General features: G+C 51.6%; 43 protein-coding genes and 1 tRNA gene (1 of these 44 only partly in view). 30 read left to right on the forward strand and 14 right to left on the reverse strand.

All coding sequences use genetic code 11. The annotated features are described in order from the left end of the window. The 3 genes in view from rsmG to NAI64_RS07675 are tightly spaced (at most 26 nt apart) and all read left to right on the forward strand, a layout consistent with a single transcriptional unit that may run on beyond the window. Nucleotides 1–587, forward strand: the 3' portion of a protein-coding gene (rsmG, locus tag NAI64_RS07665) for a 16S rRNA (guanine(527)-N(7))-methyltransferase RsmG (RefSeq protein ID WP_331282620.1). It extends 1 nt beyond the left edge of the window; only the last 587 of its 588 coding nucleotides appear in the window; only part of the start codon is in view: it crosses the left edge, with 2 bases visible at nt 1–2; the stop codon is at nt 585–587. A gap of 7 nt (nt 588–594) precedes the next feature. Beyond that, entirely contained in the window at nt 595–1,368 is a 774-nt protein-coding gene (locus NAI64_RS07670; protein WP_269299312.1) for a ParA family protein, read from the forward strand. 26 nt (nt 1,369–1,394) lie between these two features. Then, the gene (locus NAI64_RS07675; RefSeq protein WP_269299314.1) at nt 1,395–2,279 is read left to right on the forward strand and encodes a ParB/RepB/Spo0J family partition protein; all 885 of its coding nucleotides are present in this window, start codon (nt 1,395–1,397) and stop codon (nt 2,277–2,279) included. A 22-nt stretch (nt 2,280–2,301) separates the two neighbouring features. Here the strand turns inward: NAI64_RS07675 and NAI64_RS07680 are convergent, their stop codons facing one another. After that, nucleotides 2,302–2,868, reverse strand: a complete 567-nt coding sequence (locus tag NAI64_RS07680; RefSeq protein ID WP_269299316.1) for a hypoxanthine-guanine phosphoribosyltransferase — start codon at nt 2,866–2,868, stop codon at nt 2,302–2,304. Nucleotides 2,869–3,021: 153 nt separating this feature from the next. Between NAI64_RS07680 and NAI64_RS07685 the strand changes: the two genes are divergently transcribed. Then, on the forward strand, nt 3,022–4,845 hold the full coding sequence (locus NAI64_RS07685) for an aminopeptidase P family protein (RefSeq protein WP_269299318.1): 1,824 nt from the start codon (nt 3,022–3,024) through the stop codon (nt 4,843–4,845). Further along, on the forward strand, nt 4,805–5,266 hold the full coding sequence (locus NAI64_RS07690; RefSeq protein WP_269299320.1) for a hypothetical protein: 462 nt from the start codon (nt 4,805–4,807) through the stop codon (nt 5,264–5,266). Before NAI64_RS07685 ends, NAI64_RS07690 begins: the two co-directional genes overlap by 41 nt. A gap of 208 nt (nt 5,267–5,474) precedes the next feature. On the opposite strand, the gene gyrB is transcribed toward NAI64_RS07690, so the two are convergent. The 3 genes from gyrB to dnaA all read right to left on the reverse strand — a co-directional run bounded on the left by gyrB (nt 5,475) and on the right by dnaA (nt 10,620). After that, nucleotides 5,475–7,967 carry a DNA topoisomerase (ATP-hydrolyzing) subunit B gene (gene gyrB / locus NAI64_RS07695; RefSeq protein ID WP_269299322.1) on the reverse strand — a complete coding sequence of 831 codons (2,493 nt, stop codon included), beginning with the start codon at nt 7,965–7,967 and terminating at the stop codon, nt 5,475–5,477. A gap of 111 nt (nt 7,968–8,078) precedes the next feature. After that, the gene (dnaN, locus tag NAI64_RS07700; RefSeq protein ID WP_269299324.1) at nt 8,079–9,185 is read right to left on the reverse strand and encodes a DNA polymerase III subunit beta; all 1,107 of its coding nucleotides are present in this window, start codon (nt 9,183–9,185) and stop codon (nt 8,079–8,081) included. 52 nt (nt 9,186–9,237) lie between these two features. Further along, entirely contained in the window at nt 9,238–10,620 is a 1,383-nt protein-coding gene (dnaA, locus tag NAI64_RS07705; protein ID WP_269299326.1) for a chromosomal replication initiator protein DnaA, read from the reverse strand. Nucleotides 10,621–10,978: 358 nt separating this feature from the next. On the opposite strand from dnaA, the gene rpmH reads away from it, so the two are divergent. From rpmH to trpC, 12 genes are all read left to right on the forward strand, one after another. Then, on the forward strand, nt 10,979–11,113 hold the full coding sequence (gene rpmH / locus NAI64_RS07710; protein ID WP_269299327.1) for a 50S ribosomal protein L34: 135 nt from the start codon (nt 10,979–10,981) through the stop codon (nt 11,111–11,113). 91 nt (nt 11,114–11,204) lie between these two features. Beyond that, on the forward strand, nt 11,205–11,513 hold the full coding sequence (locus NAI64_RS07715; RefSeq protein WP_407946924.1) for a ribonuclease P protein component: 309 nt from the start codon (nt 11,205–11,207) through the stop codon (nt 11,511–11,513). Beyond that, on the forward strand, nt 11,513–11,788 hold the full coding sequence (gene yidD, locus NAI64_RS07720) for a membrane protein insertion efficiency factor YidD (RefSeq protein WP_269299381.1): 276 nt from the start codon (nt 11,513–11,515) through the stop codon (nt 11,786–11,788). Before NAI64_RS07715 ends, yidD begins: the two co-directional genes overlap by 1 nt. 10 nt (nt 11,789–11,798) lie before the next feature. Further along, complete coding sequence (gene yidC, locus NAI64_RS07725) at nt 11,799–13,475, forward strand: membrane protein insertase YidC (protein ID WP_269299329.1); 1,677 nt, start codon at nt 11,799–11,801, stop codon at nt 13,473–13,475. 45 nt (nt 13,476–13,520) lie between these two features. Next, nucleotides 13,521–14,270 carry an HAD-IA family hydrolase gene (locus NAI64_RS07730; RefSeq protein ID WP_269299330.1) on the forward strand — a complete coding sequence of 250 codons (750 nt, stop codon included), beginning with the start codon at nt 13,521–13,523 and terminating at the stop codon, nt 14,268–14,270. Nucleotides 14,271–14,291: 21 nt separating this feature from the next. After that, entirely contained in the window at nt 14,292–14,867 is a 576-nt protein-coding gene (slmA, locus tag NAI64_RS07735; protein ID WP_269299331.1) for a nucleoid occlusion factor SlmA, read from the forward strand. A gap of 226 nt (nt 14,868–15,093) precedes the next feature. Then, a complete protein-coding gene (gene coaE / locus NAI64_RS07740; protein WP_269299332.1) occupies nt 15,094–15,714 on the forward strand; it encodes a dephospho-CoA kinase in 621 nt (206 codons plus the stop codon). A 79-nt stretch (nt 15,715–15,793) separates the two neighbouring features. Beyond that, nucleotides 15,794–16,543: a cell division protein ZapD gene (zapD, locus tag NAI64_RS07745; RefSeq protein WP_269299333.1), complete on the forward strand. Its 750-nt coding sequence runs from the start codon at nt 15,794–15,796 to the stop codon at nt 16,541–16,543. Continuing rightward, a complete protein-coding gene (yacG, locus tag NAI64_RS07750; RefSeq protein ID WP_407946925.1) occupies nt 16,540–16,734 on the forward strand; it encodes a DNA gyrase inhibitor YacG in 195 nt (64 codons plus the stop codon). The genes zapD and yacG overlap by 4 nt, the downstream gene beginning before the upstream one ends. 257 nt (nt 16,735–16,991) lie before the next feature. Further along, nucleotides 16,992–17,555 (forward strand): anthranilate synthase component II, encoded by a 564-nt coding sequence (locus tag NAI64_RS07755; protein ID WP_269299335.1) that lies wholly within the window; start codon nt 16,992–16,994, stop codon nt 17,553–17,555. Nucleotides 17,556–17,557: 2 nt separating this feature from the next. Then, on the forward strand, nt 17,558–18,595 hold the full coding sequence (trpD, locus tag NAI64_RS07760) for an anthranilate phosphoribosyltransferase (RefSeq protein WP_269299336.1): 1,038 nt from the start codon (nt 17,558–17,560) through the stop codon (nt 18,593–18,595). An 11-nt stretch (nt 18,596–18,606) separates the two neighbouring features. Beyond that, the gene (trpC, locus tag NAI64_RS07765) at nt 18,607–19,407 is read left to right on the forward strand and encodes an indole-3-glycerol phosphate synthase TrpC (protein WP_269299337.1); all 801 of its coding nucleotides are present in this window, start codon (nt 18,607–18,609) and stop codon (nt 19,405–19,407) included. A 36-nt stretch (nt 19,408–19,443) separates the two neighbouring features. On the opposite strand, the gene NAI64_RS07770 is transcribed toward trpC, so the two are convergent. The 3 genes from NAI64_RS07770 to NAI64_RS07780 all read right to left on the reverse strand — a co-directional run bounded on the left by NAI64_RS07770 (nt 19,444) and on the right by NAI64_RS07780 (nt 26,018). After that, a complete protein-coding gene (locus NAI64_RS07770) occupies nt 19,444–21,267 on the reverse strand; it encodes a M61 family metallopeptidase (RefSeq protein ID WP_269299338.1) in 1,824 nt (607 codons plus the stop codon). Nucleotides 21,268–21,296: 29 nt separating this feature from the next. Continuing rightward, nucleotides 21,297–25,049, reverse strand: a complete 3,753-nt coding sequence (metH, locus tag NAI64_RS07775; RefSeq protein WP_269299340.1) for a methionine synthase — start codon at nt 25,047–25,049, stop codon at nt 21,297–21,299. A gap of 234 nt (nt 25,050–25,283) precedes the next feature. Further along, entirely contained in the window at nt 25,284–26,018 is a 735-nt protein-coding gene (locus NAI64_RS07780) for a DsbC family protein (protein WP_269299342.1), read from the reverse strand. 154 nt (nt 26,019–26,172) lie between these two features. On the opposite strand from NAI64_RS07780, the gene NAI64_RS07785 reads away from it, so the two are divergent. Beyond that, a tRNA-Thr gene (locus tag NAI64_RS07785) sits at nt 26,173–26,248 on the forward strand. 55 nt (nt 26,249–26,303) lie between these two features. On the opposite strand, the gene NAI64_RS07790 is transcribed toward NAI64_RS07785, so the two are convergent. Next, nucleotides 26,304–26,660, reverse strand: a complete 357-nt coding sequence (locus NAI64_RS07790) for a DUF4186 domain-containing protein (protein ID WP_407946922.1) — start codon at nt 26,658–26,660, stop codon at nt 26,304–26,306. A gap of 311 nt (nt 26,661–26,971) precedes the next feature. After that, entirely contained in the window at nt 26,972–27,499 is a 528-nt protein-coding gene (gene tsaA / locus NAI64_RS07795; RefSeq protein ID WP_269299344.1) for a tRNA (N6-threonylcarbamoyladenosine(37)-N6)-methyltransferase TrmO, read from the reverse strand. Between the two features lie 236 nt (nt 27,500–27,735). On the opposite strand from tsaA, the gene NAI64_RS07800 reads away from it, so the two are divergent. From NAI64_RS07800 to NAI64_RS07820, 5 genes are all read left to right on the forward strand, one after another. Then, on the forward strand, nt 27,736–28,230 hold the full coding sequence (locus NAI64_RS07800; RefSeq protein ID WP_269299346.1) for a hypothetical protein: 495 nt from the start codon (nt 27,736–27,738) through the stop codon (nt 28,228–28,230). A gap of 149 nt (nt 28,231–28,379) precedes the next feature. After that, nucleotides 28,380–29,171, forward strand: a complete 792-nt coding sequence (gene phnC / locus NAI64_RS07805; RefSeq protein ID WP_269299348.1) for a phosphonate ABC transporter ATP-binding protein — start codon at nt 28,380–28,382, stop codon at nt 29,169–29,171. A gap of 9 nt (nt 29,172–29,180) precedes the next feature. Next, entirely contained in the window at nt 29,181–30,038 is an 858-nt protein-coding gene (gene phnD, locus NAI64_RS07810; RefSeq protein WP_456238720.1) for a phosphate/phosphite/phosphonate ABC transporter substrate-binding protein, read from the forward strand. Nucleotides 30,039–30,116: 78 nt separating this feature from the next. Then, nucleotides 30,117–30,857: a phosphonate ABC transporter, permease protein PhnE gene (gene phnE / locus NAI64_RS07815; RefSeq protein ID WP_269299350.1), complete on the forward strand. Its 741-nt coding sequence runs from the start codon at nt 30,117–30,119 to the stop codon at nt 30,855–30,857. Nucleotides 30,858–30,870: 13 nt separating this feature from the next. Continuing rightward, nucleotides 30,871–31,869, forward strand: a complete 999-nt coding sequence (locus NAI64_RS07820) for a phosphonate dehydrogenase (protein WP_269299351.1) — start codon at nt 30,871–30,873, stop codon at nt 31,867–31,869. 51 nt (nt 31,870–31,920) lie between these two features. Here NAI64_RS07820 and NAI64_RS07825 read toward each other — a convergent pair whose 3' ends face one another. Further along, on the reverse strand, nt 31,921–32,580 hold the full coding sequence (locus NAI64_RS07825; protein WP_269299353.1) for a UPF0149 family protein: 660 nt from the start codon (nt 32,578–32,580) through the stop codon (nt 31,921–31,923). A 224-nt stretch (nt 32,581–32,804) separates the two neighbouring features. Between NAI64_RS07825 and NAI64_RS07830 the strand changes: the two genes are divergently transcribed. Beyond that, complete coding sequence (locus NAI64_RS07830) at nt 32,805–33,233, forward strand: OsmC family protein (protein ID WP_269299355.1); 429 nt, start codon at nt 32,805–32,807, stop codon at nt 33,231–33,233. Nucleotides 33,234–33,277: 44 nt separating this feature from the next. On the opposite strand, the gene NAI64_RS07835 is transcribed toward NAI64_RS07830, so the two are convergent. After that, nucleotides 33,278–33,802 (reverse strand): YMGG-like glycine zipper-containing protein, encoded by a 525-nt coding sequence (locus tag NAI64_RS07835; protein ID WP_269299357.1) that lies wholly within the window; start codon nt 33,800–33,802, stop codon nt 33,278–33,280. Between the two features lie 42 nt (nt 33,803–33,844). Next, nucleotides 33,845–34,282 (reverse strand): hypothetical protein, encoded by a 438-nt coding sequence (locus NAI64_RS07840; protein ID WP_269299359.1) that lies wholly within the window; start codon nt 34,280–34,282, stop codon nt 33,845–33,847. A gap of 193 nt (nt 34,283–34,475) precedes the next feature. Here NAI64_RS07840 and NAI64_RS07845 point away from each other — a divergent pair, with 193 nt between their 5' ends. Next, the gene (locus NAI64_RS07845) at nt 34,476–35,762 is read left to right on the forward strand and encodes a cation:proton antiporter (RefSeq protein ID WP_269299361.1); all 1,287 of its coding nucleotides are present in this window, start codon (nt 34,476–34,478) and stop codon (nt 35,760–35,762) included. Nucleotides 35,763–35,823: 61 nt separating this feature from the next. On the opposite strand, the gene NAI64_RS07850 is transcribed toward NAI64_RS07845, so the two are convergent. Then, the gene (locus NAI64_RS07850; RefSeq protein WP_269299363.1) at nt 35,824–36,006 is read right to left on the reverse strand and encodes a 4-oxalocrotonate tautomerase; all 183 of its coding nucleotides are present in this window, start codon (nt 36,004–36,006) and stop codon (nt 35,824–35,826) included. A 301-nt stretch (nt 36,007–36,307) separates the two neighbouring features. Here NAI64_RS07850 and glyA point away from each other — a divergent pair, with 301 nt between their 5' ends. The 3 genes from glyA to NAI64_RS07865 all read left to right on the forward strand — a co-directional run bounded on the left by glyA (nt 36,308) and on the right by NAI64_RS07865 (nt 39,420). After that, entirely contained in the window at nt 36,308–37,555 is a 1,248-nt protein-coding gene (glyA, locus tag NAI64_RS07855) for a serine hydroxymethyltransferase (RefSeq protein WP_269299365.1), read from the forward strand. Nucleotides 37,556–37,658: 103 nt separating this feature from the next. Continuing rightward, entirely contained in the window at nt 37,659–38,783 is a 1,125-nt protein-coding gene (ribD, locus tag NAI64_RS07860; RefSeq protein ID WP_269299367.1) for a bifunctional diaminohydroxyphosphoribosylaminopyrimidine deaminase/5-amino-6-(5-phosphoribosylamino)uracil reductase RibD, read from the forward strand. A 10-nt stretch (nt 38,784–38,793) separates the two neighbouring features. After that, nucleotides 38,794–39,420: a riboflavin synthase gene (locus NAI64_RS07865; protein ID WP_269299369.1), complete on the forward strand. Its 627-nt coding sequence runs from the start codon at nt 38,794–38,796 to the stop codon at nt 39,418–39,420. Nucleotides 39,421–39,436: 16 nt separating this feature from the next. Here the strand turns inward: NAI64_RS07865 and NAI64_RS07870 are convergent, their stop codons facing one another. Then, nucleotides 39,437–40,975, reverse strand: coding sequence for a tetratricopeptide repeat protein (locus NAI64_RS07870; RefSeq protein ID WP_269299371.1), 1,539 nt, complete (start codon nt 40,973–40,975; stop codon nt 39,437–39,439). 361 nt (nt 40,976–41,336) lie between these two features. On the opposite strand from NAI64_RS07870, the gene NAI64_RS07875 reads away from it, so the two are divergent. Both NAI64_RS07875 and NAI64_RS07880 read left to right on the forward strand, forming a co-directional pair. After that, a complete protein-coding gene (locus tag NAI64_RS07875) occupies nt 41,337–42,461 on the forward strand; it encodes a porin (RefSeq protein ID WP_269299373.1) in 1,125 nt (374 codons plus the stop codon). A gap of 395 nt (nt 42,462–42,856) precedes the next feature. Continuing rightward, nucleotides 42,857–42,959: porin (locus NAI64_RS07880; protein WP_269299387.1), on the forward strand; the 103-nt coding region annotated here is incomplete at its 3' end.

The raw sequence follows: 42,959 nt of genomic DNA on the forward strand, positions 1-42,959 counted from the left end.
TGCTGGAAAAACTGGTCGACTATATTTATCTGCTGCATAAGTGGAATGCGACCTATAACCTGACTGCTCTCAAGAATCCGGGTGACATGTTGACGCATCATGTACTGGATTCACTTTCAGTCGTTCCTTTTCTTGTAAAAAGCCGAAATATTCTGGATGTCGGTTCAGGTGGCGGTTTACCGGGACTGGTACTGGCGATTGTCTATCCGGAAAAACATGTTTCCATGGTCGATATTGTCCAGAAAAAAACAGCTTTTCTCAATCAGGCACGTATTGAACTGGGACTTGACAATGTGACGGTTCATACGGGACGGGTGGAAAAATTGCAGGTCGAAAAAAAATTCGACGCTATCATTTCCAGAGCATTTTCAAGTCTGCCTGATTTTGTCGGGCTTTCTGGACATTTGCTGGATAGAAATGGCAGATTTTATGCAATGAAGGGATTGATTCCCTCAGACGAAATCAGTAATCTACCTTCAGGATGGAAGGTTGAGCGGATAGATGTATTGAATGTTCCGTCACTCGATGCACAAAGGCACTTGATTGTGATAGGACCGGAATCAGTCATAATCGATAACTGTGGGTAAATATCCTATGGCTACTGTATTTTGTATTGCCAATCAAAAAGGGGGGGTCGGAAAAACCACCACGGCGGTCAATCTTGCTGCAGGTCTGGCAAGACTGGATCAAAAGGTTCTCCTTGTCGATCTCGATCCTCAAGGCAATGCAACGATGGGTAGCGGTATCCAGAAAACGGAACTGGATGTATCCGTTTATGAAGTATTGCTTGGATTGTCCGATATTGCATCGGTTTGCAGGAAGTCATCGACAGATCATTATATGGTGTTGCCTGCCAACAGGGAATTGTCCGGGGCTGAAGTCGAAATGGTCGATATTGAAAATCGTGAAGGTCGCCTGAAATCCGCACTGGATTCTGTCAGGGATGAATATGATTTCATATTGATCGATTGTCCACCGGCTTTATCGCTTCTTACCTTGAATGCTTTTTGTTCGGCCGATGGCGTAATCATTCCGATGCAATGCGAATATTATGCATTGGAAGGTTTATCCGATCTGGTAAATACCATCCGGCATGTACATGCCAATCTGAACAGGAATCTGAAAATCATAGGCCTGTTGAGAGTTATGTTCGATAAAAGGGCGACATTGTCGCAGCATGTTTCCGAACAACTGGAAAGACATTTCGGAGACAAGGTATTCAAGACAGTCATTCCCCGCAATGTCAGGTTGGCGGAAGCGCCATCTTACGGTTTGCCGGGAATCGATTTCGATTCATCGTCACGTGGCGCACAGGCATATACGAATTTCGCTAAAGAAATGCTGGATTGGCTTCAGCGGCAACGTTAATCGTTTTATAACAAATTTCAGACAAAATGAGTGAAACAGCATCAAAGCGGAAAAAAGGTTTGGGTAGAGGACTGGAAGTGCTACTCGGATCGACACCTGATTTTTCTGTCGAATCTTCTCCATCTTCCTTGCCGATATCCAGACTCAGGGCTGGAAAATACCAGCCACGGACGCGAATGGATGAAGGTGCACTGAACGAACTGGCACAGTCCATACGTGAACAGGGGGTCATGCAACCGATTCTCGTTCGTCCTGCCGACGGAGATACTGACGGCAAGGTTTATGAAATCATTGCCGGAGAGCGCCGTTTCCGTGCTGCCAAAATAGCCGGTTTGCAGGAAATTCCCGCTATCGTGAAAAATGTGGATGATCAGACAGCAGCTGCGATGGCGCTGATCGAAAACATACAACGAGAAGACCTCAATCCACTCGAAGAAGCACAAGGCATTCACCGACTGATTACAGATTTCAATTTTACGCATGAACAGGCGGCTTCCGCAGTCGGACGCTCGAGAAGTGCTGTGACAAACCTTTTACGTTTGCTGAATCTGACTCGCCCGGTTCAGACAATGCTGGTGGCTGGTGACATCGATATGGGACATGCAAGAGCCTTGCTTGCGGTGGATGGCGCGAAACAGATTACGCTGGCCACCCAGATCGTTTCCAAAAGAATGTCGGTACGTGAGGCGGAAAAACTGGTCTCGCAGGAATTGAATGACAGGAATGTTCCCAGAAAAACCGTAAAGGAAAAATCCGCCGATCTTGTCCAGCTTGAAGAAGAACTTTCGGATATGCTGGCGACAAAGGTCAGCTTCAAACTCAATGCCAGAGGAAGCGGACAGCTCGTTATTGATTTTTCGGATCTGGATGTATTGGACGGTCTTATTCGGAAAATTCGTTTGTCATCCTGATTTTATTATTTAAAACAACAGGTTATAATTTATTTTTCAATATTCTGATATCAGGCAGATTACGCCAGAAACCTTCTGCGTCCATTCCGAATCCAATGACGTACTGGCTTGGGACTGTCAGACCGACGTAGTCTGCCTTGACAGGTTTGACGACACCTGTGTTTTTTTCCGCAAGTACGACAAGAACCACTTTCGCCGCCCCCATATCAAGCAGTTTTTCACGGACATGCAGCAGCGTTTGTCCTTCGTCGAGAATATCGTCCAGCACAATGACTATCCTGTTGATGACGTTTTGTCGTGGAATCACCTTCCAGATAAGTTCTCCGCCGTATTCTTCGTTTCCATAGCGTGAAACGTTGATATAGTCGAATTCAAGCGGAAAATCCAGATGTGGCAACAAATGCCCGGTAAAGACTGCGGCACCTCCCATAATGCTCAGGACAAGCGGGGGAGGTTGTTCGGGTGAGCCGAAATCCCGGTTCAGTTCAGATGCCAGGTCGATAATGGTTTGCCGGATTTGTTCAGGAGAATAAATTCTTTCTGAATTTTTCAAAATAGTCCGGGCTTTTTCATTGATTGATTCGGCCATGATGTATCGGGATTGTGGGTCAGTAGGGATGCTATGACTATATGCCAGAGTTTTCGATTTTGACAATAGGAAAATGATCTTGTGACACTGTTGTCAAGAGTGTGCCGATATTGGTTAAAATCCGGATCATCTCCATCATCATTAAAGAATATCATGAACAACAGTGGGAAACGGTACAACGATATTCATGAACGCCTGGACAGTTTGCGCAAGGCAATGCAGAAAAATGCTATTGACGTACTGATTATTCCGGGTTCCGATCCGCATTTGTCGGAATATCCCCCCGATCACTGGTGTACCCGGAAATGGTTTTCCGGATTTACGGGTTCTGCCGGAATACTGGTAGTCGGTATGCACAAGGCCTCCCTGTGGGTGGACAGTCGTTACTGGACACAAGCGGAACGACAGCTTGAAGGCACAGGAATCGATATGTGCAGAATAGAAAGCGGCAAAAGCGTATTATCGTATGTGGACTGGATAGTGGATAACTTTTCCGCTGGCAGCTGCGTTGCTATTGACGGTTATCTGATTTCAATGGAACAGGGGCATATGCTTGCAGAAAAACTGGAAGGCGCCAACCTGTTGTTCAGGACGGATATCGATCCTGTCCCGGATGTCTGGAAAGACAGACCCGCTATGCCCGATGGAGCGGTTTTCGAACATTCGTTTGAATATACCGGGCGTTCCCGCAATGAAAAAATCGCGTTGCTCCGTTCCGAGATGAAAAAAATCGGCGCGAAATGGCATTTCATATCATCTCTGGACGATATTGCCTGGATATTGAATCTGAGAGGCAATGACATTGCATACAACCCTGTATTTCTTTCCTATTTGCTGATAGGGGAGAGCCGTGTCGTGCTGATGACGGACAGGACAAAAATACCGGTTCCTCTGTATGAAGCGCTTGAAAAAGACGGCGTGGAAATAAAACCCTATGATGCTGTTTCCGGTGTACTGGCAAACTTGCCGACGAAAACGTCACTGCTTTATGATCCGCGCAGAACATCTTATGCCCTGAGTGAAATACTTGATACCGGTATAAAACGGATCGAGGCAGTCAACCCGTCGATATTGCTGAAATCAAGAAAAACACCGGTCGAAGTCGAGCATATTCGCCGGACAATGCGGGAAGACGGAGCTGCGTTTTGCGAATTTCAGGCGTGGTTCGATGCCGAAATGACACACGGGGGAAACGGAACGATTACGGAATGGACGATTTCTGAAAAAATCGAGTCGTTCAGGCAGGCCCGCCCCGGATATATCTCGCCCAGTTTCGGTACGATTGCAGGATTCAATGCCAATGCAGCGTTGCCGCATTATCAGGCCACAAGAGAGACGCATGCAGTTATCGAAGGAAATGGCCTGTTGCTTATTGATACGGGAGGCCAGTATCCGGGCGGTACGACCGATATGACCCGTGTGATTGCGGTGGGTAAACCGGAACAGGCGCAAAAAGAAGATTTTACCCGGGTACTCAAAGGATTGATCGCTTTGTCGGAAACGGGATTTCCTCGCGGTATTCCGGCTGCAATGCTTGATAGTATCGCCAGAAAGCCATTATGGTGTTGCGGGCTGGATTACGGTCATGGAACCGGTCATGGTGTGGGTTATTTCCTTAACGTGCATGAAGGTCCGCAGGGAATTTCCTGGCATGCCCGTCCGGAACCTCAAACGGCGATGGAAGAGGGAATGGTCACCTCCATTGAACCCGGACTGTATCGCGAAGGCAAATGGGGAATACGACTGGAAAATCTGGTCGTCAACCAGGTGTTTCAGAATACAGAATTCGGCAAGTTTCTGAGCTTTGAAACATTGACTTTGTGTCCGATCGATACACGATGTATCGACAAGTCATTGTTGACGGAGGAAGAAATAGTCTGGTTGAATCGTTATCACGATCGCGTGCGCGAAAGTCTGATGCCTCTGGTTTCCGGGCATGTCAGGGATTGGCTGGCAGAAAGAACGAAGCCGCTTTGAAAAATACAGTTTGACCGGGCGCATGTACATGCAGGAAAAAGAAGAAATAGTGAAACCGGCAGGATTTGTTCCGGTCAGATACAAGTATCAATCGTGGCGAAAAAACGAACAACTAATATTCAGCGGGGTAATGTATATGAAAAAAATTCAACCAGTCATTATGTTGGCAGCATTGGGAATGTCGGGTGCAGCCATGGCGCAGGTATATTCAGTCGGTACAATGATGAATCCGCCCGAGAATGTAACGGTAGTAAGTACTTCCTCATTGATTATCGAAGAAGCACCGGCAAGTCGTGTGACGGCTGAATTGACCGACAGGGATTGTCCTTCCGGAACGACGTTGATTTTCGATGATGGTGACATGAACCGTCCAAAATGTGTTTGTACGGTTCCATCCGGAATGTCTGCCGGCAATGACTGACAAAAAGCCTGCGAAGAGCGTTTTCGGGATGTCACTTTGGTGTTGACGGGTATCGTGCCGTTTTCATATCCGTGCACCTTCTTTAAGGGAAAGATATGCAGGGCAGACGAATGAACCTGTTTGCGGCATATCGTCGTGAATAACGGTGGAACAAAAAAGCTGTTTTACTACATGTAAAACAGCTTTTGTCATGAAAAAAAGGTGGTAATCAGACATCGATATTACCTGCCAGCAAGGCGTGACTTTCGATGAACGCCCGTCTTGGTTCGACATTGTCTCCCATCAGGGTCGTGAAAATCTGGTCTGCAGCGATCGCATCCTCGATCTTGACCCGCAAAAGTCGGCGCATGCTCGGATCCATGGTGGTTTCCCAAAGCTGTTCCGGATTCATTTCTCCCAGACCTTTGTACCGCTGTTTGTTGACGCCTCGTTCAGCCTCGTTTCTCAGCCATTGCATGGCTTCATGAAAATTCTTGACAGCCTGCTGTTTCATCCTGTCGCCTTCGCCACGGCGGATAAGGGCTCCGGATCCGATGAGATTGATAAATGACGTCGCGGTCTTTTCCAGAATACGGTAGTCGTTCCCGTAAACGAAATCGGTATCGAGTACGGTGACATGCGTGTTACCGTACAGGGTTTTTTTGACGACGAGAGAACAGACGTCATTGGCGTCTTTTTCGACAGAAACGGAAACGGAAGGATTATTGATAGCCTTGCGCAGCTCTTCAGCCGATTTTTCGGCTTCTTCCGGTGTATTCAGACGCAATTTCGCCCCATTCATGATGGCAGCAAGGATATCCATGTCGATCAGCCTGGAGAGACGCTGGATGATGTTGTATGCGACGGTATGCTGCTCAGCCATGGTTTTGAGCTGTTCGCCGCTTATCGGTGTCGTATTGTCGTCCGGTATCAGGGATGCGCCTTGCAAGGCGATGGACATCATATGGTTGGCTTCTTCCAGATCGTCTTTCAGATAGCGTTCATCCTTGCCGTTCTTGATCTTGTACAGTGGCGGCTGGGCGATATATACATAACCTCTTTCGACAAGCTGGGGCATCTGCCGGTAAAAGAGTGTCAGCAGAAGGGTACGGATATGCGCGCCGTCCACATCGGCATCGGTCATGATGATGATACGGTGATAACGCAGTTTGTCGATGTTGAATTCATCCGGACCGATACTGGTTCCCAGTGTGGCGATCAGTGTTGTGATCTGCTCGGAGGAAAGCATTTTTTCGTATCGTGATTTTTCGACGTTCAATACCTTGCCACGCAAAGGAAGAATCGCCTGGAAGCGCCGGTCTCGTCCCTGTTTGGCCGAGCCACCGGCCGAATCACCTTCAACCAGATACAGTTCGCAAAGCGCCGGATCCTTTTCCTGACAATCTGCCAGTTTTGCCGACAATCCCAGACCGTCGAGCACGCCTTTGCGTCGGGTCAGTTCGCGTGCCTTTCGCGCTGCTTCACGTGCGCGTGCGGCTTCCACGATTTTGGAACAAATGATTTTCGCGTCGTTAGGTTTTTCCTGAAGGAAATCTGTCAGGGTCTTGGTAATGATTTCCTCAACGGGACCTCTTACTTCGGATGAAACAAGTTTGTCCTTGGTCTGTGAACTGAATTTCGGTTCGGGTACCTTCACGGACAGGACACATGTCAGACCTTCACGCATATCGTCTCCGGTCACATCCACCTTGGCTTTTTTCGCCAGTTCGTTTTCCTCGATATAGCGGTTGATGACACGTGTCATGGCTGCACGAAGACCGGTCAAATGGGTGCCGCCATCACGTTGCGGAATATTGTTGGTAAAGCAAAGTACCTGTTCATTGTACGAATCGTTCCATTGCATCGAAATATCGACGTAAATGGGGGTATTCAGTTCGGAAATCCGTTCGCCGGTTGCCTGGAAAATAGTCGGATGCAATACGCTTTTGCCGCGATTGATGTATTCCACGAAACCGCGCGTACCGCCTTCGTAGGCGAAGACTTCGTCTTTTCCGGTGCGCTGGTCTGTCAGGCGGATATGTACGCCGTTGTTCAGGAATGAAAGTTCCCGGATTCTTCGTGCCAGTACTTCGTACTGGAATTCGACAGTCGAAAAGATGGTGGCGTCCGGCCAGAACTGGACACGTGTTCCCTGTCGGTCGGATTTGCCGACGACCTTGATAGGAGAACATTCGATGCCATTGATGATTTCTGTCGTTGAATTCTGGGGATGTCCATGGCTGAAATCCATGTAATGTTCCTTGCCGTCGCGCCAGATCGTCAGTTTCAATGTCGTGGACAAGGCATTGACGCAGGAAACGCCGACACCATGCAGACCTCCGGATACCTTGTAGGAATTCTGGTCGAATTTGCCGCCGGCATGCAATTCGGTCATGACGATTTCGGCTGCACTGCGCTTCGGCGTGTTCTTGTCGTCGAATTTGATGCCTGTCGGAACGCCACGGCCGTTATCGACGACAGAAACGGAATTGTCGGTATGCAACGTGACATGGATTTCGGTACAGTACCCGGCCAGCGCTTCGTCGATGGAATTGTCCAGAACCTCGAAAACGAGATGATGTAGCCCCGTACCGTCCGAGGTATCGCCTATGTACATGCCAGGGCGTTTTCTGACCGCTTCGAGTCCTTCCAGTATCTGGATGGAAGATTCGCCATAGGCATTTTCATGTTGCTGAGCATCGTTTTGTGTATTTTTCGACATGGAACGGTTTTCCTTAAAACACCGGGAGGCGTGTTGCCCGGATATGGGCGACACAAAGTGGGTTGCGTCCTGATTTGCCGGCAAAATCCGGCAAATCAGGTTACGGTATGGTTAAATACGCATCGGCATAACGACATATTTGAAGTCGGTATTGTCCGGAATGGAAACAAGGGCCGACGAATTGGCATCGCCCAGTTCGATACCGATTTCATCGTTTTTCAGGTTCCCCAGTACATCAAGCAGATAGGTGACGTTGAAACCGATGTCGATATTGTCGCCGGTATAGTCGAGTTCGATTTCCTCGACGGCTTCTTCCTGATCGGCGTTTGTCGAACTGATCTTGATGCTTCCGGGTGCCAGAATGCAGCGGATTCCCTTGAATTTGTCGCTCGTCATGATGGCGGCTCGTTGCAAGGCTTTTTGCAATTGTTCACGCGAAACGGTGAAGCGGTTTTTGTATCCCTTCGGAATGACGCGTGTATAGTCGGGGAACTTGCCTTCGACCAGTTTGGAAATCAGTTCGACATCACCGAAAACGAAACGGACTTGTGCACCTGAAAAATCGATTCTGACCGGATCTTCGGAATCCTCAAGCAAGCGTTGCAGTTCGAGAATGGTTTTCCGGGGGATGATGACATCGTTTTTCGGGAATGTCTGATCGGTTGCCATCTGGCAGAAAGCCAGCCGGTGGCCATCGGTGGCGACAGCCTTGATGGTGTTGCCGTCCACTTGCAGGAGCAAACCGTTCAGATAGTAACGGATATCTTGCTGGGCCATGGCGAAATAAACCATGCCCAGAAGATTTTTCAGGGCTTTTTGCGGCAACGTGACGGAAGTTTCATATTCGATCGGTTGAGAAACCGTCGGAAAATCGTCTGCAGGCAATGTTTGCAGGGAGAAACGGGATTTTCCCGAAGATACGACGAGACGTTTGTCGTTGAGCGATATGACAATGTCGGAAGAATCGGGCAGTGCACGCAAAATGTCGAGGAGCTTGCGTGCCGCGACAGTCGTCGTCGCATCTTCGCCAGGTGCGCCGATATCGGCATGGGTCACGATCTGGATTTCCGTATCGGTCGAAAGAAACGAAACGGCGTCACCTTCCTTGCGTATCAGAATATTGGCCAGAATCGGCAAGGTGTGCCTGCGTTCCACAATACCGCTGACAGTCTGCAAGGGGCGAAGAAGATTGTCTCTGCCGGTTTTTACCAGTTGCATATGCTTTTCCTTGAAAAATGGTTACATGGATTCCGGATGATTCAATGGTGGGTCAACCTTTCAGCGTTTGTTCCAGCACGTGCAATTCGTGATTGCATTCGGGATTTTTCTGTCTGTCCTGGGCGATTTTGCGAACGGCATGCAAAACCGTTGTATGATCGCGTCCGCCGAACAGCTCGCCGATTTCCGGAAGGCTCTTTTGCGTGAGTTCCTTTGTCAGGTACATGGCGATCTGGCGCGGTCTGGCGATATTGGCGGGACGTCTTTTGGAATACATGTCCGCCACCTTGATGCGGAAGAAGTCGGCTACCGTTTTCTGGATGTTTTCCACCGAAATCTGCCGGTTCTGGACAGAAAGCAGATCTTTCAGGGCTTCTTTTGTCAGTTCAATCGTGATATCGCGGCCATGGAAGCGGGAGTAAGCGAGGATCTTGCGCAAGGCGCCTTCCAGTTCGCGTACGTTGGAGCGCAAATGCTTCGCGACGAAAAAGGCCACATCATCCGAAAGCCGGATACCCTCCTGTCCGGCTTTTTTGATGAGAATGGCTACTCGCATCTCAAGTTCCGGTGGTTCGATCGCGACGGTCAGACCGGAATCAAACCGGGATGTCAACCGGTCATCCATGCCGGAAATTTCTTTCGGGTAGGTATCGCTGGTGATGATGATCTGTTTTTTCGCGGCGATCAGTGCCTCGAAAGCATAAAAGAATTCTTCCTGTGTCCGGCTCTTTCCGGAAAAAAACTGGATATCGTCTATCAGCAGCATATCCAGTGAATGATAGTATCGCTTGAAATCGTCGAAGCCCTTGCGCTGGTAAGCGGTGACGACGTCGCGGACATATTGTTCGGCATGGATATAGCGGATCCGTGCCGAAGGCATGTCGTGCAAAACCTGATTGCCGATAGCATGAATCAGATGGGTTTTCCCGAGTCCGACGCCGCCGAAGAGATAAAGCGGATTGTAGGAAACGCCGGGATTGTTGGCGACCTGTATTGCAGCCGCCCTGGCAAGCTGGTTGGCCTTGCCGGTGACGAAACTGTCGAACGTCATGTCGGCATTGATCCGGCTCTGTTCCCGAACCGGTGTTTCTGCCATCTGCAATTTGTGTTCAGTTTCCGATTGGAGACCTCCGGCTGCCTGTACAGGCGCTTTTCGCGCAGGGGATGGAGCCTGTGCGGGAGATGTCGTGCGGGAACGGGGATTCAGGATGAACTGGACTTCTACGGAAGCATCCAGGAACTGGGATGCCAGTGCGGTGATTCTGTCGGCATACTGGGTTTTGACCCAGTCCAGCTTGAAACGATTGGGAGCTGCTATACGCAAGATATTGCCGTCGTATTCTATCGGAACGAGCGGTTTGATCCATGCACTGTATTGCTGGGGTGTCAATTCCAGTTCCAGTTGCGCCAGACAGTTCTGCCAGAAGTTTTCCATATTGCTATAAATAAAACCTTGCCGATCACTGGTTGCCGACAGTGACGCCTAAAACAAACGAGTAGATAATGATATGATCTGAAGAAGTCCGAAGAAGCGGATAAAGTTCCTTGCGAAGGTCTATTTTACCTTGAATCAGTCGAGTTATCCACAGGATATGTCTGAATTTTGGCCGATTTCGGTGAACCAATACAGTTTCATATTGACAGAATAGGGCAAACTACGGTCTAATCATTGATTCTTTGCGCATAACTTGATGTTTTGTTGTGGTTAATGCGGTTGCCAGACCGGCTGGCCAGCCTGACCATGGCGGAAAAACATCATATTCTGAAATTTTTTGCTGATTAGCGAGACCATCATGAAACGTACTTATCAACCTTCAGTCGTGCGTCGTAAACGCACCCACGGTTTCCGTGCCCGCATGGCAACCAAGAATGGCCGTGCAGTCCTGAATGCACGTCGTGCAAAAGGCCGCAAGCGCCTGACGGTGTAAACCGGCATGACATCAAGCTGATTGTGTGAATACAGGATTTTCTTCCGATCGGCGCATCAACAAAACGGATGATTTTTCATCCGTTTTTCGTATGCGGCCGTATGCACGGACCGAACATTTTGTGTTTTATGCACGTGCCAACGAGCTGGGGTATGCCCGTTTGGGGATTGTCGTCGCCAAGCGTTTTGCACCGCGTGCGGTGACGCGCAATACGGTCAGAAGAATATGTCGTGAAGTGTTTCGTCGTATGCGGCTGCCGGCAAGGGATTGCATCATCCGCATGACTTCTCCGGTCAATACGCGAAACGGTCCGGCGACAGGTACCGGATTGAAGCGCATGCTTCACGAGGAACTGGGCCGCCTGATGACTTCGCACGGAACCAATCCGAAAAAACGATGATGAAAAAATCTCCTTTAGAATGGTTGTTGATCGTTTTAATCCGGGGATATCAGTTGTGTATCAGCCCGTATCTGGGGCAAAATTGTCGTTTCTATCCGACCTGTTCGCAGTACGCACTGAAAGCGATTTCCGTGCATGGCTGTTTGAAGGGAAGCCTGCTGACGTTGATACGTTTATGCAAGTGCCATCCTTTTCATCCAGGCGGTTTCGATCCGGTACCCGAAAAAAAATCCGGTTGTGGCGCGCCGTCCGGGGGTGACGGCAAAAACATTTGAAAAGTAGATTATGGACACCAAAAAACGTACTACGTTATTGCTGATTCTGGCGATAGCGCTGTTTATGCTTTGGGATAACTGGCAAGTGTATCGTGGCGGCACGTCTATGATTTTCCAGCACGAAGCCAAAAAAACCGATTCGAATGCCGGCTTGCCTGAAGTGCCGATAGAAACAGCCGTGCCCGCTGAAAACGAAACGGCCACACCGGTAGCCGCTGCTGCCGAAACCGCAAAAACCGTACAGGAAAAACAAGCGGAGCTGGTTACCATCACGACAGATGTCCTGAAAGCCAGAGTGACGTCGGATGGCGGTGTATTCCAGTATCTGGAACTGCTGCATTATCCGGATACGGTCGATCCCGAAAAGGATATGGTGCTCTTCGATATGGCGCCTCCGCGGGTTTATCTGGCACAGACGGGGTTGACCGGGGGCGCTTATCCCAATCATGCCACGCGGTTTACGATCCGGCCCGGAAAACGCTCGCTTGCCGAAGGGGAAAACGAGCTCAAACTGGTCATGGATGCGGAACAGAACGGTGTTCGTCTGACCAAGACATACACGTTCAAACGTGGCAGTTATATTGTGGATATCGACCAGAAGGTCACGAATCTGGGTAGCGAACCGATCGATGCTTCCCTGTATTTCCAGTTGCTCAGGGACAGCAGCAAACCGGAAGGCCAGTCGCGGTTCATCAGTACATTTACCGGACCGGCGGTTTATACCGAGGAAGACAAATTCCAGAAACTCAAGTTTGACGATATTACCGAAACCCGGGGCGCAAGCCATGCTACCGACACCGATAATGGCTGGATCGCCATGGTGCAGCATTACTTCGTTTCGGCCTTTATTCCGGGCGACCAGGTCAAGCGCGAAAACTATACCAAGAAGGTCGGTGAGGATCTGTATGCGATCGGTACGGTCGTCCCGCTGGGCATGCTCGCACCGAAGGCTTCCGCAAGCAATGATACACGGCTTTATGTCGGTCCCCAGGAATCGGTCATTCTGGAACAGACTGCGCCCGGACTGGAACTGGTCAAGGACTATGGCTGGCTGACCATCATCGCCAAACCGATTTTCTGGCTCATGACCCATATTCACAAGGAAGTGGGCAACTGGGGTTGGACGATTATTTTGCTCACTTGTCTGATCAAGCTCATTTTCCTGCCGCTTTCCGCAGCAAGCTACAAGAGCATGGCCAGAATGAAGCAATTCACGCCGAGAATCCAGCAATTGCGTGAAAGATACAAGGATGACAAACAGCGCATGAATCAGGAACTGATGGCCTTGTACAAGGCGGAAAAGATCAATCCGCTGGGGGGATGTCTGCCGGTCGTCGTCCAGATTCCTGTCTTCATCTCGCTGTACTGGGTACTGCTGGCCAGTGTCGAGATCAGAAATGCGCCTTGGCTTGGCTGGATCCAGAATCTGGCCGCGCCGGATCCGTATTTCATTTTGCCGGTGGTCATGGCCGGTTCCATGTTCCTCATGCAGAAAATGAGCCCGCCGCCACCGGATCCGTTGCAGGCGAAACTGATGATGTTCCTGCCGATCGTTTTCTCGATCACGTTCTTCTTTTTCCCGTCGGGTCTGGTGTTGTACTGGCTGGTCAACAACCTGTTGTCGATAGCACAGCAGTACTGGATCAATAAACGGTATGGAAAGGCGCCGACCAAGAAAGCGGCCTGATTTCCGGAATTTCCCCGAAAAGCCCGTGCATGCATGGGCTTTTTTATGTGCAAGAACGACTTCAATGGACGAGGCATGATCTGGCTGTTCGATCTGGACAATACCTTGCATAATGCGTCGCACGCCATTTTTCCGAAAATCAGTGCGAACATGAATGCGTATCTGAGGGGGCATGTAACGAATGCCGACGGTTCAGTACTGTCCGACATACAGGCCAATGCCTTGCGTGTCGAATACTGGAAACGTTTCGGCGCGACTTTGCTGGGTATCAGTCGGGTTCTGGATCGCAGGGCAAAGGATTTTCTGGAAGCGGCACACCGGTTCGATGATCTGTCAGCACTGGTCGATGCTGAAAGGGGCTTGCAGGTCCTTTTGCGGAAATTGCCAGGTAAAAAGGTGTTGCTGACAAACTCGGCGTACCGTTATTCGCAAGCGATTCTGAAACAGTTGAAATTGCATCACTGTTTTTCTGGACATATCGCTATCGAGCGGATGCGTGTATTCGGACGTATCAGCCCAAAGCCGTCTGCAAGGTTTTTCAGGAAGTTGTTTGCCATGCTCAAAGTCCGGTCAGACGACTGTGTGTTGGTCGATGACAACATCCATATTCTGAAAGTGGCCAAAACGGCAGGAATGCAAACGGTACTGGTAACGAGATACCTGAATACCGATCATTATTCTGAACATGCGTATCCGCGTCCTTCCAGAAAAAAACAGATCGCCCGGCCGGTATATGTGGATATGAAAATACCATCGGTCCGGAACCTGATGCATTATGTAGGGCGTTTTCGTTAATTTTTATAGATGTCGTCAATTATGGGTACAACCAAATCCGGAGAAAGAAAACTGCAAATACTACAGGCACTGGCTCAGATGCTTGAACAACCGCGTGGAGAAAAAATAACGACGGCTGCGCTGGCACGGCATCTTTCCATTTCCGAAGCCGCCCTGTACCGGCATTTCGCAAGCAAGGCACAGATGTTCGAGGGATTGATCGAGTTTATCGAATCGAGTGTGTTCGGCGTCATCAACCAGATTTGCGAAAAGGAAGAAAACGGACTGTTGCAGACACAGTCTGTTTCCATGCTGTTGCTGAATTTTGCAGAACGCAATCCGGGTATGACGCGCGTAATGATCGGCGATGCACTGGTCAATGAAGATGGCAGGCTGCAGCTGCGTATGAACCAGTTTTTCGACAGGGTGGAGTTGACGTTGCGGCAATGTTTGCGTTTGGCGGCGACGCAAGGACAGTGCAGGGAGGATATGGCACAGCTCAAAAGCAACCTGATCATGAGTTATGTCATCGGCAAATTGTTCCGGTTTGTCAAAACGCAATTCAAGGAAAAACCGACGGATGGCATGCAGGCCCAGATCAATTATATTCTGGCATGATGCTGCCGGATGTCGCCGGTTTTGCCGTTTTCCCGGACAATGAAACGAACTGACCGGAACGGTCATGGCAATTGCGGTTGTCTGCATTAAAATGACAGCTTGTCCATGACGATATGGATTGTCCGGACGGAGCTTCCCTTTCGGGATGGAGGCTGCCTTTCATGCGGTATGTGCTGAAGCGGGAACCGGACGTTTTGCTTGAATTTTTGCTGGAGATTCGCCCAGAATGGATTACCAGGATTTTTCGATAGGTCTTACCGGTGGTATCGGCAGTGGGAAAACACTAGTCGCCAATCTGTTTGCCGATCTGGGGGCGACGATCGTCGATGCCGACGAGGTGGCCAGAAACCTGACTTTGCCTGGCGGCGCCGGAATCGAACCGGTTCGCAGGCAGTTCGGTGACGCTTTCATTCAGCCGGATGGTGCCATGAACCGCGCCATGATGCGGGAACATGTGTTCGCCCATCCTGAAGAACGTTTGAAACTCGAAGCGATTTTGCATCCTCTGATCCGGGATATTTCATTTCAGCAGGCAAGGCAGGCAAAAGGTGACTATGTCATTTTCGTCAATCCGCTACTGGTTGAATTGCCGATCTGGCGCGGTATGGGTACGAGAGTACTGGTGATCGATTGCCCGGAAGCATTGCAGGTGTCACGGGTCATGAAACGCAACAATCTGACGGAAGATCAGGTCAGGGCCATTATGGCGACGCAGGCATCGCGAGAACAGCGTCTGGCAATGGCAGACGATGTGATCCATAACGACAAAAGTATTGAGGAAATCGCTTCGGAAGTCAGGGGATTGCATGCCAGATATAAAAAACTGGTTGAAAATCGGGCATCATAGAGGGGACAGGTTTGTATTTTTTAAACAGTCCGTTCAGAATTTCAGAAAGATGGTATCCCGACATTGAAAGAGGCTTGCATTGATTATTTACGAATACCCTTTCAACGAACGCATCCGTACCATGCTGCGGCTGGAAGACCTGTATGAAAGATACAAGTTTTTTCTGCATCAGACGCATGCATTGCAACATCATGTCGCGCTGACGACGATTTTCGAAATGCTCGAAGTCGTCAGCCGTTCCGATCTCAAGTCGGATCTGTTGCAGGAACTCGAACGGCAGAAACAGATATTGTCCGGATTCCAGTCCCATCCGAATATCCAGAAAAACGTTCTTGACGATGTTCTTCGTGAAATCGACAAAACCGGTTCGGCACTTGTCAATACGTACGGGAAAACAGGACAAAGCATTCGGGAAAACGAATGGCTCATGAGTATCCGGAGCAGAACCGGTATTCCCGGCGGAGCCTGCGAGTTCGATTTGCCGTCGTACTATACCTGGCAACAGCGAATGCCGGAAGAACGTGCGGCAGACATTGCCGGTTGGTTTGCCCCCATGCAGTCATTGATCGATGCCGTTGGTTTGCTGTTGCGATTGATGCGCGCATCCGGTCTCCAGTTCAAGATAATCGCGCATTCCGGCAGCTATCAGCAAATGCTGCAAGGGAAAATGTACCAGTTGCTCAGATTGCGTATCGATGCGCGGTATGGTGCCATACCGGAAATGTCGGCAAACAAATACATGCTCTGGATCCGGTTTACCAAACAGGACGGTACGGTAAAGCCGAAGCCGATGGAAGAAGATATTCCTTGTGAACTGACGTTGTGTTGAAAATGGTCACGATAGTTAAATGTCCGGTATGCGGCAAAGATGTCGAATGGAAAGATACCAGTCTGTATCGTCCGTTTTGTTCCGAACGTTGCAAACAGATCGATTTGGGTGCATGGGCGGAAGAAAAATACAAGGTACCCGTAGTCGAGGATGAGGATGACGGCGATTCCGTACAAACCGGTATGCCTTGAAGTTTGTCCTGAAAACGACAGTTCCGGCTTGATTAGTCGGAGTACTTGGGCAATAATCTGCACCATGTCCAAAGTTATTTCATCAGCATTTATTCTCTTCACCCAGCACTGGCGTTGGCGCAAGCCAAGAGCCTGATATCCCTCCATGCGCCTTTCGTGCGCGCACTTCCTTACCGGTATTTCTGAAAAACAGTCTGCCGCTGTCGGTATAAGCACGAACCGTCTGCCTTTCCACAAACGAATGCAAGGTGAATGTCATGTTGCTGATGATAGACAATTACGATTCCTTTACCTATAACCTGGTCCAGTACTTCGGCGAATTGGGCGTCGATGTCAGAACGTATCGCAATGATGAAATTTCTCTGAAACAAATAGAGGAACTCAACCCGGATCATATCTGCATTTCTCCCGGGCCGAAAACGCCTTATGACGCGGGTATTTCGATGGAGGTGCTCAGGCATTTTGCCGGCAAGAAACCGTTGTTCGGTGTTTGTCTGGGTCATCAGGCCATCGGTGCGGCTTTCGGCGGCAAGATCGTCCATGCAAAAGAAGTCATGCATGGCAAGACTTCTCCGGTGTTTCACAACAATACGGGCGTATTCAAAGGGCTGCCCAACCCGTTTACGGTGACACGTTATCACTCGCTGGCGATCGACCGGGACAGTTTGCCCGATTGTCTCGAGGTCACGGCATGGACCGAAGATGGCGAAATCATGGGTGTACGTCACCGGCAATATGCCATCGAAGGCGTCCAGTTCCATCCGGAATCCATTTTGTCCGAACACGGGCATTTGCTGCTCGGCAACTTTATCGGGGAATAATCATGACATCGATCAAACCTCAGGAAGCACTTTTAAGATGTATCGAACATCGTGAAATTTTCCACGATGAAATGCTGTCCTTGTTCCGCAGCATCATGGGTGGAGAAATGTCTCCGATCATGATTGCGGCATTGACCGTCGGATTGCGGGTCAAAAAGGAAACAGTCGGCGAAATCGCCGCGGCGGCACAGGTCATGCGCGAATTTGCCGTCAAGGTGAAAGTGAAACATCCCGAAAATCTGCTCGATATCGTCGGAACAGGTGGGGATGGTGCCCATACGTTCAATATTTCGACGGCGTCCATGTTTGTTGCGGCAGCCTGTGGCGCACAGGTTGCCAAGCATGGCAGCCGCAGCGTTTCTTCTTCCTCAGGAAGCGCCGACTTGCTTGAAGCACTGAACGCCAATATCAATTTGTCGCCGGAAGAAATCGCGCGGTGTATCGAGGAAGTCGGCATCGGTTTCATGTATGCACCCAATCATCATGCAGCGATGAAACATGCCAAGGCAGTGCGCGAAGAACTGGGTGTCAGGACGATATTCAACATTCTCGGCCCACTGACGAATCCGGCATATGCCGACAATATGATGATGGGGGTTTTTCACCCTGATCTGGTCGGTATTCAGGTGCGTGTCTTGCAGAAAATGGGACTGAAAAGGGCGCTGGTCGTCTGGGGGCGTGACAATCTCGATGAAATTTCACTGGGAGCCAGCACGCTGGTCGGTGAGCTGTCCGACGGGAAGGTTCGCGAGTATGACATCCATCCGGAAGACTTCGGTATCCGGATGTATGCCAGCCGGAATTTCAAGGTCGCCAATGCCGAAGAATCCAGAAAAATCGTGCTGGATACCCTGAACAACAAGCCGACGCCGGCAGCAGACATCATCGCCCTGAATGCCGGCGCAGCACTTTATGCAGCAGGGAAGGCCGACTCGATTGCTGATGGCCTGGCGCAGGCCAGAGCGGCGATCGAGTCTGGCGCAGCCAGAATGAAACTGGATCAGTTTGTTGGCTTCACACAATCGGTCAACCGGAAATAGGGAGGACGGACATGTCGGATATTCTGGAAAAAATTCTTGCCGTCAAAAGGGAAGAAATCGCGAAAGCCAAGGCGGTTCAGTCGTTGCAGGCATTGCGTGCACAAGCCGAAAACGATACCGGATTGCGACAGAACCGACGCGATTTTGAAAAAGCCCTTCGTGAAAAAATAGCGGCCGGTTCGGCAGCCGTCATTGCCGAAGTCAAGAAAGCCTCGCCGTCCAAAGGCATTATCCGGGAACGGTTTTATCCGGCGGAAATCGCGCGAAGCTATGAAAAATATGGTGCAGCGTGTTTGTCAGTACTTACTGACAGAGAATTTTTCAAGGGCGATTCCGCTTATCTGGTTCAGGCGCGCGCGGCTTGTTCGTTACCGGTATTGCGCAAGGATTTCATCATCGATCCCTATCAGGTATATGAAGCGGCGGCCTGGGGTGCGGACTGTATTTTGCTGATTGTGGCGGCGCTGGAAGACAGCCGGATGGCCGAACTGGAAGCCTGTGCGTCCGAACTCGGGCTGGATGTCCTGGTCGAAGTCCATAATGCCGCAGAGCTGGAACGTGCCCTGTCGCTTAAGACGCCGTTGCTGGGTATCAACAACCGCGATCTGAAAACTTTTCGCACTTCGATCGACAATACGATCCGTTTGTTGCCCGGATTGCCGCAAGGCAAACTGGTTGTGACCGAATCCGGTATTTTGTGCCGAGACGATGTACTGAAAATGCGTGCTGCGGGCGTGAATGCCTTTCTCGTGGGCGAGGCATTCATGCGTGCGGAAGAACCCGGTAAGGAACTGGCCAAACTGTTTGCTTGATGGTGTGGGCAGTTTGCATCAGGACTGGTGGCGGACTTATGCCGCCGGAAGATGCAGCCAGTTCCGACGAGCTTCCCGCATGGAGGCGGTTTCTTCTTCTGAGACGGACAGGGTGTACTTCGGTATGTGTTCGTCGGCCAGTGTCACTTCGAATTGCATCAGTTCGTCACGCCGGAAAACGTGGATGCGAATCGTTTCGCCCGCATTGTAAGAGGACAGCTGCTTTTCGAGATTGGCGGCTGGATTGTCTGCCGATACTCTCAGGCCATCTATCGCCAGCAGGACATCACCCGCCGCAATGCCGGCACGGTGTGCCGTTCCACCTTCGAAGACATGCGTGACGACGCAATCCGATCCGGAACGCCGGACGCGGATGTCCAGACCCGGTATGGATGTCGCGGTGTCAAGCAGGGTGATCCCGAAAGGCGCAAAAAGTTCCGGTAACGGCAACAAGTCGGTTCCGTCGATATAGCGGTTGAAAAATTCCGTGCAATCCTCACCGCAGACGGATTCGATGATCGCTTTGGCATCGGCATCGGTTATGCCGTGTGCGTCTCCATGATAGAAATTCTTGCCGTAACGTTGCCACAACACGCGCATGACGTCGTCAAGCGACCGGTTATGCTCGGTTTTTTCCCGGATCATGAGGTCAAGCGCCAGCGCGACGAGCGAACCTTTGGTGTAGTAGCTGACCAGCGCATTCGGTGCATTCTCATCCTGCCGGTAATACTTGATCCATGCATCGAAACTCGATTCTGCCACACTCTGCCTGAGATGGCCCCGTCCACGCATGACCTGATTGAGTGACGACGCGATTTGCTGCAAATAGGTGTTTGTATCGACCAGCCCGCTGCGCACGATGGTCAGATCGTCATAGTAGCTGGTGAATCCCTCAAACAGCCATAAAAGCCGTGTATAGGTTTCTTCACGCAGGTCGTAGGGGGCGAAAACGGCCGGCTTGATCCGTTTCACATTCCATGTGTGGAAATATTCGTGGCTGCACAATCCCAGAAATTGGAGATAGTCGTCGCTGATTTTTCCGGTAGCTTGCCGGTGATTGTTTATGACAGGAAGAGATGACCGGGAACATAACAGCGCGGTGGATGCACGGTGTTCCAGTCCACCATACCCGTTTTTGACGACCATGACGAGGAAGACGTAGCGGGATACTGGCGCTTTCAGGGTTTCCGGTTCGAACAGGGCGATTTCGGTTTCGCAGATTTTGCGCAGATCGTTTTCCAGCCGCTCCATATCCAGATGCGGAACACGTCCGGTAATGACGATATCGTGCGGGACGCCATGTGCCGTGAATTGCCCCAGCATGAAGTTCCCCATTTCGACCGGGGAATCGATCAGTTCGTCGTAATTGCTTGCACGATAGCTGCCAAAGCCGTAACGGGGCGCTTCGTGTTCAGGCAGGGCTGTCGCAACACGCCATGATGACGCTGCCTTACCGGCTGGCTTGCGGATATCGACGATGTGCGGGTATTCGCCATATCCGACCGCTTCCAGAAAAACGCTGGAACCATTGAAAAAGCCATGCGTCTGGTCAAGATGTGCGGTACGTACGGACAAGTCCCATGCATAGACGTCATAGTCGACGATAAGTGGTCCGGAACAGGGGGCCGCTTGCCAAGTGTGCTTGTCGGTTTTATCCAGCGGGACAGGCATGCCATGAGAGTGCGCCCGGATCTGCACGATATTGCGTGCGAATTCGCGGATCATGTAACTGCCTGGTATCCATGCGGGCAACCGGAAGACCTGTCCGTCCGGAGCAGGTTCGTCGACCGTGACCGTAACATGGAACAGATGGGCATTCGGATCGGATACCTCGATGGAATAATGGATGGCCTGCTTCATATCGTCGTCTCCCTGCCGGTTGAATCTGTTTACAGGATCGGGGCCAGCCAGTGTCCCAGCTGTTCTTCGGAAACATGGCGACGCTTGGCCATGTCGGCGACCTGATCCTTGCCGATTTTTCCGATCGTGAAATAACGGGCATCCGGATGGGCGAAATAAAATCCCGCAATGGAAGCTGTCGGCAACATGGCGTACGATTCCGTCAGGCTCATGCCGATTTCCTCGCAGCGCAGGATACGGAACAGATCGCTCTTGACGGTATGTTCCGGATTGGCCGGATAACCGGGGGCAGGACGGATGCCACGGTAGGGTTCCTTGTGCAATTCTTCGGGCGTGAAGCGTTCATCCGGGGCATATCCCCACAGATCCTTGCGGACCAATTCATGCAGATATTCCGCCAGTGCCTCGACAAGACGGTCAGCCAGTGCTTTCAGCATGATGCCGTCGTAATCGTTTTGCGACGTGTTGAATGTTTCCAGCCGTGTATCGATACCGACACCGGTCGTGACCGCGAACAGACCGATATAGTCCCGGATGCCGGAAGATTTGGGTGCGATGAAGTCGGCAAGACACTGGTTCGGACGGGCGATACCGTTGATCACCGGTTTTTCCGCCTGTTGCCGGACACCGTAATAGGTGAAGGCGACACTGGAACGGGTTTCATCGGTATAAATTTCGATATCGTCATCGTTGACGCTGTTGGCAGGCATCAGGGCAAGCGACGCATTGGCGGTCAGCCATTTGCCGCGAATCAGTTTGTCCAGCATGGCTTTGCCGTCTGCGAAAACCTTGCGTGCGGTTTCGCCGTGAACAGGATCGTCGAGAATTTCGGGATAGGAACCGGAAAGATCCCAGACACGGAAAAACGGCGCCCAGTCGATGTAACCGGCCAGTGTCGCCAGATCGATGTTGCGCAGGAAACGCTGTCCCAGATAGACCGGTTTTTTCGGGGTATCCGGACCGCTGAACGACAGTTTCGCCTTGTTGGCGCGTGCTTCGTCGATCGGCAGCAGTTTCTTCGGTTTCTTGCTGGCGTGCAGCTCGCGGATGTGTTCGTAGTCGTCGGTCAGGACCTTGATATATTTTTCACGCATGCTGTCTGAGAGCAGTGCCTGAATGACTGTAACGGTGCGCGATGCATCCGGCACCTGAACGACCGGGCCTTCGTAATTCGGTGCGATCTTGATGGCGGTATGGGTCTTGCTGGTCGTCGCTCCCCCCACGAAAAGCGGGATTTTTCGGGTGCGGAAATATTCGTCGCGTTGCATTTCGCTGGCGACATGCATCATTTCTTCCAGTGAAGGCGTAATCAGGCCGGACAAGCCGATGGCATCGGCCTGGACTTCCTTGGCCTTGGCCAGAATCTCCTCGCATGGCACCATTACGCCCATGTTGATCACCTCGAAGTTGTTGCACTGCAAAACGACGGCCACGATGTTCTTGCCGATATCATGTACGTCGCCCTTGACAGTGGCGATCACGATTTTGCCTTTCGACTGGGTATTGCCGCTCAGGCGTTTCTGTTCCTCGATATACGGAACCAGATAGGCGACCGCCTGCTTCATGACGCGGGCGGATTTGACGACTTGCGGCAGGAACATCTTGCCCTGACCGAACAGGTCCCCCACGGCATTCATGCCGTCCATGAGCGGTCCTTCGATGACCTCGATCGGTTGACCGCCTTTTTTCAGGACTTCCTGAAGCGCTTCATCGGTATCTTCAGTGATGAAATCCGTCAGACCATGCACAAAAGCATAGGTCAGGCGTTTGTTGACCGGTTCACTGCGCCACTGGAGATTGTCGCTTTCCTTTTTGGCGCCGGAATGGAATTCGCTGGCGACTTCGATCAGCCGCTCGGTGGAGTCCGGGCGGCGGTTGAGTACGGCATCCTCGACACGTTCGCGCAGCGTTTCCGGAATTTCGTCGTACACCCCGATCATGCCGGCGTTCACGATCCCCATCGTCAGTCCGGCCGCGATGGCGTGATACAGGAAAACTGTATGGATGGCTTCTCGGGCCGGATTGTTGCCGCGAAGACTGAAGCTGACGTTCGAAACACCGCCGCTGATCTTGGCATAAGGCAGGTTTGCCTTGATCCAGCGGGTCGCTTCGATGAAATCGACGGCATAGTTGTTATGTTCTTCAATACCGGTGGCGATGGCAAAAATGTTGGGGTCGAAAATGATGTCTTCGGCAGGGAAACCGATGGTATTGACCAGCAGATCGTAGGCACGTTTGCAAATGGCGATCTTTCGCTCGTAAGTGTCAGCCTGTCCCTGTTCGTCAAACGCCATGACGATGATGGCCGCACCATACCGGCGGCACAGTTTCGCCTGTCTGAGAAATTCGGCTTCACCGGCTTTCAGCGAAATGGAATTGACGATGGATTTTCCCTGGAGGCATTTCAGGCCGGTCTCGATCACTTCCCATTTGGATGAATCGAGCATGACGGGTACACGGGCGATTTCCGGTTCCGAGGCGATCAGGTTCAGAAAACGTCGCATGGCGCTGACTGAATCGAGCATGGCTTCGTCCATGTTGATGTCGATGATCTGGGCACCGTTTTCGACCTGCTGGCGGGCGACTGCCAGCGCCTTGTCGTATTCCTCGTTCAGAATCATCCGGGCGAAAGCCTTCGAACCGGTGACGTTCGTGCGTTCGCCGACATTGACGAACAGGGAATCGTCGTCGATCGTGAAAGGTTCCAGACCTGACAGACGCATGGCTGGCGGGATGACCGGTACTTTTCTGGGAGGCAACGAGGCGACGGCCTGCGTGATGGCGCGGATATGGTCCGGCGTGGTACCGCAACAGCCTCCGACGACATTGACGAAACCGCTTCGTGCGAATTCATTCAGGAAAGATGCTGTATCTTTCGGGCCTTCGTCGAAACCGGTTTCACTCATCGGATTGGGCAGGCCGGCATTCGGATAAATACAGATATACGTGTCGGCGATCCGTGACAGTTCTTCGACATACGGGCGCATCAACGCCGCACCCAGTGCACAGTTCAGGCCAACGGTCAGCGGTTTGGCATGGCGGATCGAATACCAGAAAGCCGTCACCGTCTGGCCAGAAAGAATACGGCCGGATGCGTCGGTCACTGTTCCGGAAATCATGATGGGCAGCTTTTTGCCCGTTGCTTCGAAAAAGCTGTCGATGGCGAAGAGGGCAGCCTTGCAATTCAGGGTATCGAAGACCGTTTCGACCAGAAACAGATCGACTCCCCCGTCGACCAGCGCGCGAACTTGTTCGGAATAGGCGTCGACGAGCTGGTCGAACGTGATGTTGCGTGCACCCGGATCGTTGACGTCCGGCGAGATCGAAGCGGTTCGTGGCGTCGGCCCGATCGAGCCTGCGACAAAACGCGGATGTTCTGGCGTGGCATACCGGTCACATACGGCACGGGCGATTTTCGCCGATTGCACATTCATTTCATAGACGAGATGTGCCATATGGTAGTCTTCTTGCGCAATTGCCGTGGCACCGAACGTGTTGGTTTCGATAATGTCCGCACCGGCTTTCAGATATTCTTCATGAATGGCCGAAATGATGTGAGGCTGTGTCAGTGAAAGCAGTTCATTGTTGCCCTTGACGAACAATTCACGGTTTCCGGTCGAGGCAGGGGGAGCAAAGTCGATAAACCGGCCATCTGGACCGCCCCGGTAATCTTCTTCCGTCAGACCATAACGCTGGATCATGGTACCCATGGCGCCATCCAGAATGAGAATACGGCGAGACATGATATCGCGAAGGCGGTTTTCGGTAGTGTTGTTTTCCATTTTGATTTCCGGTAGAGGGCGAAAGGCCGGAGCTTTCGCCGGAATTGGGGTTTTAGAGATACAGGAAATGAAAAATTATACTGTAATCAACAATCAGGAATGAACCGGTCGGCAGTGCCATGTCGTATCCGCAGTAAAGCAAGTTTTTGATATCGCAGGTTTTCCGTTGAGGCGGTGTGTGGCAGGCGCTGTCGTCCAGTCTTGTCGCAAGCGATTGCTTTCGGCGGGAAAACCTTACGGGAGCGATTGCAGCTTCAGGTTGATCGAATCCGCTTCGGCGACGCCAGGAACCCGAGTGCCGTCAGCAAAGAAAATCGTCGGTGTTCCCTCGATATTGAGCTGTTTGCCCAGTGCGCGAATCCGTTTATCCGGGAAAGCGCAGTTATTGCCGGCTTTCGCAGGCATTTTGTCGTTGATCATCCAGTCGTGCCATGCCTGTGCCGGGTTGGGGGAACACCAGATGTTTCTGGAAATCTCGACGGATTTTTCTGACAGGATATTGAGCGGATACAGATAGATCGTGACATTGTCCACGTTTCGCAGGTTGTATTCGAGCTGTTTGCAGTGGCGGCAGGTCGGATCGGAAAAAACGGCCATCTTGCCTTCACCGCTTCCCTTGACGATCTGGATTGCCAGGTCTTTCGGCAGGCTTGAAAAGTCTGTGATCGCGAATTTCCGGAGTTTTTCGTTCGTATAGTCGGTCCGCGTCTGGATGTCCATGATGTTCCCGATGAAGAGGTAGCGTGCCTCGGCGTCGGTATAGACCAGATTGTTGCCGACACGGACTTCGTACAAACCTGAATACGGAGTTTTGACGATATCGCTTTTCTCGACATTCACGCCGAGATATTCTACGAAACGCTTCTGAATAACAGTTTCGGCAGAAGATGCCGCCAACGTGCAGGCACACCAGAGCATGCAGCAAATCGCCGAAATGGTATGAATAAAACGGGTAATCGGATAAGGCATAATAGATATTCCTGAAAAGTTTTTGCCAGGGAAGGGCCAGAAGGCGTATTCTGGCCATGTATGCAGCAAAAGCGCAATCTGAAACGAAAGAAAAAACAATTCTGTATAATGAAAAACGACACGTCGGCGTTTTTTTTGTTACAATGCACGCTTCGCTGATGTAGCTCAGTTGGTAGAGCAACTGATTCGTAATCAGTAGGTCGGAGGTTCGACTCCTCTCATCAGCACCAAATCAAATTCCAAAGCCATCCCAAGATGTCTTTTAAGCCGTGTAAATTCAACAGTTTACACGGCTTTTTTTATGCCTGCCAGCATACCTTCACGATGGTGGTCCGCTGTTTGCGGCAAGGCATGTCCGATTTCTTTTCGTATCCATGCCATGATGAGATTGACGATGTACTGTTGTTGTTCTTCTGTCAGTGCGTTACCGGGTTCGATATCGTGCCATTTCGAGAGACATTTCCGGCAGCAGGTACCTGTGGCGTGTTGCGCGATGAAAACAGGGTGACCGCGCATGGGGGTCTGTTTGCCGTCATTGGAAATATGGGCAGGTGCAAGACGGAGACGGATGAAGTCACAGGCATGCCGGACGATCGTATCCAGTCCTTTTTCATCGATATACCGGCGTTGCTGTTTTCGCAAGTGAAAGCTTGCACGGAAATGTGAACGGGAAAGAGCTTCCAGTTTTTCGCAGATTCGCCCGGATTCATCCGGAGTGGGTAAATTGCAAGAAGCGGTTGTCCGTGATATTTCCGGACAGTCGTTTTCCCAGAAGTCCATCTGGATATTTTTCGTTTTTTGTGTGGATATCATGCTGTGGATTGGCTGTATCGGACATATCCGGCAGGAAAGTGCTGCCGTCGGGGAAGATGGCAGGTGTTTTGCGAATTGTACGGGAGCCGGAACGGGCAGAAGGAATTGCCGGATATGAACATGGAAACGCAAGGTGCCGTTTATCGTTTTGCGGGTTTGTACTGGCGGCGTCCGCGGGTGAAAGCGGTTTGTTCATCCACTTCGTCAAGCCAGTCGCTGCGGGTTGCGAGAATATGATCGAACCGTGCGGCATACGGTTTGATGTCGAGCACGGGCGTACTGTCGAGTATATCAACGCCCCGAATGGACAACATATTGCCGTTTACGCCCAGCAATTCGACGATACTCAGACCGATGGCGTTGGGACGCAGGGGCGTACGTGTGGCGAATATGCCATGTTCGACATCCTGCAAAAAAGGTTTGACCACCAGTTTTGGCGTACCGGCACGATGCAGATGGTATATGAGATAAAGATGGGAAAAGCCTTCGATATCTTTGAGGCCGGTGGTATAGGGTGGAAATACTTCCAGTATTCCCTGACAGTCCTGTGCGAATACGGGTTGTGCAGGTGTTTGCTGTGCAATGGCGTGTTCGCTGTGGATGATACCGATCGGCGAATAGGAAATGGTCTCCGGTATCGGACCGGATTGACGTTTTTTTTCTGTCATGGTGCTATGTTCCGGGTAAGATAATGCGGATATTACACCGCGCGGCGATATTTTCCATCCGGAAAACGGGCATGATCCGGACAGGTCGGCTTGTCGGGAAACGGTATTTCCTGCCGATTTGCGGATGAAGCTGGCAGATTCAAAGTATAATCGCAATTCTGACCGGCAAAATGGCGAGTGTCGATAAGGGGTAGTAATCGGTCGGACTGTCTTCATTCGTTTACGTAGAGATTGGTATGGTTAAACAGGCGCAGGAACGGGTTTGTCAGGATTGCGGAAAATCTTTTGTCGGCAATCCGCGTGCGCGGTATTGTCCGCAATGTCGGGAACTCAGAAGATCGGGAACCAGTTATGTACAGGCGCAGCAGAGCAAGCCGGGTCCGCTCAAGCGTCTGGGAAGCAAGATCGAGCCGATCAAGCGCTACCTGTCTTTCTGGCGACTGGTGATACTGAACGTCATTTTTCTGGCGATCGGGTTCGCCTGTGCATGGTATCTGCACAATCAGCCGTTCAGTTATGAAACGCAACAGACACTGGAAGCCTTTGCACCGACCAATCTGGCATTGACGGCCCTGCTTGTCTGGGGAAGCGCCATGCGCTTTTTCTACTGGTACAAGGACAAAAAGACCGACAATCCGTTCTGGCGTGAAAATTACTGGAAACAGTTGGTGGCATGGCTCGGCGGCATTATCTTTACGGAATGCTGGGCGATGTTTTTCCTGCTGACCTGATATTCGTATGGTCCTTCGGACGGCTGACGCAATGCGTCAGCCGTTTTTTTTTGCCTGTCAGGTCATCGGGTTGTCATATGGCCTGAATAACATGGTCTGCATCAATCGGTTCATTTGCGAAAGCAACATCGAATGGAGTGCATCAGATCATGATTCAGCTGGAAAATGTATCTGTCCGCTATGGTGATACGGTAGCCTTGCATCCAGTATCGCTGACGATTCCGGACGGCCAGTTTACGGTATTGCTGGGGCCTTCAGGTGCCGGTAAATCCACTTTTTTGAGATGTTTCAATCTCATGAGCTGTCTCGACAGCGGCGAGCTTCGCGTTTCCGGATTCGCCGGAAACTGGAATAGCAAAAATCTGCAACGGCTCCGACGCCAGACCGGCATGATTTTCCAGCAGCATCAGTTGATCGGAAGGCGGACCGCATTGCAAAACGTCTTGATGGGACGTCTGGGTTATCACTCCGTTTTCCGTTCAATTTTTCCCTTGTCCGTACAGGAACAGGAACTCGGCCTGCGAAGTCTCCGGCGTGTCGGATTGCTGGACAAGGCACTTTGTCGTGTGGATGAGTTAAGCGGTGGCCAGCAGCAAAGGGTCGGTATCGCCAGGGTATTGACGCAGCAACCAAGAACTATTCTGGCTGACGAGCCAGTCGCCAGTCTTGATCCGGCGACAGCGGAGAAAGTGATGGATTTGATCCATTCGGTTTGCAGGGAGGACGGCATCACGGCGGTGGTCAGTCTCCATCAGGTCGATCTGGCCAGAAAGTATGCCGATCGTATTGTCGGAATGTCCGCAGGCAGGATCGTTTTCGATGGTGTGCCTGCCGATCTGACGCAGCCGAAAGTCGATGAATTGTACCGGAACCAGCCGGATGTCCGGCAAACGGCAAGGCAGGGCCGGGTGGTGAATTTTCCTGTTCCATTGGCAAGTTAAGGAGTTATCGTGAAAAAGTGGGTATCCATGTGTTGTCTGGCGTTTTTTTCGCTGGTGTCTGCAATGGCGCATGCCGCCGATCCTGATCCGTCGACGTTGAAAGTGGCGTTGTTGCCGGACGAAAATGCCGCCACGATTATCAAGAAAAACCGTCCTCTTCAGGAATATCTGGAAGAAAAACTCGGCAAAAAAGTGGAATTGATCGTGACGACTGATTATTCATCCATGATCGAAGCCATGCGGCACGGGCGTCTTGATCTGGCCTATTTCGGACCGCTTTCCTATGTGCTGGCGAAACAGAAAAGCGATATCGAACCGTTTGCCGCGATTCGGCAGCAGGGCAAGACTACCTATCAGGCAGTCATTATCGCCAACAAGTCGGCAGGGATCACAAAACTCGAAGATATTGCAGGCAAGGATGTCGCTTTCGGTGACAAGGCTTCTACATCCAGCCATCTGATTCCGAAATCCATGCTGGCGGAGAAAAACCTGTATGCCGGCAAAAGTTACAGGGAACATTTTGTCGGTGCGCACGATGCCGTCGCCATGTCGGTACAAAACGGACATGCACAGGCAGGCGGCTTGAGCAAGCCGATCTTTGAAACGCTTGTCCAGCGCGGTCTGGTCAAACCGGACAAGGTTATGGTCATTGCCGAATCGAAACCTTTTCCACAGTATCCATGGACCATGCGTTCGAGTCTGAATCCACAACTCAAACAGAAAATCCGTGCCGCCTTTCTGGAAATAAACGATCCTGCCATTCTCAAGCCATTCAAGGCCGAAGGGTTCGGTTCGGTAAGCGACAAGGATTACGATGTCGTGCGCAATCTGGGCAGTCTGCTCAAACTGGATTTTTCCAGATTTTAAAGGGCGGGTTTCATCATGACGGTTTCTGCTGAATTTGACGCTGTCTTGTCGGTGCAACGCAGGGTCTGGAGAAAATCCATGATGACGATGGCAGTGCTTGCCATCGTCCTGGCAGGGTGTTGCCATTATGCCGGTTTGTTCGATGCCGAACGGCTGGCGGATGGTATCCCCAGTCTGGTCACTCTGGTGACGGAAATGTTTCCGCCGGATTTTTCACAGCTGAAGAACTGGATAGGACCGTTGACCGATACGCTGGCCATGAGTGTTGCCGGAACGGCGATCGCCGTGATTTTGTCGGTGCCGCTGGGTGTATTGGCTGCAAGAAATACCAGTCCGAATCCCGTTGTTTTCCATTTGTGCCGAGGCTTGCTTAACGGATTGCGTTCGATTCCGGAGCTGATTATGGGAATCGTGTTCGTGGCGGCGGTCGGGTTCGGCGCGCTGCCGGGAGTGTTGGCGCTGGCATTTCATTCCGTCGGTATGGTGGCCAAGTTTTTCGCCGAATCCATCGAACATGTCGATCCGGCGCCGGTACAGGCGGCGAAGGCGGCCGGATGCAGTCCCTTGCAGGTCATCATCCACGGCATCTTCCCTCAGGTTTTCCCGCAAATGGCCGATACCGCCATTTATCGCTGGGAATACAACTTCCGTGCTTCTACCGTCATGGGGATGGTCGGGGCTGGCGGTATCGGTTTCGAACTGATCGGCTCGTTGCGGATTATGCAGTATCAGGAAGTATCGGCCATTCTGATCGTGATTTTGCTGATGGTGACGATCGTCGATGCTTTCAGTTCATGGCTGCGCAAGAAAACACAATAATCGAAGGTAAAAAATGAACAAACCGAAAGTTGTACTGACCCATTGGGTGCATCCTGAAACAATCGAACTGCTACGTCAGAAGACAGAAGTGATCGTCAATCCCGGAAAAGGAACGCTTTCCAGAGAAGCGCTGCTGGAAAAAATGAAGGATGCCGATGCCATGATGGCATTTATGCCGGATTGTGTTGACGAGGCATTTTTGCAGGCATGCCCGAGACTGAAAGTGATCGGCGCTGCCCTGAAAGGGTATGACAATTTCGATGTGGCTGCGTGTACACGTCACAAGGTATGGCTGACGATTGCACCGGATTTGCTGACGGTCCCGACTGCCGAACTTGCCGTCGGCCTCATGTTGGCCATAACACGCAATATGCTGGAAGGCGATCGCCATATCCGCAGCGGACAATTTGCCGGGTGGCGTCCCGAACTGTATGGAACCGGTCTTTTCGGACGAACGGCCGGTATCGTCGGTATGGGGCGGGTTGGGCGTGCGGTTGCCGAGCGGCTAAAGGGGTTCGGCATGAATTTGCTCTATACCGATCAGGTGGCCTTGTCTGCCGACGAGGAAAACCGGCTGGGTTTGCAACACACGGATTTCCATACATTGCTTAAGGACAGCGATATGGTCATACCGTTATTGCCGCTGACTGCGGAAACATGTCATCTGTTCGACGGCCAGGTACTGTCCGAAATGAAGCGTGGGGCATATCTGGTGAATGTCTGTCGTGGATCGGTCGTGGATGAGATGGCCGTCGTTGAAGCGCTTGACAATGGACAGCTTGCCGGATATGCGGCGGATGTATTCGAAATGGAAGACTGGATTCGTGCGAGCCGGCGTCGCCACATTCCGGAAAAACTGCTGGCGAATACCGCGCAGACATTTTTTACGCCGCATCTGGGCTCTGCAGTCCGGGATGTCAGAATGGCGATCGAGCGTTATTGCGCCAACAGTATCTTGCAGGCGCTGGCCGGCGAAATACCGGATGGCCATGTCAATGACATAGCCGGTTGAAAAACGTACATGAATGAAAAAGGACAGCGTTTTGCTGTCCTTTTTCATGTTTCAGTGCAGTGAGGATGTCTGCCGGTTTTTTTCGCGTGCTTCCTCGAAATGTTCGTAAATCCGCGGCAGGTTGGAAATCATCTTGGTGACCAGTTCTTCGCGTTCTTCCGCCGGAATGGGCTGGCAACCGGAAATTTCCGGGATGTATTCGGAGTACAGCGTCAGAACCGGGGTCAGCAAGCCTTCCTGATTCTGCTTGCCGTCTTCGACCATTTCTTTCCAGCTGTCGCGGCGCATGTCCATTCCCAGAATGAAACCGTATGCCCATTCGTTGGCGCTGCATTTGCCATCCGGATCGGCGTACAGGAACGGATAGTATTCATCATTGCGCTTGAGGACGGAATCGATATGTTCCCAGTGCTGGGCGAGCGCCCCCATAATCTGGTCGGATTCTTCCTGGCTTTTGAATTCAGGCATTTTGCCGCCGAAGATAACGGGAAGATATTCTTCGGCATGAACAGGAGACGGACTGGTAATCAGTGCGCACAGAAAACCGTCCAGCACTTCCATGTGCATGGCGTTCTGGGCCGCATGGGAATCCAGATAATGTTCCAGTGCGTCAAGCTGCTGGTTGGAAAGTTTGGGAGACGCTTCCTTGTGGTTCAGAAAATCATCAAGAGCCTTGAGCATGGATTCGGTATCGTTTTCGTTATCGGACATAGGGCAGCAAAGTGAAGTTAAAAGAATGAAAAAACAACCATACTGGTGGCTAGTATAACAATAGTTCCGCCAGCCTTGTACACATGCTTGTGCCTGATGATTAAATACGGCATGCCTGTCCGAAGTCAAGGAACGCCGGTTCATTATGGCTATGCTTTATCCGGAAACAGCACGGTTTGCCGGAAAACGGAACCGTTTTTTTGACGATATTTCAGGGAGACAATATGAAACGTACAGGATCGGCCGTCTGGTCAGGTGGCATAAAGGATGGAAAAGGAACGTTGACGACGGAAAGCGAAACCTTGTCGAAGACACCTTATTCTTTTTCGGCACGCTTCAAAAATGCCGCGGGCACCAACCCGGAAGAATTGATTGCGGCAGCCCATGCAGGCTGTTTCACGATGGATTTATCAGGACGGCTCGAAGCACGTGGCATGAAGGCAGAAGAAATCCGGACTATGGCGACACTGGAAATGGACAGAACGGAAAAAGGATTTTCCATCACACATATCCATCTGGACGTCCATGCACGTATTCCCGGCGGAGATGCGGATATCTTCAGGACGGAAGCCTTTCATGCGAAAGAAAATTGTCCTGTTTCGCGTGTGCTCAATACCGATATTTCCGTAGTGACGACGCTGGACATGATTTGAGGACAAAAAACGGCCGGGCGGTTTTCGATACGCCCGGCCGTTTTCTATTTTTCGGGAACGACATATTTTGCCGGTGGCGGCGTTTGTGTATTTGGGGGCGGGCCGTAAGTGGCAGGTTTGGGAGCGCTGTTGTTTTGTGAATAGGTCGTTGTGACCGGAATGCTGTGACCTTTTGCATACATGCATTGCTGATAGGCGTTATCGTAACGGATTTGTGCCTGATAGCTTGTCGTGCTGCCGGATGCAGCACCGGTCGCGCCACCCAGTACCAGACCGACACCGGCACCGACTGCAGCACCGTTGCCGCCGTCGATCAGCGCGCCCGATGCCGCGCCGAGCGCTGTTCCCAATGCAGCGGTCTTGACTCCGCTGTCGATAGCGACATCATTGGTATTGGTTCCGGTTTGCATGGATGCATACTGACGGCAAAACATGTCGTCGGTATGGAATTGTTCCAGGGTTTTGCCGTTGCCGGGCAATACCATGACATTCGGACCGGATGGCATCGAAGAGCATGCCGCCAGAGCGAGCGGCAGCAGGAGCAGGGCATATTTGGATCGGTAAAACATTTTCATACTCCATTCCGGAAAAAACGGCGGTTTGATACAAGTTTACAGGGCTTCCTGTGGGAACGGGATCACCTTTTGCCAGTTGACATTGCATTTTTGTACATAGGGATAATAACCTTTGGGATTTTTGCAGTAATACCAGTATTGTCCGGCATCGCTATTTTCGTTTTTTTCGATATACCGGGTCGGCGACGACTGGATCACGATGGTCTGTGACGGATAGGGGTAATACGGACCATATGGATAATAGGAGTAATATGGCGTATATGCCGGATATGACCACAGCGGCCCGCCGAATACGAAACCGAACGAGGTATGTGAAGTATGGTGATGACGCGGTGGCGGTGGCGGCGGTCTGCGTGGCGGGGGCCGGTGTCCTCTGCCGCCGGAAGGTCGTGGCGGCGGACGCCTGTCGGCCATGGCATCCGTCATGCCGCACAGCAAGATGATGGAAAGCAGAAAAAGGATAGAACGCTTCATGGGAGCACCTCTTTCCATTACGATCGGAATTTTTCAGGACAATCCGTGAATGATTTCATTATCCGCCGTTTGCAGTGAAAATACAGTCATGAAAGACTTTGTAACAAAATGGGAAAACGTGGGCAGTGACGGTAAACAATACCGGTATGGAAGCCCATATGAAAACGGGGATCGTCTCTGAGTCGGGGATATCATGGATAATGCGCACTGGTTTGTCCTGACCGGCGGTCTTTTGCTGTTTATCGGCGTGACATCCTCTGTTTTGCGCCGGTTGCCTGTTTCCACATCGTTTCTGTATCTGGCCATCGGATTGCTGGTCGGACCGACCGGCTTGAATCTTTTTCATTTCAATCCGCTGAAACAATCCGAATTTCTCGAGGCGCTGACCGAAGTGGCCGCGCTGATTTCGCTTTTTTCCGCCGGTGTCAAAATGCCGGTGCCTGTCAGGTTGTGGCGATGGCGGATGCCGATCTTGCTGGCTTCGGTTTCGATGGTGGTCAGCGTGACGCTGATTGCACTGTTTGCCTATTTCGTATTGCACCTGTCGGCAGGCGCAGCCATTTTGCTGGGTGCCATTGTCGCACCGACCGATCCGGTGCTGGCGACGGATGTCCAGAGTCGCCATCCCGGAGACCATGACAAGCTACGTTTTGCGCTGACATGCGAGGCAGGTATGAACGACGGCAGCGCTTTTCCCTTCGTCGTGCTGGGTATGGGGCTGCTGGGATTGCACAAGATCGGTTTCATGGGGTGGCGCTGGCTGTTTCTGGATGTGGTTTGGGCGACTCTGGGCGGTATCATGATCGGATGTATCGCCGGATATGGATTCGGACGGCTGATCAGTACCGTCCACAAAAAATACCGGCAAGGGCTTCTGGACGATTTTCTCGGTCTCGGTCTGATCGGGGTGGTTTATGGCATATCCGAAATATGCCATGCATGGGGTTTTCTCGCGGTTTTCTTCGCCGCTGTCGCGTTGCGGCAGGCTGAATTCCGTGCTGCCCTGGTTTCAGGCGAACATGTCATAGAGGAAGTCGGAGTGGAACCGGCAGGCGGTGAAAAATCATCGGGGCGGCGTGAATTCGCCTCGTTCGTCAGTTCGAGTTCACTTGTATTCAATGATTATCTGGAACGGCTCTCGGAACTGGTGCTGATTCTGCTGGTAGGTGGCACCCTGTTCGTCAATTCATGGAGCTGGCGTGCGGTCGGGCTGGCGCTTTTCCTTTTTTTCATTGCCCGTCCATTGAGCGTATATATCGGTTTGTTGCCGATCAGGGGCGTCAAAAGGGTCAAGGGGCTGTCGGCATGGTTCGGCGTACGGGGGATCGGTTCGTTGTACTATCTGATGTATGCCATCGACAAGGGACTGGCAGAACCGCTCGCGCTGGAGCTTATCCATTTGACCTTGATCGTCATCACCTTGTCGATTCTGTTGCACGGGATCACCGTCAGACCGCTGTTGCACCGGTTCTGGAAATAGATGCGGTGCAGGCGGTGACGGTTGTGCGTTTATGCGTCGTGTCGCCACGTCGCATGCGCGGTCAGTCGCTCCAGAGCTTGCCGGCGGTAGCCCAGTTTTCCTTTTTGACATCGTGCATGATGATATCGACGGCGCCCGGATCGCATTTCAGGGTCTTGCAGGTGGCTTCCGTAATGGCTTTGGCCAGTTCGCGTTTCTGTTCCACGGTGCGGCCTTCAAAGAGCTGGATATTGATGGTTGGCATGATGTTTCCTCGAAATGAATAAAGACGGTAAACGACAGTGCCGGATTATACGATACCCCTGCATCAAGCGGGGCACTTTGAAGCGCGCATAAAATCAATCGCTTAACGTCGCATGAAGAAGCGCTCTCCTTGCCGAAACACAGCGCTTCTTGTAAAATCCTTTGCTATTTTTACCATGTATGTAAACCGTGCCATCCGGCGGAACGGTCATCCGGAAGGCGCTCGCACGGGTTGCTGATATTTTCAGAACCGTTTTTCCCGATATTGCAGAGAAGTACATTTTCTATCATTGGAGCAGGACATGTTTGCTAAAGACCACACTATCGCTCAGGTCGATCCGGAGTTGTGGGACGCTATATTGCGTGAAAATACCCGTCAGGAAGATCACATCGAACTGATCGCTTCCGAAAACTATTGCTCGCCGGCGGTCATGCAGGCGCAGGGATCGCAGCTGACGAACAAATATGCGGAAGGCTATCCCGGCAGACGTTACTATGGCGGATGTGAATATGTCGATATCGCCGAACAACTGGCGATCGATCGTGTGAAGAAACTGTTTGGCGCTGAAGCGGCCAATGTCCAGCCCAATTCCGGTTCTCAGGCGAACCAGGCCATTTTCCTGGCGATGTTGCAACCCGGTGATACCATTATGGGGATGTCGCTTGCAGAAGGTGGCCACCTCACGCATGGCATGGCACTGAACATGTCGGGCAAGTGGTTCAACGTCGTTTCCTATGGTCTGAACGAAAAAGAGGAAATCGACTATGACAAGATGGAACAGCTGGCGCATGAACACAAGCCGAAACTGATCATCGCAGGCGCATCGGCTTATTCCCTGCGTATCGATTTCGAACGGTTTGCCAAGGTGGCCAAGGATGTCGGCGCTTTTTTTATGGTGGATATGGCGCATTATGCCGGTCTGATCGCCGCAGGTGTTTATCCGAATCCGGTACCTTATGCCGATTTCGTCACTTCCACCACGCACAAGTCGCTGCGCGGACCTCGTGGTGGTTTTATCCTGATGAAACAGGAATTCGAACGCAAAATCAATTCAGCCGTTTTCCCGGGATTGCAGGGCGGTCCGCTGATGCATGTGATCGCTGCCAAGGCAGTCGCTTTCCAGGAAGCGCTCCAGCCTGCTTTCAAGACGTATCAGGAACAGGTCATCAAAAATGCCAGTGTGCTGTCGAAAACCCTGATCGATCGCGGTTTCCGTATCATTTCCGGTCGTACGGAATCCCACGTCATGCTTGTCGATCTGCAAAGCAAGCACATTACCGGTCGTCAGGCCGAAACGATTTTGAACAGCGGTCACATTACTTGCAACAAGAATGCGATTCCGAACGATCCGCAGACACCGTTTGTGACATCCGGTATCCGTCTGGGCAGCCCGGCCATGACCACTCGCGGTTTCAAGGAAGCGGAATCGGCGATGGTCGGCAATCTGCTGGCCGATGTGATCGAGAATCCGGAAGATCAGGCCACGATCGAACGGGTTCGTGCCGAAGTCAAGAAACTGACGACGGCTTTCCCGGTTTACCAGCATTGAGCCGGTTCGTTCAGGCAAGGCCACCTGTCAAGCAGGTGGCTTTTTTTTTCCGGTACAATGCGGTTTCCATATCCGCGAATCAGGATTTTGCAAAGGGGGAAGCATGAGCGAGTCGAATACGTTCGACAGTCGGTCGTCTCTGACCGGACATGAATTTTTCATGAGACATGCGCTGGATCTGGCGAAAAATTGTTCCGTATTGACTTCGCCCAATCCGAAAGTCGGTTGTGTCATCGTCAAGGATGGACAGATCATCGGAGAAGGATTCACCCAGCCAGCGGGACAAAACCATGCCGAAATCCAGGCGCTTGCGGATGCCGCCAGACGTGGTGCGGACTGCGAGGGGGCGACGGTTTATGTCACGCTGGAGCCTTGTGCACATTATGGCAAAACGCCACCTTGTGCGGATGCGCTTGTTCGCGCGAAAGTTTCCTGTGTCGTGGCTGCCATGGAAGACCCGAACCGGCTGGTCGCAGGCAAGGGATTTGGCAAGCTGGAAGCCGCCGGCATTCGCGTTATTTGCGGGGTACTGGCGCGGGAAGCGCGGGAAATGAATCCGGGATTTTTCTCTCGCATCGAGCGTGGTCGTCCATGGGTGCGGATAAAAGTGGCAGCCAGTCTGGATGGGAAAACGGCGCTTTCCAACGGTGAGAGCCAGTGGATTACCTCGGAAAAGGCGAGAGAGGATGGTCATCGCTGGCGAATGCGGGCCGACGCGGTCATGACCGGTATCGGTACCGTTATCAGGGATAATCCGACATTGAATGTCCGGCTGCCAGATGTCGTCAGGCAACCGGTGCGTATCGTCGTGGACAGCCAGCTCAAGACGCCGCTGGATGCGCGGGTGCTGGAAAAGGGGATGACCTGGATATTTTCGGCCAATGCCTCGCCATACAAGATCAGTGCGATGCAGGAAAAAGGCATTCAGGTTTTTTCGGCGATCAACAATACCGGGCGTGTGGATTTGGCGGATATGATGCGCGTTCTGGCGGAAAAGGAAATCAATGAAGTGCATGTCGAGGCAGGCGCGACGCTGAATGGCGCATTGCTTCAGGCCGGATTCGTCGACGAGATGCTGATTTATCTGGCGCCATGCTTTTTGGGCAGCGGTAAAAACATGCTCAGTCTGAACCATATCGACAGGCTGGCCGACAAAATTTCGCTGGATTTCCGCGAAATCGTCCCGGTAGGGAACGATTTGCGGATTCTGGCAAGGTTGACACAATAGGGAAAAGGATATGTTTACAGGTATCATCGAAGCGGTCGGTACCATCCGCTCGGTCACGCCATCTGGTCAGGGAGAAAAAGCGGGGGTACGCCTCGATATCGATGCCGGTGCGCTTGGGATGCAAAATGTCCGCATCGGGGATTCGATTGCCGTCAACGGGGCATGCATGACCGTTGTCGAAAAAACGGATACCGGGTTTATGGTGGATGTCTCGCGTGAGAGTCTGGACAAAACGGCGGGACTGGACAAAACCGGAGAGGTCAATCTGGAAAAAGCGCTGGCTTTGGGTGACATGCTGGGGGGGCATCTGGTTTCCGGGCATGTCGATGGTATCGGTACCGTCAGGGTTTTCCGGCCCGTTGCGGAGTCATGGGAACTGGTTATCGAAGCGCCCCGTGTGCTGGGAAAGTTTCTTGCCTATAAAGGTTCCGTCGCGGTAAACGGTGTCTCGCTTACGGTAAACCGGGTACAGGATGAAGCGACCGGTTGCCTGTTTTCGATCAATCTGATCCCGCACACGCTGGAAGTTACCACCCTGAAAAATCTGGTGGAGGGGGCGCACGTGAATCTGGAAATCGACCTGATTGCACGGTATGTCGAACGGATGCTGTCGGCAGGAGAAAAAGCGGCCGGATAAAGTTTCGGTATGTTTCTCATGCCGGAGTCGTTGTGCTGCCGGAAACAGCTTCCTGCCCGTTGTCGGTAGCCATTTCTTCTGGCAAAAGTGTTTTCAGGCGGTACTGGCGCTGCCGGTAATTGCCTTCCGGTCCTTTCGGGCCGCAATCCACCTTTTCGAACAGACGGCTGATTCTTGAAAGAGTTTGGCGTTCATGGCCTGTCTGGATCAGGATCAGTCGCCGCTTGCTGCGCCGGTAAAATTCGCGGATATCGACCAGCAGGCAATGTCCCTTGTCAGCGGCATGAATGTCCAGCAAAAGGGCTTCAGGGCGGGACAGGCCGAAGACAGCGGCCAGCTCGATGCGTGCCGCCAGAAACGGATGACTGCTGACAGCTTCCTGTGAGAGGTATTGCCGCGCCGTCACAGCCCATGAAGCCGGTTGCGCACGGGAAGCAATACGGTTCAATGCGATGGCCGCTTCCGTGTCGCCGTTGCTTGTGGCTTTCTGAAGCCAGTACACTGCCTGAATATCGCAGGATTCATCTTCCTTGCGATTTCGCCATGCGATCATGCCAAGGTCAAATTGTGCCTTCGGATGGCCGAGATTGGCGGCGATTTCCAGATAGCGTTGCGCATCGGCCATATTGCGTTGTGAAAATTCTGCCTTCTGGTAAATTTGCGACAGGGCATACCAGGCTTTTGCCATTCCCTGTTCACCTGCCTGTGCCAGCCAGCGGATCGCTTTTTTGAAACTGGTGGCGCCGGCACCGTCGGGCGTTCGCCGGCCGTTTTCGTCGATTCTTGCATACCACAGTCCCAGCAAAAAGGCCGCTTCGGCATTTTTGTGAAAGGCAGCGATTTCCCACATCGCAGGAATGTCGTCGTGATGTTTTTTTTCCATGGCGAGCAATTTTCCGCAACGTACCAAAAGATGAACGGATGCTTCATCCAGTGTATTCGTATCGGCTTGCGCGGAATTTTTCATGATGGTGCGTGCGATCGGCAGCGCATGCCGCAGAAAAGTATCGTAATCCGCGTTTTCCCATGCGTAAGCGATCAGTGCCATTTTTGCATCGACGATTCCGGCATCGGCTGCACGGGCCGTCCATTCAAGGGCATGGTCCTTGATGGGCGACGATTTTTGGGAATGCTTTGCCAACTCGGCCAGAAGCCATTGCGCTTCCGGTATATCATGGCGGGCGACGGATTCCAGAATATCGATAGCTTCTCCACGTCTTTTTTCGTCATTGGCTGTATCGGAAGCCAGAATCAGTCTTGCCAACGTGAAGCCCGCCGCCATGCTGCCCTGGTGAAATGCCGTGCGGTACCATGGTTCCAGTTTGTGTCGTTCGGGAAAAGTCTGGATGGCGTCAAAAGCAATGTGTTCGCCGATCAACAACATGGCATCGGTATTGCCTTGCGTGGCTGCACGGCTTAGCCAGTGCAGCGCTGTCGGCAGACTTTGCGGCAGGCTTTTGCTGCCGAACAGATAACGTTTTCCCAGTGCATACTGGGATGTGGCGTTTCCGGCGCGTGCTTCGCGCAATAACTGCAATTCTTCCCGGCTGGCCATAGTCAAAAAACGGTTGAGTGGTTTTGGCGATACGGACAACGTACCAGGGGGTCCGGATGCAAGGGCCGGTATCCATATCTCCTATGCGGGCCAGCAGTTGCCTCCAAACGGAATAAAAATGTCAGACGAACAATATTGTGCGCACAAAAAGCATTTTTTTCTGTTTTTTTGATGAAAAGAAACTTTTTGTAACATAAATACAACATAACAGGCGAAAATTTGCTTGCTGGCAGAAGAAAGTGAACGGAACACGATTTTTGTAAAAAGTCGGTTGCAAGGGGTTCTTTATTTTGTGCTTATCCGGATGTCCGAAAGAAAGGCTTCGACGGATTTTTACAAGTCTCTTTAAAGGGAAAACAAAATGAAGAAAACTCTCATTGCATTAGCCATTACAGGTGCGCTTGGCGGTCTGGCAAATGCCCAGTCCAATGTCGTGATTTACGGTGTGGTCGATACCGGTTTCATCAAGGAAAACGGCTCCGATACCCGAATGGGATCGAATGTGGATAACCGTATCGGGTTCAGGGGATCGGAAGATCTGGGGGGCGGCATGAAAGCAACCTTTGAACTGGAACGCCGCTTCAATCTCAATGACGGTACGCTGGCACAGGAAGGAAAAGATTGGGATGGAGCAGCCAATGTCGGTCTGAAGGGAGATTCATGGGGCGCTGTTCGTCTGGGACGTGTCAATGAGCTGACGACCGAAACGCTCCGTACGCTGGATCCGTTTTACCAGTATGGTGTCGGTTCCATGCTGTTGAGCACGCAACGTTCGGCTCGTATCGACAATACGATCCGGTATGACAGCCCGAGCTGGAGTGGTTTCAAGTTCGGTGCCAGCTATTCGCTGGGTGAAAACATGAAAGATGTGACCAAGACCGCTTATGATCCGAGCGACCGGAATCAGAACGGTTCGCAAGTCGAAGCGACAGCAGGCAATGTCAAATATGCCGGTGCGGACAATGACGGTTATGCCATCATGCTCGGTTATGATAACGGGCCGTTAACGTTGCTCGCCAACTGGAGTCGTCTGGCCGATTCGAAGAAATCGTATGTCTGGAATCTCGGTGGTGCCTATACATTCGGTCCGGCCAGAGTTTCCCTGGCCTACGAACAGACCATGGACAAGGGATGGAAAGAAGGGGAAATTTCCATCAGCTCCAAACAGCAGACATGGTTGCTCGGTCTGGAATGGTTGCTGGGGCCGGGTCGTCTGAATGCCTCGCTGAATTACGGCAAGGTCAAGGATGTGAACTGGTCCGCTACCGATCATGACAGCAAGGATGTGAAAAAAGTGGCGTTGGGCTATACCTATGATTTGTCCAAGCGTACGTCCATTTACGGGATCGTCGCCTATACCGACTACGAAGACGATCAGGTTGCAGGTTTTTACCGTGGCGAGGGCCTGAACAATCAGGGTGATCCGGCAAGTTACAACCGCGACAGTGTCACCGGCGTTCAGGTCGGTGTGACCCATCGCTTCTGACGATACCGGTGGGCAGTTTGGAAAAGGACATCCGAGGATGTCCTTTTTTTCATCTGGAAAGTCCGGACAAACGCCGGGCGAGGGGAAAAGGCGTGTACGGGCCGCTGAAACAGGATATTCCGGTGCAAAAAGAGTTACTGCACAACGACTTGAACGGCATTCTTCATCTTTTGCAATGCATGGTGGAAAAACGGGAAACAGGTGCTTTCAGTGTGATCTAAAAACAACATTTTTTGCGTTTTTGAGACACTTTTTGATGTTTTTTTCAAAATAAACGACAAATTGATTACATTGATTTCCATCAAAAGGTATCTTTCACTCATCCGAGTAGCTTGAATGACCTGAACAGCTGTTCTGGATTTTAAAGGACCTATTAAAGTAAAAGGGAAGGCAAAATGAAAAAGACTCTTATCGCATTGGCTGTGCTGGGTGCTGCCGCCGGCGTAGCACATGCCCAATCCAACGTCACCATCTACGGTGTCGTCGATACCGGTTTCG

The sequence above is a fragment of the Oxalobacter paeniformigenes genome, from assembly GCF_027158465.1.
Classification (GTDB): Bacteria; Pseudomonadota; Gammaproteobacteria; order Burkholderiales; family Burkholderiaceae_D; genus Oxalobacter; species Oxalobacter paeniformigenes.

Excerpts from the sequence above, each read along its gene's own strand:
- NAI64_RS07875 (WP_269299373.1), top strand. The coding sequence starts at position 41,337 with ATGAAGAAAACTCTCATTGCATTAGCCATTACAGGTGCGCTTGGCGGT.
- phnC (WP_269299348.1), top strand. The coding sequence starts at position 28,380 with ATGATTCAGCTGGAAAATGTATCTGTCCGCTATGGTGATACGGTAGCC.
- NAI64_RS07690 (WP_269299320.1), top strand. The coding sequence starts at position 4,805 with ATGTCAGGGATTGGCTGGCAGAAAGAACGAAGCCGCTTTGAAAAATAC.
- NAI64_RS07755 (WP_269299335.1), top strand. The coding sequence starts at position 16,992 with ATGTTGCTGATGATAGACAATTACGATTCCTTTACCTATAACCTGGTC.
- NAI64_RS07680 (WP_269299316.1), bottom strand. The coding sequence starts at position 2,868 with ATGGCCGAATCAATCAATGAAAAAGCCCGGACTATTTTGAAAAATTCA.
- NAI64_RS07715 (WP_407946924.1), top strand. The coding sequence starts at position 11,205 with ATGCGGCCGTATGCACGGACCGAACATTTTGTGTTTTATGCACGTGCC.
- dnaN (WP_269299324.1), bottom strand. The coding sequence starts at position 9,185 with ATGCAACTGGTAAAAACCGGCAGAGACAATCTTCTTCGCCCCTTGCAG.
- tsaA (WP_269299344.1), bottom strand. The coding sequence starts at position 27,499 with ATGACAGAAAAAAAACGTCAATCCGGTCCGATACCGGAGACCATTTCC.
- glyA (WP_269299365.1), top strand. The coding sequence starts at position 36,308 with ATGTTTGCTAAAGACCACACTATCGCTCAGGTCGATCCGGAGTTGTGG.
- NAI64_RS07825 (WP_269299353.1), bottom strand. The coding sequence starts at position 32,580 with ATGTCCGATAACGAAAACGATACCGAATCCATGCTCAAGGCTCTTGAT.
- slmA (WP_269299331.1), top strand. The coding sequence starts at position 14,292 with ATGGGTACAACCAAATCCGGAGAAAGAAAACTGCAAATACTACAGGCA.
- NAI64_RS07770 (WP_269299338.1), bottom strand. The coding sequence starts at position 21,267 with ATGAAGCAGGCCATCCATTATTCCATCGAGGTATCCGATCCGAATGCC.
- NAI64_RS07800 (WP_269299346.1), top strand. The coding sequence starts at position 27,736 with ATGGTTAAACAGGCGCAGGAACGGGTTTGTCAGGATTGCGGAAAATCT.
- NAI64_RS07780 (WP_269299342.1), bottom strand. The coding sequence starts at position 26,018 with ATGCCTTATCCGATTACCCGTTTTATTCATACCATTTCGGCGATTTGC.
- gyrB (WP_269299322.1), bottom strand. The coding sequence starts at position 7,967 with ATGTCGAAAAATACACAAAACGATGCTCAGCAACATGAAAATGCCTAT.
- trpC (WP_269299337.1), top strand. The coding sequence starts at position 18,607 with ATGTCGGATATTCTGGAAAAAATTCTTGCCGTCAAAAGGGAAGAAATC.
- trpD (WP_269299336.1), top strand. The coding sequence starts at position 17,558 with ATGACATCGATCAAACCTCAGGAAGCACTTTTAAGATGTATCGAACAT.
- phnE (WP_269299350.1), top strand. The coding sequence starts at position 30,117 with ATGATGACGATGGCAGTGCTTGCCATCGTCCTGGCAGGGTGTTGCCAT.
- rpmH (WP_269299327.1), top strand. The coding sequence starts at position 10,979 with ATGAAACGTACTTATCAACCTTCAGTCGTGCGTCGTAAACGCACCCAC.
- NAI64_RS07830 (WP_269299355.1), top strand. The coding sequence starts at position 32,805 with ATGAAACGTACAGGATCGGCCGTCTGGTCAGGTGGCATAAAGGATGGA.
- metH (WP_269299340.1), bottom strand. The coding sequence starts at position 25,049 with ATGGAAAACAACACTACCGAAAACCGCCTTCGCGATATCATGTCTCGC.
- NAI64_RS07685 (WP_269299318.1), top strand. The coding sequence starts at position 3,022 with ATGAACAACAGTGGGAAACGGTACAACGATATTCATGAACGCCTGGAC.
- yidD (WP_269299381.1), top strand. The coding sequence starts at position 11,513 with ATGAAAAAATCTCCTTTAGAATGGTTGTTGATCGTTTTAATCCGGGGA.
- NAI64_RS07820 (WP_269299351.1), top strand. The coding sequence starts at position 30,871 with ATGAACAAACCGAAAGTTGTACTGACCCATTGGGTGCATCCTGAAACA.
- NAI64_RS07730 (WP_269299330.1), top strand. The coding sequence starts at position 13,521 with ATGTGCAAGAACGACTTCAATGGACGAGGCATGATCTGGCTGTTCGAT.
- NAI64_RS07835 (WP_269299357.1), bottom strand. The coding sequence starts at position 33,802 with ATGTTTTACCGATCCAAATATGCCCTGCTCCTGCTGCCGCTCGCTCTG.
- yidC (WP_269299329.1), top strand. The coding sequence starts at position 11,799 with ATGGACACCAAAAAACGTACTACGTTATTGCTGATTCTGGCGATAGCG.
- NAI64_RS07870 (WP_269299371.1), bottom strand. The coding sequence starts at position 40,975 with ATGGCCAGCCGGGAAGAATTGCAGTTATTGCGCGAAGCACGCGCCGGA.
- NAI64_RS07845 (WP_269299361.1), top strand. The coding sequence starts at position 34,476 with ATGGATAATGCGCACTGGTTTGTCCTGACCGGCGGTCTTTTGCTGTTT.
- NAI64_RS07850 (WP_269299363.1), bottom strand. The coding sequence starts at position 36,006 with ATGCCAACCATCAATATCCAGCTCTTTGAAGGCCGCACCGTGGAACAG.
- ribD (WP_269299367.1), top strand. The coding sequence starts at position 37,659 with ATGAGCGAGTCGAATACGTTCGACAGTCGGTCGTCTCTGACCGGACAT.
- NAI64_RS07865 (WP_269299369.1), top strand. The coding sequence starts at position 38,794 with ATGTTTACAGGTATCATCGAAGCGGTCGGTACCATCCGCTCGGTCACG.
- NAI64_RS07840 (WP_269299359.1), bottom strand. The coding sequence starts at position 34,282 with ATGAAGCGTTCTATCCTTTTTCTGCTTTCCATCATCTTGCTGTGCGGC.
- NAI64_RS07670 (WP_269299312.1), top strand. The coding sequence starts at position 595 with ATGGCTACTGTATTTTGTATTGCCAATCAAAAAGGGGGGGTCGGAAAA.
- NAI64_RS07675 (WP_269299314.1), top strand. The coding sequence starts at position 1,395 with ATGAGTGAAACAGCATCAAAGCGGAAAAAAGGTTTGGGTAGAGGACTG.
- coaE (WP_269299332.1), top strand. The coding sequence starts at position 15,094 with ATGGATTACCAGGATTTTTCGATAGGTCTTACCGGTGGTATCGGCAGT.
- dnaA (WP_269299326.1), bottom strand. The coding sequence starts at position 10,620 with ATGGAAAACTTCTGGCAGAACTGTCTGGCGCAACTGGAACTGGAATTG.